Genomic DNA, 42,321 nt, shown 5'->3' with positions numbered 1-42,321 from the left:
GCCCGTTCAACGCCGCACTTCGTATGCCGCGCGGGTCATCGCCCTGCCTAGAGTCGGCGGCCTGCACCATCGCTACGAGTGGCGCGACGCAGCGTAGGGGTCGGCGAGTTCAGGCTGTCAGCGGGATACGTCGATCAGGGCCGTGGTTTGTCCAGCTGAGAAACTTTTACTTGAACCATTGCCCGGGCTGAGGCTCCCACTGATGGAGACCCGCTGCTACGGATGAGCGATGACCCGAACCAGAGGTTGAAATCAGGCACGATCTAGTTTTGGCGAGCCACAGGCGGCGATGACGATGATGACGACGATGATGGAGGCTGCTGCGGCTGAGAGCAATAATTCAACGCCTGAAGCTTTCGCATATGGCCTCGTATGCCACCTTAGGGAAGAGAAAAAGCGCCGGAACTGGTTGTTCAGTCAACCCCGCGGACCAAGCGCACGTAGTTATAGTACCGCTCGCCGCCCTCACCGGCTGGACCGCCTTCGACCTTCGTGTCAAAGCGAACCGCGCCCGCCCCGTGAAAATCCTCGCCACTGCCGCCAACCGCCATTCCGAAGGACACGTACCATGCGTAATAGTAACTTGGATCAGAGGGGTTGAAGTAGGCCGAGGTGCTGGTCCAGAAGTAGGGATAGTCGTCGTCGCCTGCTTCGTTGATGATCGCCGTGCAACTGAACATCGGATCAATGGCCGGACCCACCTTCGCAGCCTCGGCCGCACTCGGAGAGCGCGTGTAATCCACAATGCTCTGCAACTCTTTGACGTTGGGTAGACGCCAGTCGGTGTAGCCGAGGTAATTGGCCTCATTTTGGGTCTGCGCATAGGCCAGCGCATTCTCCCAGTCCACGCCGGAACCGCTGTCGTTTTGCATCCACATCAGGCCGGTGGCTTGGTCGGTGATCGTGCCGTCGCCGTTATCCACGAACTGATTTACGCCATACTCCTCACCCCGCACGCAACGCACGTAATTCCCCGCGATAGGGCCTGTGCCATTTGCCGGATAAGCCTTGATATGTCCTGTTCCGTGGTTCACGCCAAAGGCCGCGTCCGATTGGCCCTCAACCGTGACGCCGACATAATGGTTGCTGGACCAATATTGCTCGTCCTTGCTGATTTGGTTGCCGACCAGGTCGAACACGTCGGCATCGACGTACGGCCAGCCGGTCTCAAAATCACTGATCGAAAACAGCTCTTTGAGGCTCGGGGCGCGCCAGTCGTCGTAATCGGCCAAAGTCAGCGACTCACAGGAGGCCAAGGCGCCTTCCCAGCTATAGGATTCGCTGCTGGGCGTTTTTTCCCACATCAGTCCGGTGACTAGGTCTGTTACCGTGCTGTCGCCATTGTCTTGGAAGTCGAGCGCTGAACCGTCGTACTGGGCGTCCTGACCGTAGAACGCCTCGCCCGGTAATGGGAAGGCGATTTCATTGTCCGTGTCGTAGCACTTGTCTTGCCCGGTATCGACCAAAGGGTATTCATAATCTGTCGGATTGTCGTCATCATCATTGACGTCGTCATCATCGGTATCGGTTACATCATCATCGTCGTCTCCGGTGTCGCAAGCCACCAGCACGGCGACAATCAGCAATAGGAGGAGCGTGATTTGCACAAAAGTCTTCATCGTATGTCTCCGCTTCACCTTGTGGTTCATTCGACCGGCGGACCGCCCTCGGGTACACAAGCCAGCACATCGCCGATTTGTTCACAGTTACCGGTTACAGGTTCACCGCCCATGCCTTCGAATTCGCAATCATCCCCCGCCGCTTTGTCTTCACAGGCTTCGATGGCCTCGTCAGGCGGCGGTTCTTCTTCGTCGTCGTCATCATCATCCGGTTCGGGAATCGAATCGTCATCATCGTCATCATCCGGTGCAGGACTATTTCCGCCACCGGTGACACAGCGAACGTAGTTGAAGATTCGAACAGCGTCGCCCTGCGGGCCGTTCCCGTCAGGGTAATCTGCGGGATCGCCGTCTTTGGGATCGCTACGCTGGGCGCCGGCGCCGTGGACGTCGATCCAGCTTCCATCCATGTAGCCAAGGGCGCGCCCGAAGGAAACATAGGCCGCAAAGCCGCCCGAGCCGTTGGACGACGCGTGCGTTGTGCCGGTCCAAAAGAACGGGTAATCCGCGTCGCCGCCTTCGTTGGTGATCGACGAGATGTTGAATATCGGATCGATGGCCGCGGAGGATGTCGTGTCCGGTGAACGGGAGTAGTCGACGATGCTTTGCAACTCTTTGGCATTGGGCAAACGCCAGTCATCGTGTCCGGCGAGGTCGAGGGTTTCGCAGTAGTCCAGCGCCGCTTCCCAGTTCATCCCTTGGCCGCTGTCGTTTTGCTGCCACAGCAGGCCGGTGGCGTTATCGGTCACAGTCTGGTCGCCGTTGTCGGCGAAGTTGTTGGCGCCATAGGTGCCGTTGTTGCGGACGTGGATCGTGTAATAGCCGCTGGGGGCTGGTCCCGTCCCGTAGCATTTGATGCGACCGTCGGCGAAGTTGACGCCAAAGAAGCATTCCTGGCCACCCATGACGCTCGCCACGTAAATGCTGCTGGTCACCCACTGCGAGTCGATGATCCGCTGGCCCGCGTTGGTGTCGCCGTATTCGAAAGCGAAGTAGTTGGCGTCGATGAACGGCGTCAGGCCGGAAGTGTCGTCACCGGTTTCGCCGCTGGGATCTTCGCCCGAGAATTGAATCAGCGAGTAGAGATCTTTGATCGTCGGCAAACGCCAGTCGTCGTGACCGGCGAGGCTGAAGCTACCGGCACCGGCAACCGCATCGGCGTACGACGTCTTGTCGCCCGGGTCGGCTTGCCACATCAGGCCAGTGATCAGGTCGGTGACGGTGCCGTCGCCGTTATCTTGATAGCGTGGCTGGTAGCCGTCGTACTGGGCGTCCTGACCCAGGAAATCGCTGCCGCAGGTGATCGCCGCGCTCAGGCCGTAGCATTGTGACTGATCGGTATCAACCACGGCGTAATCCACATCGGGCGGCGTGAAATCGTCGTCGTCATCGTCGGCAGCGTCGTCGTCGGCCGCATCATCGTCAGCCGAATCGTCGTCGTCGCCGTTGGTGCAGGTGACAAACGCGCCACACAGCAGTACGGCGAGTGCGATGCATATCAAACGATAGCTCAGTTTCATCTCATCTCCAGTCTGAATTGCGGCTGAGAATTTTGCTGCGGTCTTCACAGTTATTAGACCGTTCAGATACTTAGAGCGTTAGAGTTTAAGGTCGCTGCTTTTCATTGGTTGGCGGACCGCCCGCGGGCACGCAGGCCAACACGTCACCGTCCATTTGGCAGGATCCGGTCACGGATTCGCCACCCATGCCTTTAAATTCGCAGTCCTCGCCCACTGCCTTGCCAGTACAAGAATCAACAGCCTGTTGCGGCGGTGGCAATGGGCCGCCTGCCGGAAGACCTGGGCCCTGAAAGTCGGGGACCGGGGGATGGGACGCGAGGAATTCTTTGAAACGACGATTTTGCTCCGGCGTGAGGATCGTTTGCATTTCCCGGTCAAATTGCTCACGTACCGCATGAATCTGCGGGAAGACCTCTTTTACCGCTGCCTCCACTTCCACGCGGTGACGTTCCACAATGGGTTGCGCCAAACGTAGCTGGTCGGAGTCCAGCCCGTACGATGCAAACGGCTGCGGCAGCCCACTGGGCCCATTAACCGCAAATGGTGGTGGTCCAGGCGGTCCAGAGGGCCGCAACCAGGTTACCAACGCCGCTCCGGTCGCGATGCCTGTCAGAAAGATTCCGGCGAGGATCAGGACGGCAATCAATGTTGCCCGACGGCGCGGCGCTTTAGCGAGCATCGAGCAGCTCCATGACCTGCAGCACGTCAACATCCAGCGGAATGCTGTCGGCCTCGGCCCACGTCGAGATCATCTCCACTGGGTCCATCGTCGTATCGCCTTTGCCGCTCTGGACTACGGGATTTAAGGCAAGGAACATCAGAATCCACATTGAAATAGCGGCCATGCCCGTGGCTAGTACAACGCGGCGTCCGATGTAAGAAATGGCGTTTAGAAGCGGATGGGGATCAGTTGCTTGTGTTACACCGGCCATTACCGCGCGCACCGAACGCTCGAAGCGGTTGGGATCAGCCAGCGGATCAAGCGAAGAAAAGTCGATGCGATTATCATCCATGCAACACCTCATTACCAAAATCCTCGCCAAGTTTTTGGCGCAAAGCACGTCGCGCAACAAACAGATGCTGGCGAGACATCGTCTCCGAGATCTTCAGTACGTTGGCGATCTCGGCATGTTTCCAATCCTGTAGATCGTGCAACAGCACTACCTCGCGCTGCACGGCGTTTAGCACTTCCAGAGCGTCGATCAGCCGTTGCCGCAGTAAAACATCGCCGCGCGGATTCACTTCGGTCACATCGGTCTTCACCATTTGGTCGAGCAACACAGAGCGATTCAAGCGCTTCGTAAGATGGTTGAGCGCCCGATGGCGAACCGACTTGAGCAGCCACGCGGCGAATCGCGACGGCTCACGGCACTGGTCGAGGCGTTCGAGAGCAACCATTAGCGACTCTTGTGCGACGTCCTGAGCATCGGCGGGGTGCCGCATAACACCCAGCGCCACCGAATAGGCAGGGCGCAAAAATCTTCGGACCAACGCTTCCTGCGCTGTCATCTCGCCTCGTCGAGCCCGCAAAACGAGATCTGCAACATCGTCATACTCAACCATGTAACCTCAAGGTGCCTAATACTATGACCAGCGGCGACCCGGGAGCGTTATTATATTCTTAAAGTGAAACCGATTACGTGATGAAGACTATGCGCTGCCGATAAACGCCATTAAGCGTGAAATCCCTATCTCGGCTGTCAGAACTCCAATAAGCCCTGTCCCTCGCCAAAACTCGACCATTAATGAAATCAACGAATTACTAGATCACGTCATAGTCTTCAACGAGCGCCACGCCATGAGGCTGCTGCCGATGGCGATCCGCTGTTACGGATGGGCGATGACCCGAACCAAAGGTTGAAATCACCCGTGATCTATTTTTGGCGAGCCACAGGCTTCAAGCCACCGCGGAAAGGCTCATTGGAGTACGACCCTGATCACTCCTCCTCGCCCGCCTCCAGCCAGAACCGCCTGAAGTTCATATTGTAGTACATGCCGTCAAAGCGGCCGCTGGACAGGCTGCTGACGATCCAGCCGCCCAGGCCGTCGGGGTCCATGTACTTGGTCGGGATCACCGCGTTGTACCCGGCGTGGTACTCCTCGGTCCACCCGCCTGTCCATTCGACCTCTGATATTTTCGTCCACGGTCCCCAGGGCGTGGGCGCCTCGTAGAAAATCCAGACGCAAACCGCCCGAGAGCTGTAAAGGTAGCGGTTGAGCTGCGGGATGTAGACCACGCTGCCCTGTGCTATCGCGCTCTGATCTCCTCCGCAATAAAGGTCCTCGTCCAGCAGCACGGTTACCTTGTCGTCGATGTCCACTGACCAGAGCGGGAGATCGCCTGCAAAGCCCGATAGAAACATCCAGGCCGAGCGGTCCATGATTCTGTCTTTCGGCACTCTCGCCAGGTACATCTTGGTCTGCAGGAAGTCGTTGGAGAAGCGCCAGTTGTAGTCCAGGCCATAGACGTAGATGTAGTCGTCGAATGCGTGCTCCTGGCACTTTCCGAAGTCAAGGAAAAACCCGGTGGTAAAGACGTGGTCGGTGAACATCGGTGCGGCTTGATCGTAGTACCAGGTCAGGCCGTTGTCGTGCGACACTGAGAGCGATGCGTGCGGCGCGTGGCTGAATGGCTCCATGTCCCACTGGTTGGCCAGGTTTTGAAAGAAAAGGTATAGGTCGCCGTCCGAGCAGATGATGCCGGTCGGCTTGCGGGAGTACTTCCAGATTTCCGGGCCCCATTTGCCCGCGATGTAATGCCCCCAGCCCTGGCGCGGCGAATATCCGGCCAGGTTCGGCGGCTCGCCATCGATTATGCTGAAGACAATATCGGTCACAACAAGCGAAAAGCCGATGCCGTCACCAGCGGCCGTGTAGACTCGGTCGTCTTCGCCCCAGGCACAGGGCCACAGATCGCCGGTGTACTGGGGCAGCAAGGGGTTGGCGAGCTTGAAGTTGGTCGCCTCCTCCACCTCGACCGACAGGATCGGATACGAAGGGCCGGCGTCGTCATCGTCGTCATCATCATCGTCGTCATCATCGTCAATATCATCGTCATCATCGTCGTCGTCATCTGGTGGTGTTGTGTCATCGTCGTCATCTGAAGTGTCATCAGAATCCCCCTCAGAGGAACACCCTGTAAAACTAAGAACAAAAACTATGAGCAGAATCAAAAAGATGTGCTTCATTGATTTCTCCAATGTCTTTCCAAATTACCGTAACAAAAGGCATTCATCCATGCAACGCGGGAATTAGGCGTGACCCGCTACTACGGATGAGCGATGACCCGAACCAAAGGTCGAAATCACCCGTGATCTAATTTTGGCGAGCCACAGGTGGAAGCGTTTCGGAAAAAAACTTCCGCCGGAAAAACGCGCGAAAACGCTCCCGCGCAAAAAACCGTATGCACTCATGGACGCACGCATGGATGAAGATCGCGGCTTGGTACGGTGTTTATAAAAAGAATTGGCAGCAATGTCATAGAGATACGGTGGATTTGAACCGCCAATCACGGTCGATCGGCACCGCATGGACGCTCATGGATAACATGCTGTTTTTATTGCGCTTTAATGGACGCGCATGGACGAAACATGGATGGATGAATCGTGGTTCGCCTTTATATTCAATCAGTTACATGGACGACGCCAATTGTTTCCCGAAATTTGACCCCCTCTTTTTGGCTGGTCGTACCTCTTCTAGCGGTTTCTCAATCTTTCCATCTTCCATGACTCACCTACTCATTGATCGTTTTCTTTCTCCCTAGCTCCCACGACGTACACCCTCCAAATCAAATTTCTGTGTCATTAAACCAATAAATTATATTTCAACGGTTCTGAAAGCATGTCTCTTGTGTAACCTCCGAATGTTAAAAATGATATATCATGGTCTAGATATATCATGGTCTAATTGATACCTGGATCGTCGAACTGCTGCCACTACTACTTCTCAGTTTCCAACTCTGTCTCTGGCTCTGGGATGTGCTGCCATCTGATGTTATTGCAGAAACTCTAATCTCACCTGTATTACAGTCACTGTGATCGCAATTTCCTTTATAACCTGTCCCATTTACTGCAACTACTTTTATATAATTAATGCCTGAAACCACGCGAACGCGCTCGCATGAGTATGTGTTGAACAGCTCTTCTTTCATCACATGCGCACCGTTAACATAAACAGATAGAATATCACCGTCCTCACACTCATGATCTCTGATACAGATTTCCATCATTGGTACAGCGGTAACAATGGGTTGCCAATTCTTTAGTCCCTCTTCGACTATAGACTGTTCTTGAACACGTTGCCATGTAGTATCTTTCGCAGCGAATCCTTCAAGTTGATGCCAGCCAACTAAAGTATTTTCGTCTTTGAGCCTCAGAGAATAGTTAAAAACCGTTCCTACTCGAAAATGTAATGTTGTGCCATCGTATTGGTACTTGTCGATTAAAACAGGTTCTTCAACACACTGCACCGTTATGGTATTATCATCGACAACTATTTTAAAAGTAAGATTATCATTATCAACCCAAGTTCCACTGAAACTACTAAGCGAATCTGAGTACGAGACCCCTAAACCGATGAATAGAACCAGCGTTAATACTGCTATAAACGAAAGTCGTCTCATCATGATTTTCCTCCTCAGGTTATTATCTTTGTAATGCCATTCATCAGTAGATTAATAAGCGATGTGAAAATGCTATCTTGAAACTGTGGTAGTTTGCCCTTCGATAATGGTTACATTAAACGGACTGAATACCGGATCATGCTTCGGCTTGATCGTGTAACATCCAGGTTCCAGTGCTTGTTTGCCTTTTCCACAATCATAGTCGATGAATTGGTCGCCGCGGTATATATCCCAACAATCGCGGCCAGCCCAATTGAATTCCAAAACACCACCTTTCGTTACTGTGTTTTCGTACCCATCCCTTATCGTTACAGTAAATGGCGTGAAATATGGGTGGTGCTTTGGCTTGATCGTGTAAATACCTGCCTCCAGCGCTTGTTTGCCCTTACCACAATCATAGTCAACGAATTGGCTGCCACGGTATATATCCCAACAATCTCCACCAGCCCAATTGTAAACGAAAACGCCGCCGAAGCTTACCGTTGAAGTTTGACCATCCCTTATCGTTACAGTAAATGGCGTGAAATATGGGTGGTGCTTTGGCTTGATCGTGTAAATACCAGCCTGCAACTCTTGTTGGTCTTTTCCGCAATTATAGTCAACGAATTGGCTGCCGCGGTATATATCCCAACAATCGCCACCAAGCCATTCAAATACCAGCTTACCCGATCCAATGGCTTGTAAAGGATAAAACAGTATCGTGGCTATTAATGCGAACATTGGAAGATACAAATATTGAACAGCGGATTTCTGTAGCAAACGTCTCTTTGACCGTACTATCTTTCTTTTCATGACGTCCTCCATATATAACCAGCATTCCCCATATCAACCGCTGAAACGGGGAATTTCAGGTTCCATTTATAATAAAGATCAGTCCGATAGCACCGAGTGGTTTTGATTATTATTCGTGATGACTGAAGTATACAGCCCCTTGGATCTTTTGTCAATCGAAATAGCCGAAAACACGTAATCCAGCGATATCTCGGCCTCTTTTTTCCTTGTCGCGTCTTGAAGAGGGCGGATGGATCACGCCGAGCAATATCGCGATGCTGGCGAGGGCGTTTATCGGGGAGTGCGACGTGGGAGAAGTCATGGTAACGGGGATTCAGCCTGCGGCTGCGTACATGCTTCGACGCTACACCTGGCCCGGAAACGTGCGAGAGCTGCAGAGCGCGATCCAGGTTGCGTGCGCGAGGGCTTTCGTTGAGCACCGCAAGGCAATTGCTCCACGCGACCTACGGACTCCGCTCTGGTTATCGCCCTGTCGAGAGTCGGCGGCCTGCACCATCGATACGAATGGTGGAATGCGGCTTAGAGTTCGTTGATTTCCAGATTGCCAGCGGGCTATGTCGATCAGGGCGATTATGAGAATATGACACGGGTGAAAATCTGGCACGAGGAGGTGCGACATAGAAGCGACACTCAAGAGTTTGCAAGGTCCGGGGCAGTTCTGTTCTCTGCTGGCTCGAACCATGAAGCAGATGATGGGGATGAGCCTGCTGCCTGCGGACCAAAAGATCTCGAAACAGCTAAACGAGAAGATCTGTCTGGCCGTCAGCGGCGTGAACAATTGCCGCTACTGTAGCTGGCTGCACACCAAGACGGCCTTGGAAAAGGGCTTGGCCGAAGAGGAGGTGCGCGCGCTGCTGGCCACGGAGTTCGAGGATCTGGACCCCGAAGACGCTACGGTCGTGCTCTACGCCCAGCACTGGTCCGACTGCGACGGCCAGGTGACATCGGGCGCCAGGAACAGAATGCTGGACAAATACGGTTCCCAACGAACCGCTGCCATCGAGGCTCAGATCTGCGCCGTCTACTTCGGCAACCTGTGCTCGAACACGGTTTTCGCTTATCGACAGGGCCAAGTCGACACCAAGTGGCGTCCGACAACACTTCTGACCTACTTGCTTTCCCTTCCCGTGGCCATCGGCATCATGGGGATGGCCGGACTTAAAGAACCTTAATGCGGAGGAGGGATTTTCGGGGCCGGTGAATCACACAAATTGACTCCTGAACCCCCGCCAATATTTAATTAAATTGTAATTCATCCTGCTTGTTCCGACTCTTGACCTCAGTGGTCGATGGTGCAACAATGTAAACATGGTGTTGTACCAAAGGAGAGGGTGAAACATGGTCAAGACCCTGATCAGGCACGGCAACAGTCTCGCGTTGGTGATCGACCGGCCGATCCTCGATCTGCTCAAGATCGAACCGGACACGCCCCTTGAGATCACAACGGACGGCGAGGGGCTTCACGTGCGGCCGGCGCGCGGGAATGACCACAAATCGCGCGTCCGCAAGGCGACCAAGCGGATGATGAAGACCCACGAGCAGACGCTTCGCAACCTCGCTAAATGAACCCGGAGTTTCTTGACCTGGAGGACGCGCTGGAGATCCATACCCTCCAGCTCTCGCGCTTCGGCGGCTCCACAGGCCTGCGGGATCGCGGGTTGCTGGAGTCCGCGCTGGCCCAGCCACAGGCGGTCTTTGAAAGCGCCTTCTTGCACGCGGACATCTTCGAGATGGCAGCGGCCTATCTCTTTCACATTGTCCGCAACCATCCCTTCGTGGACGGCAACAAGCGTACCGGGCTGCTGTGCGCGCTGGTTTTTCTCGAGATCAATGGGGTCCAGGTTTCTGCCGAGGAATCCGAGTACGAGCGCCTGACCCTGGCGACGGCAGAGGGCCAGATGGACAAGCCGACCCTGGCCGAGTTCTTCCGCACCCATTCCCGGCAGTAAGCGCCTCTATTTTTTTCTCAGCGAAGGGCTCTTATCGAGACATTCGGCCCAAGCCCTGGACTGCGATATCCACGAGCTGATCGGCTGACCTGTACCCGATACTACCTGTCGACTTTAATAATCTTTACATATACGTCGTATATATTTATAGTTATTACAATTTACGGCAATGATCCAAGTTAGGGGAGGTCGGTGTTGTCAAGGGCATTTCCGGAAGCCTCTGGATGGCGATTTTGGCTTGTAATCATCGTGGCAGCGTCATGTTGTGTCGGTTGCGACAAAGGCTCCGGGAACCACGGACCAGGCGATGCGCACGATGACGCAGGCAGAGACGATGGCAACGCTGTTAATTGTGTAATTCCATATAATGATATGCGCATTACGTCGGACACGGTCATCTGTCCCAACGCCTATAGAATCCCCGATCCGGAGGAAAACGGTGTGATTATCATCGCCGCCTCGGGCGTCACCCTGATCGGCGAGGGCGTTACCCTCCAGGGGAACGGCAGGGGGGTGGCGATCAAGCTGGCGGGCCGACTTCACGACGTAACGGTCGGCGGATTCACTATTCTGGATTATTACAACAGCGTTGAATGTTATGGTCATTTCAGCGACATCCTGCTCCACCAGATGACGATTAAGGGATCGCGCAATATGCACCTTCAGGTCACACCCTCGCAGGACGGTCTGGAGAACCACAGGATCGTGATCGAGGATATTGTCGCCAAGAATTCGTTCAATACCGGCATCGCATGCAGGTCCTGCTTTGATTCGGTGGTGCGGAGAATTTCTTCATCAAACGAGAATGCGGATGTCATGGAATCCAACCTGATGCTGTTTGGTGGTGCCCGCAATCTGATCGAGATTAACTCCGTCTACACGCGGAACGAGAGCGGCTGCAACGCTATCTGGATAAGTAAATCCGACAATAACATCATTCAAAACAACGAGATGAACCTGGGCAACAAGGACGGCAGCCACTTTTACGGCTCATCGCATAACATTTTTCGGGGCAATAGAATCGTACTTAATAAAAATTCCCAGAATTCCGTGGAGATACTCGATGCCAAGTCGAGTGGCAATGAATTTTATGGCAATGAACTACACGTCGGCATGTTTAAAGACAGGTCTGATGTGGGATCGATCTTCTGTGTGGGCGGTGTTGGCAACGAGTACCTCGACGGAGCTTACTACGGCGGCCCTGATCCCCATCACGGAACCTGTCCGTGATGCGAGCCCAAGCCCTAGATTGTGATATCCACGAGCTGATCGGCTGATTAATCCTCGAAACTTTATCCTGTTGGCCGTTGTAATTTCCACACATACGAAGTATATATGTATGGTTTTCGTAAATGAAGTCATGTATGTGAGGCCTCAGTATGCATTACCAAGGATTTCGCAGAGTTCCCATCTTGCAGGGCTTGTTTGTAATCATATTAATATTAACTACTTTCGTTGGTTGCGATAGCGACTCCGACGAGGTGCGACTAGGCGATGCGGATGACAACTTAGGCGATGATGATACCGACAATGATGATGACGATGTCGACTGCGACAATCCATATACTATATGTGATTTAGGAACAGATATTGGTGGTGATTGGAGCTGTGCTGCCCAGGGAGACCGTCAAGGATGCAGTTGTGTGGATGATTATCTAAATTTTCCCGAACTGGACGTAGAGCAGATTCAAAATCATCGTGATCCATTGCCGGGTGGTATTGAGGAGCTTTACGAATTAATTGATCTCATCGCAAGTGGAGCAGTAGATCCGGTCCAGACCGCGTTAGATCCGAATGTACTGAAGAACATAATACTTTCTGAGATCAACGCCTCTTTCATGATTGATGGAATTAATGATAGACGACTATATGTGACAATCATTGACGAGCATGTCGAAGACGGGTATATCGAGCAGGAGTTGTTGTTCAACGATGAATGGATTGGTGAGTTCAAAGCTGTTTTCGCCTTTCCCACCGATGTTGAATCCTACCCCGTTGTTATTGCACGTCACGGTCACGGTGAATCTGCCCGTGATTTTTATGACCGGAGAAATTACTATCAACTTCCTTTGGCCGGTTATGCCGTCATTATCCCCTATTCGAGAGCTTTCTGTGGCAACCTAACAGATGAGCATTTAGTAACAGAAACTTTGCTGGTTGAGGGATTTACGTTCCAAGGGTTAAGATACCTCGAGACTAGGCTAATGTTGAAATACCTTCAATATCTTGACTGGCGATATGGAGCAGTCGATAGCGATCGGCTTGGAATTTTTTCACACTCCGGCGGCTGCGCTTCAGTTAATCTTACAGTTCGGATAGATGATTTTTTCGGTGCTGCTGTAGTGGATTGGTTTGATAATTATTGCTCACTCTCACCGCCATTGCTCGATTCTACCGTGCCGTCGTTGTGGCCCTACGGATCACTTGTCAATGATTTATCTACAGTTGAGATTCCCGTTTTAAAGCGTGATTATTCATTTCTGGATCCGCAGACATTGATCGAGTTCTTTAACGATAATCTGTATTAGTCGCGATCTGCCCTGACAGTTGAAGGAAAAACCGCCCCTGAATTGATCTGGGGGCGGCGTGTTGTCGTCTGTTGGGCTATGCAGCCTACATCGCCTCGGCAACGGCCAGGCCGAATTCGGAGCACTTCACCTCGGTTGCGTTGTCCATTTGGCGGGCTAGGTCGTAGGTCACGATCTTGCGCGCTACCGCGCCCTCGAGCCCGTTCCAGACCAGTTGCGCGGCCTCGTCCCACCCCATGTGCTCGAGCATCATCATGCCGGAGAGGATCAGGCTGCCGGGGTTGACCTTGTCCAGGCCCGCGTACTTGGGCGCGGTGCCGTGGGTGGCCTCGAACAGTGCAGCCGCGTCGCCGATATTGGCTCCGGGGGCCATGCCCAGGCCGCCGACCTGGGCTGCGCAGGCGTCGGAGATGTAGTCGCCGTTGAGGTTGGGCGTGGCCAGCACTTGGTATTCGGCCGGGCGTAGCAGCACCTGCTGAAAGATCGAGTCCGCGATGCGGTCTTTAATCAGCACGCGTCCGCCAAGGTCGCCCTCGAGCGCCGACTCGGGCACTGTCCGTTCGCCGAACTCGGCCGCGGCCAGCTCGTAGCCCCAGTTGCGAAACGCGCCCTCGGTGTACTTCATGATGTTGCCCTTATGCACCAGGGTCACGCTCTCGCGCCCCCGATCCAGGGCGTGCTGCACGGCCCTGCGCACCAGGCGTTGGGTGCAAAAGCGGCTGATGGGCTTGATGCCGATTCCCGAATCGGAGCGGATCTCGCGGCCCAGTTCGTCGCGGATGAACTCGATCAAGCGCAGGGCCTCGGGGCTTTGCGCCTCCCACTCGATTCCGGAGTACACGTCCTCGGTGTTCTCGCGGAAGATCACCACGTCGAGCAGCTCGGGATGTTTCACCGGGCTGGGCGCGCCGGGCACGTAGCGTACCGGACGGATGCAGGCGTAGAGGTCCAGGGTCTGGCGCAGGGTGACGTTGAGGCTGCGAAAGCCCTCGCCGATGGGCGTGGTCAGCGGGCCCTTGATCGCCACCGCGTGCTCGCGGATCGCCTCGATGGTCGCCTCGGGCAGCCACTGGCCGGTTTGTTGATAGGCTTTTTCGCCGGCGAGGATTTCGATCCACTCTATGTGCCGCGAACCTTTGTAGGCCTTGGCCACGGCCGCGTCGAGCACCGTGCGCATTGCCGCAGTGATGTCCGGGCCGATGCCGTCGCCCTCGATAAACGGGATCAGCGGGTTGTCCGGGACTATGATCTTGCCGTCATCGACGCGGATTTTCTCAGCCATTGTTGCCTTTCTTCTTGCGCTGGTTTCCGTCCTTGCGGCGATCTTTGCCTATGCGGCGGTCTGATCCGGTGCGGAGCTCCTTTTTGACCTTCTGTTTTACAGATCGGCGCTCCGTGCCCGAACGGCGTTCGCGCCCCTCGCGGCGTTCTTGTTGCGAGCGGCGTTCGTGATCCAGGGTCGCCTCGGCCATCTCGCGGAACTTATCGCGATCGAGCTGCTCGCGCACGTAGCTGATCTCCTCGTGTACGGGCGCCTCTTCCACGGTCGTGATGTCGGAGAATTTGATATGGACCGCGACAACCCCTTGGGGTACGTCGTCGCGGTCGAGCACCGGCGCGGAGATCGTGCAGATCAGCAGGCCGGTGATAATGCTGGTGTAGGGCTCGGTCACGTGAATCCGGCCGTCGCGCAGCGGTCCGATGTGCCACGGGCGATCCGAATAGTCGATATCGGTCAGGGAGTTTTCAAAGATCGGATAATCCTCGGGCTGGAATACGTCGGGCGTGATCTTGTGGCCATGGAGATCGGTGACCTGGGCGAACTGGATGAACGGATTGTTGCTTAGAAACTGCACCAGCAGCTTGGCCTGACGCGCTGGCTTCATACTGCGCACCTCGGGATTCTGGCTCAGTTCCTCGACGAGCTGTGCGGCCATATCAAAGGCGTGATGCTTGATGCGCTCGAAATCGGAAACAAAGTAGCCCGGCAAATAGCGCTGGGCCATCCGGTCGAGTTCCTCGTCCGAGATGTTGGTCACGCGGCCGGACTCGAACTGCTTCTTGATCCAGCGGTTGACTTTGGCCACGCCGGGATTGCGCTTATCGACCCGACGCCGGCCGGTGAGCCGCAAATGGCTGTTGACCCACTGGGCGATTCCCGCGGTGCCCGACTTGTCGTTGATCAAAATTCCCGGCGGACGGTTCAGGATGCGCTCGGTATCGAAGATGTTGTAGATCTCCTCGTTCTTGGCCATGCCGTCCAGGTGCACGCCGGCCGAGGTGGCGTTGAAGCGTGCGCCGATGAACGGGTAGTTGGGCGGAATCTTGGTGCCGATCTCCTCGATGTAATTGGCGATCTCGGTGATAACGCAGGTGTCCACGCTCTCGTCGCCGCCGACCAGCCCCAGGTATTCGACGATCATTCCCTCGATCGGCGGATTGCCAGTGCGTTCGCCGAACCCCGCCAGCGTGCCGTTGGCCGCGGCGCAGCCGTAGAGCCATGCCGTGGCCGCGTTGACCAGCACCTTGTGGAAATCGTTGTGCCCGTGCCATTCCAGCAGGTGGCTGGGCACTCCGGCCTCGTGAATCATCGTGTGCACCAGTTGCGGCACCGAGCGCGGCAGGGTCGCGCCGGGGTAGGGCACGCCGTAGCCCATGGTGTCGCACAGCCTGATTTTGATGTCGATTCCCGATTCCTCGCGCAGTCGCATCAGCTCGATGGCAAAGGGCACCACGAAGCCGTAGATGTCGGCGCGGGTCACGTCCTCGAAGTGGCAGCGTGGCACGATCCCCTCGGTCAGGGCGGCCTCGACCACCTTGAGGTAGTCGTTGAGGCAGCGGCGGCGGTTGCGCTTGAGCTTTAAAAAGATGTGGTAGTCGCTGACCGAGGTCAGGATGCCGGTCTCCTTGAGCCCGAAGTTTTTGACCAGCTCAAAATCTTCGACGCGAGCCCGAATCCAGCCGGTAACCTCTGGGAACTGATAGCCTTTTTCCAGGCAAAGCTCTACGGCGCGCTTGTCGCGGTCCGAATAGAGAAAGAACTCGGACTGGCGGATCAGGCCGTTGGGGCCGCCCAGGCGGTGCATCATCTCGAAAAGTTGCAGCACCTGTTCGGGATGGTATGGCGGACGCGCCTGCTGACCGTCGCGGAACGTGGTGTCGGTGATAAAGATCTCGTGGGGCAGGTTCATCGGCGCGAGCTGGCCGCCGAACTCGATCTGCGGCACGTCGCGGTAGGGGAACGTGCGGCGGAACAGGTTGGGCTCCTTGATATCGTGGATCGGAATGTGGCGATGTACGCTCTTGCGCTTGATTAACTTGTGTTTGCGTTTTTTATTGCCAACTGTTGCCATGATTTTTCTCCTTAAAAGCGAACGACCAAAAAAACAGATCGCGCTCCCGATGTCAAGGAATGAGCGCATGTCCAGACCACTACAGCGGCTTGCCGATCGACGGCCTACGCCGGCGTTAGACAAGCGCGGTGCGATACCCCGATATGATCGGCGATTATCGCATAATTCGCCGTTATCCAGACTATTAAATCGATGAAAACAAAAAGGGGATCGGGCGCGCCTCAGCGCACGGTGTCGCGTCCCGAACTCTTGGCCAGATACATCCGCTTGTCGGCACGGCCGATCAGCTCCGTGGCCGATACGGGCGGCTCGGAATCGGGTGTGTAGGTGGAGCAGCCCAGGCTGACGCGCACGCCCAGCTGTAGCCCCTCGTACTCCACGGGCTGCCCGGCGACCGCCGCGCGCACGCGCTGAGCCAGCCGATGCGCCTCTTCCAAGTCGATCTCCGGGGCCATGACCACGAACTCCTCGCCGCCGAAGCGCGCCAGCAGATCCTGTTGGCGCATCACCTGCGAGACCGTGCGCGCCAGCGAGACCAGCACCGCGTCCCCGGCCAAATGGCCGTAGGTGTCGTTAAAGCGCTTGAAGTGATCCACGTCGAACATCACCACGCTGAGCGGAAATTCGTGGCGCCCGGCCCGCGAGAGCTCGCTGGTCAGCCGAGCGATGAAGTGCTTTTTATTGCAGATGCCGGTGAAATCGTCGGTGGTCGCCCGCCGCAGCAACGAGATCAGCTCCTCGGCCTCGAGGTTGTGACGGTTGACGAACTTGAGCAACGTGCGCCCCACGGTCAGCACGTCGCCGCGGGTCAGCTCGACCTGTTGCGTGCGCTGCTCGTTGATAAACAGCCCGTTGGTCGAATCCAGATCAATGGCCTGGACCCGATCTTCATCGCGCTCCAGCTGGGCATGGCGATGGGAAACCGCGTCGTCGTCCAGGCTGATCTGCGCGTCGCCGTCCAGTCGGCCGATCACGCTGCTGCCGTTGGGAATCGGCAACTGCGCTCCGGCGTTCACGCCGTTGATCACCAACAGAAACGGGTCGAACGGGCCCGAGGGTTCGCCGCGCTGATCGTCGCTAAGTCCCAGATAGGTGGTCTTGGTGATCTGTTTTTCGGCCATCGGTAGCGTTTTCCTCGTGATAATCATCGGGCTTGGCTAGCCCGGACTATTCATGAGGCTTCTACTGCGACGCACAATTCGCTCGCAACTACTGCGTCATCTTCGCCGATCCGTCCTCGACGTACCGCAGTGGGTACGCCTGTGGATGATCGCCCCGGCTTCCTTGTATTTGCGGCGCCTTGCGCGTCTCGTTGACGAACCCTCATGAATAATCCGGGCTGGATCAGATGAATTGTGGCCAATCAATCGACCGTTTGCAAACTTCGCGCGTCCTTGACCGCCGCGGTGCATGCGGTTAGCGTTCTAACACGGGTCGGCGTTACAAAGGGAGATGCGGATGGACGCAGAATCAGGCGCGGGCATCAGCCGCGAAAGGGCGCGGGAGCTGCTCGGTCAACATCTGAAAAACCGCAATTTGGTCAACCACTGTCTGGCCTCCGAGGCGATCATGCGCTCCCTGGCGCGGCGCCTGGATGGCGATCCCGAGCTGTGGGGGATCACCGGGCTTTTGCACGATCTGGACCTCGAGATGATTTCGGCGGACCCGATGCGGCATGCACTGACCGCAGCCGCCATGCTGCGCGAGGAGGGGCTGGCGCCAGCGGCCTGCACTGCCATCGAGCGCCACAACGCCGAGGCGTTGGGCCTGGCGCGCAGCGAGCAGCTGGACTTTGCCCTGGCTTCGGCCGAGACGATCACCGGCCTGATCGTGGCCACGGCGCTGGTGATGCCCGACCGCAAGCTGGCCTCGGTCAAACCCAAGAGCGTGCGCAAACGTTTCAAGGATAAACGCTTCGCCGCTGGGGCCAGCCGTGAGATCATCATCGAGTGTGAGAAGTTGGACCTGAGCCTTGACCAGTTTATCGAGCTAAGCCTCGAGGCGATGTGCGAGATTGCCGACGAGATCGGACTCTGAGCGAACCGTAACCGTGCTGATCCCGTGCCGCGACGGCGCGGGCGCCCTGGAGCGCTGTCTGCGCTCGGTGGCAGCGCAGCGCGCACAATTCAATCTGCAAATTTTGGTGGTCGACGACGGCAGCCGCGATAGCTCGGCCGCCATCGCCCGCGAGCTGGGGGCCCAGGTGCACAGCATCGAGCCTGCGGGCCGCGCGGCCGCGCTCAACGCGGGGCTCGAGCACGCGAAGGGCGATCCGATCTTATTCACCGACGCCGACTGCGAGGTGCCGCCGGATTGGGCCGCGAAGCTATGCGAGCATCTCGACCAACGGCCCGAGCTGCACGGCGTGGGCGGCAACCTCTGGCCCTCGGCGCGCAACCCATCCGAGCTTAGCAAGCTGCTGCCCTATCTCGACGAGTTCGCAAGTGAGCAAGAGCTCGACCCGGCCGAGCGGCGTACGGCGCTCAACGCCAACAACATGGCACTGCGCGCATCGGCGCTACGCAACGTGGGCGGGTTCGACGCCGGGCTGCTTCACGGCGCGGACGCCGATCTGACAAGGCGCATGCTGGCCGCGGGCTCGCGGCTGATGCGCGTGCTCCAGCCGCGGGTGAGGCATTTAAAACGCGACGGCCTGTCCGGCCTGTGCCGCACCTCCTATCGCCGCGGGTCGACCGTGGCCGTGCACCTGAAATCGGCGGAGTTCGGCTGGACCGACGTGCTGCGCGGATTCGTCCAGCCGCTGAGTTTCTTGGTGCGCGGCTATGCCGCGCTGCCCAGGCTGCGAGGGCTGTTGCCCGACGCGCCGTTTGGCTCGGCGCTGCTCGCGCCGTGGGCCGGCTGCTGCGCGCGGATGTGCGAGGCGTTGGGGCGGCTGCGCTACTTCGTGCGCTATCACCGGGGATCAGGGCGCTAGATGAACAACGAGGGACTTTCCAGACGCTTTGTACGCTCCACCGCGTTGGTGGCCGGCGGCACGTACCTCAATCAGCTTTTAAACTTCGCGGCCAACGTGGCGCTGATGCGGCTGATCGTGCCCGAGTACTTCGGGCAGATGGCCCTGGGCCTGTTCTTCCTCAGCCTCTGCCGCCGCGCTTTCGGCCTGGGGATCAACGCGGCGCTGATCCATCGCCAGGACGATCTGGATCGCGCCTACGGCGTACACCTGGGGCTCAACCTGCTGATCGGCGTGCTGACCCTGGGCGTGGTCGCGCTGGCCTCGCCCCTGGTGGCCGCGCGTTACGACCACGGGGTGATCGTCGCGCTGTGGGCCTTTGCCCTGGCCGGGCTGGCCGAGGCCGCGACCCACACCCCGCGTCTGGCATTGGAAAAGCGCCTCGAGTTCAAACGGCTGATGGCCGCGCGGGTGAGCAATACGCTACTGGTCAACGCCGTGGCGATCGTCGTCGCCATCGCCGGATACGGCCTGGAAGCGCTGATCCTGCGCTACGTGCTCGGCGTGCTCTACGACTTGGTGCTGGTCTGGATTCTGGCACCGATCAGGCCGCGGCTGTGTTTTGATCGCAAGCTGGTGCGCTGGTTTCTGCGTTTCGGTGCGCAGCTGTGGTTCGGCGGACTGGCGAGCTTCACGATCTACCAGCTCGACGACTGGTTCGTGGGCACGCTGGTCGGCGCGGTCGCACTGGGATTTTACAGCCGCTCGTACAACACCAGCCTGCTGCCCACGAGCATGGTCTCGCAGGTCGTGGCCAAGGTCGCGTTCCCGGTTTACGCCCGGCTGCAAAACGACCGCGCGGCGCTCAGCGCGGTGTTCGGCGCGACCACCCGCGGCGTGGCCCTGTTGACCCTGCCTTTCAGCGCGCTGCTGTTCCTGGTTGCGCCGGAACTGGTCTCGATCTTGTTCGGCCAAACCTGGATGCCGATGGTGCCGATGCTGCGCGCGCTGATTTTATTTTCGGCCTGCCGTCCGCTGTTCGACAACACCGGCGATCTGTTTTCCGCAGTGGGTCGACCGCAGACCAGTAGCCGGATTCAGGTCGGCCAGGCCCTGAGCCTGGCGCTGTTGCTGTGGCCGGCCACGTATTTCGGCCAGGCGATCGGCGCGGCGCTGGCCGTGGGCGTTGTGATGCTCGGCGGAGTTGTCGCGGCCTACGTCATACTTCGGCAGGCGGTTGATGTAAGATATCGGGAGTTGTTCACCGGACCGCTGGCAGCCTCGCTGATCGCCCTGGGATTGAGCTTCGCCGTTGTTTCGCAACTGGGCGACCCGGGGCAGTGGGCCGCGGGGCTGTGCAAGCTTTGCTGTTTCGCGATTTTGTTTCTGCTGCTGATCGCGCTGATCGAGGGGCAACGCCTGCGACGCGATTTACGCGACGTGGTTCGGTTGCTCCAGGGGAGGCCCGCCGAGGTTGAAGATGTTTGAGTCGCTCGATTTGGGATGCGGACGCAATAAGCTGCCCGGCGCGCTGGGCGTGGACCTCGATCCGACCTGTGAACCGGACTTGGTGCTCGACCTGGATCAACAGCCCTGGCCGCTGGCCGACTCGAGCTTTACGCAAGTGCGCGCCCGGCACGTGATCGAGCACGTGCGCAACGCGGCCGGGTTTCTATCCGAGGTCTGGCGCGTGTCGCGTCCCGACGCGCAAATCGAAATCGTCACCCCGCACTTCTCCAACCCGATGGCGTTTTGCGATCCGACCCACCGCCGCGCGCTCTCCGCGCGCTTCATCGAGTTCTACGTTGATCCGCAGGCCCATAGCGCGTTTCGCAACGCGGCGCGCGCCGCGGCGCATCTGGCGTTCGAAAGCGAGTTCGACCTGCCGCAGCTTCCCGGGTCCGTGCGCTTTCGCGTGCTGCGCAGACACCTGACCTTCCCGCGCATCTGGCGGTTTTGCGGCGTGGCCTGGCTGGCCAACCGCTGGCTGTCGTTCTACGAGTTCTACTTAAGCGGGATCTTCCGCGCGCGCGACATTGAGCTCGATCTCGAGGTGCTCAAGGATTTTCCGTGAGCGAACGTTGGGGCGGCAAGGTAATCTTCTTTCCCGGCCGATCACCCGGCGCGGCGGCCCGGCTGGGGCGCTACGTCGAGCTGCTGCGCTGCGTTCCCACAAGCGAGCTGGCGATCAAGGCCGCGGCCCGGCTGGCCGCCAGGGTCGCGCCAAGGCTGTTGCCGTTCCCGCGCTATCTGCACGTCGAGATCACCAACCGCTGCAACATGCGCTGCGTGATGTGCCCTCGCGAGCAGATGGATCGGCCCACGGGCCTGATCGATCAAGGTCTGTTTCGCCGCATCGTGGATCAGGCGGCGCAGCACGCGAACTTGATCGAGGGCGTGGCGCTGATGGGCCTGGGCGAGCCGCTGCTTCATCCGCAGTTCGTCGAGCTGACCAAACTCGCGGCTGACGCGGGCGCGCCGCATCTCTACACCAGCACCAACGCGGCGCTGCTCGACCAAGCAATGGCAAGGCGGCTGCTCGAGTCCCAGGCGCTGGAGCGGATCATTTTTTCGCTGGACGGCACCAAACCCGAGACCTACGAGGCGATCCGCCGCCACGGCGACTTCGCGGCGGTGACCTCCAACATTCGCGGTTTTCTTGCGGCCAAGGCCGCGTGCGGCGCGAGCCTGCCGCGCACCACGTTGCAGATTTTGGTGATGGACAGCACCAGCGACGAGCTCGAACCGTTTTTGGAGCAATGGGTGCCGCTGCTGGGTCCCACGGACGACATCCTGGTCAAGGAGGTCGATACCTTCGGCGGCCAGGTCGAGGATCGGCGGGTGGTCGACCGCACTCCGGCCAAACGCTTCGCCTGCCGACAACTCTATAAGGACATGTCGATCTCGTGGGACGGCCGCGTGACCGTCTGCTGCAAGGACGTGCTCTACCGGCTTGAGGTCGGCAACGTGCGCGACTCGACCCTTGAGCAGCTCTGGCGCTGCGCGGGTTGGCAGCGCATCCGAGAGCTGCACGAGCAGGGGCGCTGGGACGAGCTTACGCCCTGCGACGGGTGCAACGAGTGGTATCTGTGAAGGTCTGGCACGCCACGGACGCGTTTTATCCGCGCATCGGCGGGGTCGAGCGCGTGGTCCAGGATTTGACACAATCCCAGCGCGATTTGGGCTTCGAGGTGCTGGTCGCAACGCGGGCCGAGCAGGGCAGCCCGGCGCGCGAGCAATGCAACGGGATCGACGTTGTACGCGTGCCGTTCACCGCACGTCCCACGCCGCTGGCCTACGCCTCGACGATCCGTGGGTTCGAGCGCACCCTGCGCGAGCTGGCGCGCGAGCACGGAGCGCCGGACTTGATTCACACGCACCTGACCCTCAGCGGACTGGGCGCTGCGCGCGCTGCGCGGGCAATCGGCGTACCGCTGGTTGCCACGTTTTACGGGCCGTGGCACGCGGAGTTCCTTGCCGAGTGCGGGCCGTTGCGCGAGCGGGGCAGGGTCTACGCCGCGTACCTCGATCTGTTGGCGGCCTCCCAACGCCGGATGCAGGCCAAGCTGATGCGATCGGCGAACCAACGCGTGGCGCTCTCCGAGTTCTCGGCAACGGCGTTGCGCGAACTGTGCGACGTGGGTTGCACTATCGTGCCCGGCAGTGTGGACCTCGAGCGCTTTACGCCGCGACTCGAGGCGCGCAAGCGTCTGGGCTGGCCCGCGCAGCGCACGACATTGCTCAGCGTGCGACGTCTTGCACGGCGCATGGGGCTCGAGCGCTTGATCGACGCCGTGGCTCATCTGGCGCGCGGTGGCCACGATCTAGACCTGGTGATCGCCGGGCAGGGCGAATTGCGCCACGAGCTCGAGCGCCGGGCCACGGACAGCGGCGTTGCCGACCGTGTGCGGTTCGCCGGGATGCTTAGCCAGACGCAGCTGCCCCTGGCGCTGAGCGCCGCGGATCTGTTCGTGCTGCCCTCGATTGCCCACGAACACTTCGGCCTGGTGATCCTCGAGTCCATCGCCTGCGGCACGCCCGTGGTTGGTTCCGACGTGGGCGCGATCCCCGAGCTGCTCGGCGGGTTCGACCCAACGCTGGTTGCACGTGGTAGCGATCCGGACGCGCTGGCCGCGACCATTGCCAAGGCGTTGCCCGAACTTGAGCGCCTGGCCGGGATGTGCGGCGCAGCGTGGCGCGAGCGGCTGGCCCAGCGCTACTCGCCGCAGGCAGTGGCGCAATCGATGGCGCAAGTCTATGCCGAGGCCAGGGCCTGATGGATCTTGCGGCGGGCCGGTTTAAGCGCATCGGCGTGCTCAAGGCCGACGGCCTGGGCGACTTGATACTAGCTTTGCCCGCGATCAACTGTTTGCGTCGCGCGTTCCCCGAATCGAAGATCGAGCTGCTGGTGGATTCGCGGTTGCTCGAGCTGGCCCGGGCGCTGCCTGACGCGGACAGCGCGGTTGCGTTCGACGCCCCCTGGTTGCATGGCGAACGTCTTGGCGGACGCATCGGCGCGTTGCGCGACCTTGCTGCGGCGGTACGCGAATCAGCCGCGTTGCGCAGGCAGCGCTACGATCTGCTGGTCAATCTGCGGCCGGATATGCGCGACGCGCTGCTTTGCGGTTTGAGCGGGGCGCGACGCAGGCTGTCGTTTGGTTACCACGGTCTGGGGATGCTGCTGACCGATGCGGTGATCGAGCCCGATACACAACTGCACGAGTCGCAACGGCTGTTGTACTTACTTGAACAGGCGGGGTTGGACTGCGCTGGAGCGCTACCGCGTTTGCCCCGAGACGAGCAGGCTGCCGCATTGGTCGCGGATTTGCTAGGCGCTACGAATGTGTCCGATGGCTACGTGGTGCTTCAGCCCTTTGCGCCGCTGGCGGCCAAAAACTGGCCGGCCGATAGGTTCGTCGAGCTCGCACGCGCGCTTTGTGAGCGCGGCCTGCGCGTGGTCTGGATCGGCGACGATTTGCAACATCAGCGCGTGGCCGAATTGGCAGCGCAGGTTCAGGGCTCGCTCGATCTATCCGGCGGACCGGGATTGCTCGAGCTGATCGAGCTGCTGGCGGGCGCGGCGCTGTTCGTGGGGCCGGATTCGGGACCGGCGCATTTGGCGGGCTTGCTTGGCGCACCGTGTTTGGCGCTGTTCAGCGGCACCAACCTCAGCCAACGCTGGCGGCCGCTGGGGCAAAAGGTCGAAGTCGTGGAAACGCCGATCGACTGCGCGCCCTGCGCCGGTCGGTGCACGAGGCCTCAGAACGAGTGCATGACGCGGATCAGCGTGCAGCAGGTTATCGAGCGCGCGTTGGCGCTGCTCGGGCATGATCGCGGGACTTTGCGATGAAGGTCGGATTCGACATCACGCCGCACTACGCCAACCGCATGACCGGCGCGGGCCGCGTTGTGGCCGGATACGCGCGGGCTTTATCTCGTGTGCCGGACGGGCCGGAACTGGTGCTGATCGGCTTTAAGGAGAACTTCGTCGGGCTCGACGATCTGCCGCCGCAGCGCGTGGAGCGTCGGCTGCTCAAGCGCGAGCAGTTACTCGGCCCGGCGGCGGAAGAGGTCGGGCGTTGGCGCGGAGTGCGACGCTTTGGCGCGCGCGATCGGATCGATCTCTATCACGCCAACCTCGAGCTGACCCTGCCCGGCCACGGGATCCCGGTGGTCTATCACTTATACGATTTGGCGCGGCTCGACCCCCAGGTGCGGCACAGCAATCGCTCGTTGCGCGCGCGGATCCGAACACGGCTGCGCTACGGGTTGGCCGAGCGTAGCGACCTGATCGTCACCATCAGCCAGGCCAGTCGCGACGACATCGCGAGGCGGCTGCAGATCGATCCAACGCGGATCAGGGTGATCCATCCCGGGGTCGAGGAGCGCTTCTTCGAGATCCCGCGCAAGCGCCAGGCCCTGGTGCTGCGGCGTTACGGACTCAGTGCGGGATACGTGCTGTTCGTGGGGCAGCTGGGGCGGCAAAAGAACGAGTCCGTACTGCTCGAAGCCTGGGAGCGGACCAGTTCGCGGTTCCCCGATACCAAGCTGGTGTTTGCCGGGGACTCGTCCAACGCGCTGCCCGGCTTCGGTTTGCGTGCGGCGCGGCTCGACACGGAGATTCTCGGCCGGGTCGCTGACGAGGATCTGCCCTCGCTGATCGCCGGAGCGGGCGTGCTGGTGTTGATCAGCACCAACGAGGGGTTCGGCCTGCCCGTGGCCGAGGCACTGGCAGCGGGCACCCCGGTGATCGTGGGTAACCGCGGGGCGCTGCCCGAGGTGGCCGGGGACGCCGGGCTGATCGTCGATTCGGACGACGTGCAGGGCCTGTCCAACGCGCTCACGGAACTGCTGACCGGACCGGAGTGCGCGGCGCGGCTCAGCGAATTGGCGTTGCGGCGCGGTCGGGAGTTCCGCTGGGAGCGTGCGGCCGCGCAGATGATCGAGCTTTACCGCGAGCTGCTGCAATCCAAGGCAAAGACGCGATGAGGCTGCTCTACATCGACCAGTATTTCTCGACCCACGACGGGGTCTCGGGTACGCGCAGCTTCGATCTGGCATCGCGTATGGTGGCCCAGGGCCACGAGGTGACGTTGCTCACCAGCGCCAGTCGCTACTGGATGCCCGGCGGCGGACGCGGGCTGATTAGGCGGCAGCGGATCGCGGGGATCGACGTCGTGGTTCTGGGCGTGGACTACGCGCCGCAGATGGGAGCGCTACGCCGCGCCTGGGCCTTCGGGCTGTTCAGCGTCGCGGGCTCGCTGATCGCGCCGCTGTTGGGGCGCTTCGACGCGGTGTTCTCATCGAGCACGCCGCTGAGCGTAGGATTGCCCGGAGTGCTCGGCGCGCGGCTGCTCGGGGTTCCGCACGTGTTCGAGGTGCGCGATCTGTGGCCCGCGGTGCCCGCGGCATTGGGTGCGCTGGGGCCCGGGATCGTGCTTGGGGCGGCCAAAAAATTGGAACGTTGGATCTACGCCAACTCCGCGCGGCTGGTGGCGCTCTCGCCGGGCATGGCCCAGGGCATACAGCGTTGCGGAGTCGATCCGCGGCGCATCGAGCAGATCCCCAATACCTGCAACACGGAGTTGTTCGCCAATGCAGAGCCTAACGAGGCTTTTACTGGACCGGACCTTCAAAGCAAGCAAGTTGTGCTCTACGCCGGGGCAATGGGCGCGGCCAACGGCCTGGACGCGCTGCTCGATCTGGCACTGCAATTCAAAGACCAGGGCAACGACAATGCGCTGTTCGTATTGGCGGGCGACGGGCCGCAACGGCAACGACTCGAGAATCGCGCCCGTGCTCTGGAGCTTGGCAACGTGCGCTTTGTCGGCCCACTACCACGCAGCGCCATGCCCGCAATGTTCGCAGCAAGTGCGGTAACGCTGACCCTGTTCGCCGACAACACGGCGTTGAACGACAACAGCCCCAACAAGCTTTTCGACTCGTTGGCAGCCGGACGGCCGAGCCTGGTCAATCGGCCGGGTTGGACCGAGCAACTGCTGAACGAGGCCGGGGCCGGGTTCCGTCTGCCCACAGAGGATCCGCCGCTGGCCGCACAGATGCTGGTCAAGCTGCTCGATGATCAGCAGCGGTTGGAGAGCATGGGCCGCAGCGCCGCAAACCTTGCCGCGGGCGAGCTCAACGTGGAGCGCGCTGCACAAAGGCTCGAGGCGCAGTTGCAGCGGGCGATCGCGGGCAACGTGCAACGCCGTATTCAATTGGTGATCAAAGGCGTACTCGATCGGCTGCTCGCGGCAGCGGGTCTGGCCGTGCTCTGGCCGCTGCTGCTGGCCATTGCCCTGGCGATCCGCATCGAGAGCCCGGGTCCCGCACTGTTTCGGCTCCAGCGCGCGGGACGTTACGGATTCGCGTTTCGGCCGCTGAAGTTTCGCACGATGATCAGCGGCGCAGCGGCCATGGGAGCGGGACTCAACGTGGAGCACGACGATCAGCGGATCACGCGCGTGGGGCGCGTGCTGCGGCGGCTGAGCCTGGACGAGCTGCCGCAGCTTATCGACGTGCTGTGCGGATCAATGAGCCTGGTCGGCCCGCGGCCGATGCTCATCGAGCAGGCGGCGAGCCTCGACCAGCGACAGCAGCGGCGGCTGGAGCTGCGTCCGGGAATCAGCGGCTGGGCCCAGGTCAACGGCCGCAACGCGCTGAGCTGGACCCAGCGCATCGAACGCGACCTGGAGTACGTGGAACGCTTCTCGTTGCTGATGGACTTGCGAATTTTATTGCGCACCGTGCGCGTGGCCTTGGCCGGCGAGGGGCTGTACGAGGCGCAGGCCGGGGCCGACGATCCGTTCAACCGCTTCGAGGGGCGCGATGACTGAGCTGCTGTTGGCCGCGGGGCGCGACGACAAAGCCTGGCGCGCGGTTTTGACAGGCTTTGAACGGGCCGACGTGTACGACGATCCGGCCTACGCCCGCGTTACGGCCCAGCAGATCGAGGGCGGCACGGCCCACCTGGTGAGCTACGAGGGGTCCGAGGGCCGGGCGTTGAGTGTGCTGTGCCTGCGGCCCGTTGAATCGCTGCCCTGTGCCGCAGCCCTTGACCAGGACGTGCGCTCGCGGCTGCACGATGCGGTCACGCCCTACGGCTACGGCGGGCCGCGCTTGCAACCCGTAAAAGGGCAGGGCGACGCGTTGCGCGAGCATTTCGCCGCGCTGCTCGCGCGGTTTTGCCAAGAGCACGGCGTGGTCTCGGAGTTCGTGCGCTTCAACCCGCTGTACGAGCCGGACGACTGCGGACTATACCGGGTGCAGCCGCGGGGCCGGGTATGGCTGGTGGATTTGCAGCGTTCGCCGGACGAGCTGCTGGCGCGCTGTTCTGCGGCCTGCCGCCGGGCGATCCGCCGCGCCGAGTCCGCCGGGCTGTGGGCGCGCAGCATTGATCCGCGCGAGAACGTCGAACGCTTCGGCGCGCTGTATCGCCAAACCATGGAACGGCTGGGCGCGGCCCAAAGCTATTTGTTCCCGGACGAGTATTTTCGCGGGCTGCTCGATCTGGACCAGCGGCTGTTGCTGCTCGAGGTCGGGCAACGCGACCAGTGCGCGGCCCTGGCCCTGTTCCTGGTCGGACCGCGGGCCGTGCATTACCACCTCGGGGCCTCTCACGCGGAGCTGCTGGGGTTGCGGCCGAACAATCTGTTGTTCTTCCACGCCATGCTTCACGCCCGGCGAGCCGGGTTGTGCTGGCTGCACCTGGGCGGCGGAATGGGCGGTCGCAAGCTATCGGATCCGGTGGACGAAGGCGACGGGCTGGACCGCTTTAAGGCCGGATTCGGCGGCGCGACGTTGGGTTTCTACGGCGGAGAGCGCGTCTGGGACGAGCGCTCCTTTGACCTGTTGTGCGGGTCGGGGGGCGCTGATACCGGCTATTTCCCGCCGTACCGGGGGAGATGAGATGGCGGCCGACCATCAGCAGCATCGCAATCAGGTGCGCGATTGGTACTCCACCGGACACGAGCTGCAACGCTGGGGAACGGTCGAGGGCGGGATCTGCGGGGCCGAGGCCGAGCTGTTGCAACGCCACATGGCGCGGCCCGGCCGCGTGCTCAACGTGGGCTGCGGCGGCGGACGCGAGGCACTGCCCCTGGCGCAGATGGGACACGAGGTCGTGGCGCTGGACCTGATGCCGCAGTTCCTGTGCATGGCGCGCGACGCAACGCGCGAGGCGTGCGGCGGGCTGTCGCTGATCCAGGCCGACGCGCTGAGCATCCCGTTTGCCGATTGCTCGTTCGATTACGTGGTGATGGTCGGCCAGCTGATCGACCAGATCAACCGACGCGAGCAACGCCTGGACTGCCTGCGCGGGCTGGCGCGGCTGCTGCGACCCGGCGGCCTGCTGCTGGCCTCGACCAACAACATCGAGTCGCGCCTGCGCTTTCGTGCGTTCTTCGGGATCATCAATCTGCTGCGCCGGGTCTATAACCCGCGCGGACTCGAGCCCGACGATGCCCACGTGTTCCACGTTGACGGCCGCTGGGCGCTGCTGCGTCCGCGCTCCGAGCGTCCGCTGCACCACTGGTACCGTCCCGCCCTGTTCGTCCGCGACCTGGCCCAGGCCGGGTTCGAGCAGCTCGAACTTCTGCCTTGCGACCAATCACAGCACGCGGAACGCGGCACGGGTTGCAGCGAGATCTTCTACGTGGCCAAAAGAGGGACTTGACTCGAGCCGCGCTGGGCGGACAATGCTTGCCATGGAACTGATACCAATTACACGGCCGACCTTGGTTCCCCTGGAACAGCTTTTGCCCGACCTGGAAAAGATCTGGCACAGCGGGATCGTCACCCAGGGGCCGTACACCGTGCGGCTGGAGCAGGCGGCCGCAGCCCTGGCCGGTACGGGTTACTGCGTGGCGCTCAACTCCTGCACCTCGGGGCTGATCCTGACCCTGGCCGCGCTGGAGCTTTCCGGCGAGGTGCTGATGCCCTCGTTCACCTGGGCCAGCACGGCCCACGCCGCGCTGTGGAACCGGCTGGATCCGGTGTTCTGCGACGTGCTGCCCGGCGAGCTGACCATCGATCCGGACGACGCGGAGCAGCGCATCACGCCGCGCACCAAGGCCCTGCTCGCCACCAACGTCTTCGGTATGCCGCCGGATATCCAGCGCCTGGAACGGCTGTGCGACAAGCACGGGCTGGCGCTGATCTTCGACGCGGCCCAGGGGATCGGCGCCAGACGCGGCGGACGCCCTCAGGGCTCGTTCGGCCGCGCGGAGGTCTTCTCGCTCTCGCCGACCAAGGTCGTCACGGCCCTCGAGGGCGGACTGGTGACCACGGACGATGAGCAGCTCGACGCGCGCGTGCGCTCGATGCGCGACTACGGCAAAGGTTTGGGCCCCGACGGGCCGGACATCGTGCGGCTGGGGCTCTCGGCGCGGATCAGCGAGGTGCAGGCCGCGGTGGGCATCGCCCAGCTCGGGCTGCTCGGACGGCTGTCGCGGGCGCGCGCCGCGTTGACCGATCGCTACCGCTCGCAGCTCTCGGGGCTGACCGGAGTCGGATTTCAGACCACGCCCGAATCCACGACCAGCGCCAACACCTACTTCGTAATTCAGATCGGACCCGAGTGTCGATTGCAACGCGACGAGCTGGCGCGGCAAATGGCGGAGCATTCGATTCAGACCAAACCGTACTTCTGGCCGCCGGTCCATCAGCAGACGGCCACGAAGAGCTACGCCCGCGGCGCGCTGCCGGTGACCCAAGAGGTTTCGCGTCGCAGCCTGGCCCTGCCGCTGTGGTCGGACATGCCGCTCTCGGCGCAGGATCGGGTGATAGAGACGCTCTATCGCCTGCTGGGCGACTGAGGCGCGCGGACGTGATTCCTGAGATCGCTGGTGTATAATCGCAAAATTGGTGATGAGCCGCAGATGCGGATTCATGGAGAATCCAGGCTGAAGAAATGATAGACGGATTTTTTAAAAGCGCGGCCGGGCGGATGGTGATCCGCTACCGGCGCGCCTTGATCGTGATCTCGCAGATTGCGCTGGTCGGCGCGGCCTACGTGCTGGCGACCCTGCTGTGCAACGATTTCCACGTGCCGCAGTCCCAGCGGCGCATGTTCTCCCAGGGGCTGCTGCTGGTCGTGGCGGTCAAGCTGTTGGTCTTCTACTACTACGACCTGTACCGCGGCTGGTGGCGCTACGTGGGCATGGCCGACCTGATCGACATCGTCAAGGCGCTGACCGTCTCGAGTTTCTTAATTGCCCTGGGTATGGCGTTTTTCTACCAGCTTCCGCTGGGTGCGCGCTCGGTGCTGATCGTCGACTGGTTCGTCTCGCTGGCGTTCATCGGCGGCGCACGCTTCGGACTGCGTGCGATGCGCGAGCAGCGTCGGGAACCGGCGAGCCAGGGCGCTGCGCGCAACGTGCTGATCTACGGCGCGCAGGAGATCGCCGTGGGACTGTTGCGCGAGATGCGCAGCCGCCCCGAGCTGCGGTTGAATCCGGTGGGATTCATCGACGACTACGCCCCGAAAAAGGGATTCAAAATAATGGGCGTGCCGATCCTGGGCTCGAGCGATGAACTGCCGCAGATCATCGGCAGCCGGCTGATCGACGAGATCATCGTGGCCCAGGCCGACTTCCGGCCACGCGAGCTCAGCCAGCTGGTGGCCAAACTCAAGGGCGTACAGGTGCGGATCAAGGTCGTGCCCGCGCTGACCGACATCATCCAGGAGCGCGTGCGGGTCAAGCATTTGCGCGAGGTCGACATCGAGGACCTGTTGGGCCGCGAGCGGGTGGAGATGAACGAGGAGCGCGTGCGCTCGATCCTCTACCGCAAGCGGATCCTGATCACCGGCGCGGGCGGATCGATCGGCTCGGAGCTGGCGCGGCAGGTTGCCAACCACGGGCCGCAGTCGATCATGCTTTACGAGCGCGGCGAGAACGACCTGTTCTACATCGACATGGAGCTGCGCACGGCCGTGCCCAACATCCCGATCAAGGCGATGATCGGCGACATCACCGACCGCCGACACTTCGAGCGCACCCTTGCATCCTACCGTCCCGAGCTGGTGCTGCACGCCGCGGCCTACAAGCACGTGCCGATGATGGAGCTGCACCCCCTCGAGGCGATCAAGAACAACGTCCTGGGCACGCGCAACGTGATCGAGGCCTGCATTGCCGCGGGTGTGGAGAAGTGCGTGCTGATCAGCACCGACAAAGCGGTGCGGCCGCGCAACGTGATGGGCATGACCAAGCGCGTGGCCGAGTTGACGATGCTCGGCTACGGCGGACGGTCCACGAGGTTTTTTGCGGTGCGCTTCGGCAACGTGCTGGACAGCGCCGGGTCGGTGGTGCCGCTGTTCCGGCGGCAGATCGAGGTCGGCGGGCCGGTGACCGTGACCCATCCCCAGGCCACGCGCTACTTCATGACCATCCCCGAGTCGGTCTCGCTGGTGCTCGAGGCGGCCTCAATGGGCCGCGGCGGCGAGGTCTACATTCTCGAGATGGGCGAGCCGGTGCGGATCATCGACCTGGCGCGCAACATGATCCGCCTCAGCGGCTACGAGCCGGACCAGGACATCGAGATCAAGATCACCGGATTGCGTCGCGGCGAGAAGCTGCACGAGGAGCTGTTCACCGACGAGGAGCGGGTCAAGCCGACTTGGAACCGCAAGATCATGGTCGTCACCGGCGAGACGCGCGTGGGCGACGAATTCCTCGCCAAGCTGCAACAGCTCGAGCAGATCGTCAGCGACGAGGAGACCGAGGCCGCGCTGGCACTGCTGACCGAGATCTCCAGCGGCGAGCCCGAGGCCGCGCCCGACGAGCTGCCCGACGAAAACGCGACCCCCCCAGACGTCGAAGGGTGAGACGATGAACACGCTGCTGGTCTCGCTGATGTGGGAGATCTGCAACCTGGGCTCGCTCAACCTCAGCACGCTGTTGCGCGAGCGCGGGCACCGCGCGATCGACGTCTTTCTCACCTGCGGCAAGCAAGAGGATCAAAACGACGTCGAGCAGCTCGCCGCGCTGATTGAGCGCGAGCAAATCCGGCTGGTCGGCCTCTCGCTGATGACCCTCAACTTCGAGCGCGCCGCCTGGCTCACCCGGCAACTGCACGAGCGCTTCGCGGATCTGCCGATCGTCTGGGGCGGAGTGCATCCGACCATCGCTCCGGAGCAGTGCCTGGAGCACGCGGACGCGGTGGTGCAAGGCGAGGGCGAGGGCGCGCTGCTCGACGTTGTCGCGGCGTTGGAGCGCGGCGCGGATTTGGCCGGCATCCCCAACGTGGCTCTCAGGCGCAACGGCGAGCTGTTGCGCAGCGACCTGCGAGCGCCTGAACAGCAATTGGACCGCTTCCCATTTCCGCGATTTGAGTTCGACGCGGCGTACGTGCGCGACCAGGGGCTGCTCAAGCCGCTGAACCTCGAGCTATACCGCAAGAACGTGGTGCGCGCCGGCGTGATCTACGACGTGATGATGACCCGCGGCTGCCCCTTTAACTGCACCTATTGCTGCAACTGGACCTTCCGCAAGCTCTATCAGGGCAAGGGCCCGCTGCTGCGCTCGCGCTCGGTGGATCACGTGATGCACGAGATCGACTGGGCAACGCGCACCTTCCCCTTTGTGCGGTTGATCAACATGCAGGACGACAGCTTCCTCTCGGCGGACGAGCAGGTGATCGAGGAGTTCGCCGCCAAGTTTAAGCAGCGCGGGCTGACGCTAATCTGCAAGGCCCTGCCGACCTACATCAGCGAACGCAAGCTGCGGCTGTTGCGCGACGCGGGGTTGGAGCACATCCAGATCGGCCTGCAGGGGTCGCAGCGCGCCAACCGCGAGATCTACCGCCGCGCGGTGAGCCATGAGGATTTTCTGCGCGCCACGCAACTGATCCGCAAGCTGGGGATCGCCGGGCGCTACGACGTGATTGTCGACAACCCCTGGGAGACCGACCGCGACCGGCTGCAACTGGTGCGCACGCTGCTTAAAACCCCGCGGCCCTATTGGCTCAACATCTTTCCCCTGGCGTACTTCCCGGGCACGCAGATCGCGGCCATGGCGCAACGCGACGGGATCGACGTGGGCGACTCGGACGGGTACAGCTATTTCTACGGCAAGCCGCGACGCGATTTTTTCAACCTGCTGATTCAGGTGGTGCCGCGGATCAGCCCCTGGCTGGCCGAGCTTTTAATTCGCAACCGCGACAAGCGCCTCGCGTTTTTACTGCTGGCGTTCTACGCCGAGCGCTGGGACAAATCGCGGCTGGAGCTGATGAAGTGGGTCTCGGCCCGGCCGCGGCTGATGAAGCTGGCCAAGCGAATCTACTTTCTAGTTAAAAGGTAGGCCCCGAATCAGCGCAGTTTGATCAATTGCAGGTTGAACTTTTCCAGCAGCGCGTCGACCGTATTTACCGCGGCCGAGTTCTCGCGCACCATCCGTGCGCGGCCCAGGTCGAACTCTTGCGGTTGTTCGCCCTGTGGAAGTTTGCGGCTGACAGTGTTGACCACCGAGGGGTAGGTTCTTGATCGGCCGAGCATCATGTCCTCGAGCTGAAATTCGCGCAGCAGCCAGGCCATGCCGTCGGGCATGATCCGCCAGTAGTCCTTGGGCGCGCGGTGGATCGGACAGCGCGTGGGCACGGTGACGATCAGCCGTCCGCCTGGGACCAGCACGCGCTGCGCCTCGTCGATGATCGTCTGCGGCACGGCCACGTGTTCGAGGGTGTTCAGGCACAGCAGGGTGCCGATCGAGCAATCGTCGACCACGCCGCGCATGTCCGCCGCGTCGCAGATGATGTCGAGCTTGACCCCGCGCTCCTGGTAGGAGCGGATGTCCTGGGTGATGTAGGCGCGCGAGCCGAACAGGCGGCGATAGTAGTCGGGCTTCCATCCGGCGCCGATCTCGAGCACCGGCTCACTGATCTCGAACTGCTTAACGGCCCAGGCCACATAGGCCAGCGACTTGGGATCCACGGTGCCTCCGCTCGGCGTTTAAGGTAAAGTAAAGTTTAAATCATTGTGCAAGGGAGCGGAAGCTTATCGGTTGCGATGAATAACATTGGCCAACTACGCGCATCGCAGGTGCTGGCGATCAGCCTGCAGGGGCTGGGCAATCTGTTGCTCGCAGCACCGGCGATTAATGCCGTGGCGCACGCCCTGGGCGGTCCGCTCGATCTGGCGTTGCGCACGCCAACGGCCGTGCGCTTTGTGCGCCAGACCGGCCTGGCCGCCAACACGCTGCTGCTGCCTCCCGGACGCGCGGGCCTGCCGCGGCTCGCCGCGCAATGCAGGGCAGGGCGCTACCGTGCCGCGTTGGTCTGCTTTCCCGGCGGCAGGGCGGCGCAACTGTTGGCCCGGCTCAGCGGCGCGACCGTGCGCATCGGCCACGAGCTGCCCGGCGGCATGGGAAGCCTGGCCCGGCTGCTCACCGTGCGCATTGCGCACGATCCGCTGGCCCACGACGTGGAGCGCAACATGCAGCTCGCCGAGGCGTTGCTCGGAGCAACGCCTCGGCGTTTGCCCGGCCCGGCGATCAAGCTGCCGGACTCGGCATTGGAACGCGCCGATGATTTTATCCGTGAAAGCGGCCTTCAAAGCGCGGGCCTGGTGGGGATCCATCCGGGGAGCGATCCGGGATTTGCCGACAAGCGTTGGCCTGCCCGACATTTCGCGCGCCTGGCCGAGCTGATCCACGAGCACCTCGGCTGGAACACGATCGTGCTCGACGGTCCCGACGAGACCGTCATCGAGGCGCAGATCCGCGACTTGGCGCAGGTTCCAATGCAGTCCCTGGATGGCGCTCTGGACGTACTGGACACTGCCGCGCTGATCGCGCGCTGTAGGGCCGTGGTCAGCAACGACTCGGGAATCATGCACCTGGCCTGCGCCGTGGGCGCACCGTGTCTGGCGCTGTTCGGGCCGTCGCAATCAACGCGCGCCGCGCCGTGGAGCGAGCGCGCCGCAAGCGTGGTCAGCGATCTGGAATGCGCGCCGTGCCACTCGCTGCAGGGCCGCGCCGACTGCCCGCAAGGCTATCCGCTGTGCATGGAGCGCATCGAGCCCGAGGTCGTTTTACAGCGCCTGGTCGAGCTGATCGGTAATTAACTGTTCAATAAGCGCCGAGTTTGAAACAATAAACCTACCTACAAATTGCAGGTGACGTTGATGGAGACTTGGCGCACTCCGGTCGTACTGTTTATCTTACTGCTCGCGGCCACGCTGATCGTCTCGGCCTGCGACAACGCAGCCGACGATGATGACGACGACGCGGCGGACGACGACGCGGACGATGACGACGACTCGGACGACGATGAAGAGGAGCCGTACTATGATCCGCGTGAGCTTGGGCCGTACCAGGTGGGCGTCACCACGCTGGTGCTGATCGACCAGGGGCGCTGGGACCCGGCCACACAAAGCGCGCGCACGCTGCCGGTGGAGGTCTGGTATCCGGCCACGGACCAGACGGCCGACCTGCCGCGCGACACGGTGCGCGGATTTCTCGGCGATTGGGACGAGTACGTGCTCCAACTTTTTGCGCAGATGGGGGCCACGCCCGAGGATCTAGCCAACTTTGACAACGAGACCGGAGCGGTGCGCGACGCCCAGCTCGAGTCCGGCGACGCGCCGTACCCGATGGTGCTGTTCTCCCACGGGTTCGGCGGAATTCGGTTTCAGAACTACACCCAGTGCGAGTACCTGGCGAGCCACGGGTTCATCGTGGCCGCGCCGGACCATACGGGCAACGCGCTGGTCACCACGCTGCCCGACGAGGTGATCGAGTTCCGTGAGGATCTGGAGTCGATCAGCCTCTTGCAGCGCAAGGCCGACTTCAGCTTTCTGCTCGACGCGTTCACCGGGCTCTCGGCGTTAGACCCCGATGGCCGCTTGACCGGCGCGATCCAGACCGAGCGCTTCGGCGGCATGGGGCATTCCTTCGGCGGCAGGTCGATCGCCGAGACCACCAAGGACGACCAGCGCCTGGCCGCGGCGATCAACATGGCCTCGTACATGCTCCCCCGGATCGAGCCGACCTACGACACGTCGATGATGTTCATGATTGCCCTGGAGGACGTCACCATGGCCGACGTGATTTTCCTGATGCGCTGGGACTACACCCTGGTGCCGCCGCCCAAGTTCAAGCTCGAGCTGCACGACGCGGGGCACTACACCTTCTCCGATTCCTGCATCCTGCTGCCCTCGATTATCGGCAACCACAACGGCTGCGGCACAGGCGAACGCCTCGAGGGCGGCGAGCCGTTCGAGTTCATCGACCACGACGCGGCGTTCGCGGCGATCAACGCCTACACCGTGGCGTTCTTTAGCTTCAACCTGCGCGACGACCAACAGGCGGCCGACCTGCTGACCGAGAACCTCTTTCCCGATCGCCTGGACTGGGAGTACCAGCTACAGAAATAGCCCCACGGGCATATTGAGGCGCAGGGCTTAAGACCGAATGCGCGGCGCTGCAACGCCCGGCCTAGTTGGCGGGCGATTGATTCCCCTTTGCAATAACCCACGGGTTTGAAACAATACGCGCGTCATAAATTGTGAGGTGACGTTGATGCAAACCTGGCGCACCCTGGCCGCGCTGCTGACCCTGCTGCTTTTTGCGGCGCTGATCGTCTCGGCCTGCGACAACGCAGCCGACGATGACGACGACGACGCGGCGGACGACGACGCGGACGCGGACGATGACGACGACTCGGACGATGACGACGACTCGGACGACGACGAAGAGGAGCCGTACTATGATCCGCGTGAGCTTGGGCCGTACCAGGTGGGCGTCACCACGCTGGTGCTGATTGACGAGGAGCGCTGGGACCCGGCCACCGACAGCGAGCGCACGCTGCTGGTGGAGGTTTGGTATCCGGCCACCGACGAGACGGCGAACCTGCCGCGCGACACGGTGCGCGGGTTCCTCGGCGATTGGGACGAGTACGTGCTGCAACTTTTCGCAGAGGAGGGGGCCACGCCCGAGGAGCTGGAGAACTTTGACAACGAGACCGGCGCGGTGCGCGACGCCCAACTCGAGTCCGGCGACGCGCCGTACCCGATGGTGCTCTTCTCCCACGGGTTCGGCGGAATCCGGTTTCAGAACTACACCCAGTGTGAATATCTGGCGAGCCACGGCTTCATCGTGGTCGCGCCGGACCACACGGGCAACGCGATGGTCACCACGCTGCCCGAGGGCGTGATCGAGTTCCGCGAGGATCTGGTGCCGGTAAGCTTCTGGCAGCGTAAAAATGATTTCAGTTTCCTGATGGACGCGTTCACCGAGCTCTCGGCCGACGATCCCGACGGCCGCTTTAGCGGCGCGATTCAGACCGAACACTTCGGCGGCATGGGGCATTCCTTCGGCGGCACGTCGATCGCCGAGACCACCAAGGACGATCCGCGGCTGACCGCGGGGATCGACATGGCCTCTTTCATGTTCCCCTGGATCGATCCGAGCTACGATAAGTCGATGATGTTCATGATCGCCCTGGAGGACGGCACCATGGGCGACGTGATCTTCCTGATGCGCTGGGACTACATACTGGTGCCGCCGCCCAAGTTCAAGCTCGAGCTGCGCGACGCGGGGCACTACACCTTCTCCGACTCGTGCATCCTGCTCCCCTCGATCCTCGGGGACGAGGACGGCTGCGGCATGGGCCAGCGCCTCGAGAGCGGGGAGCCGTTCGAATTCATCGACCACGACGTCGCGTTCGAGGCGATCAACGCCTACACCGTGGCCTTTTTCAGCTTCAACCTGCGCGACGATCTGCAGGCAGCCGACCTGCTGACCAAGAACCTCTATCCCGACCGCATGGACTGGGAGTACGAGCTAGAGGAATAAGCGCAGACTCTCAATACGCTGTTGATCTTCAGAATCGAGGTTTTGTCGCACAAGCCTCTTCGCGGGGTGGGTCGTAGCATAACGACCATCGCTGTACGCGAGCTTTGGTGCAGCTCAAAGCTGCCCGGCCTGTGCGCGGGGTGGGTCGTTGCATAACGACCATCGCTGTGCGCGAGTTTTGGTGCAGCTCAAAGCTGCCGCCGATTGACAGCTTAGCGTGCCGTTGCTAGTGTTCGTCCGCCGGTTTTAGCGGAAAAACACGCATACCAAATCAACGATAATCCTTATTGCCGAGGGGGAGAGCATGCTGAGCTTCGAGCTTACCAACGAGCAGAACATCCTGCGTAAAACAGTGCGCGATTTTGCGGAGAAAGAGATCGCTCCGGTTGCCCAGAAACTGGATGAGGAGCAGGGGTTCTCGGTTGAGCTGACGCGCGGCATGGCCGATCTGGGCCTGTTCGGGATATTCGTCCCCGAGGAGTTCGGCGGCACGGAGATGGGGTACTTAAGCTACATCATCGCGGTGGAGGAGATCGCGCGCGTGGACGGCTCCCAGGCGGCGACCGTGGCCGCGGGCAACTCGTTGGGCATCGGCCCGATTAACTATTTTGGCAACCAGCAGCAGAAATCCGAATGGCTGCCCAAGCTCTGTGCGGGCCAGTGCCTGGCCTCGTTCGGCCTGACCGAGCCCAACGCCGGGTCGGACGCCGGGGCTTCGAAAACCAACGCCAAGCTCGATAACGGCGAATGGGTAATCAACGGCTCCAAGATTTTTATCACCAACAGCGCCGGTCCAATGGCCGGGATCTGCACTGTGCAGGCGATTACCGGCAAGCGTGAGGATGGACGCAACGAGATCAGCTGCATTTTGGTGCCCAGCGGAACCGAGGGGTTCAAGGCCGTGCCCATGCACGACAAGATGATGTGGCGCGCCTCGGATACCGGCGAGCTGTACTTCGACGACTGCCGCGTGCCCGAGGCCGACATTCTTGGCAAGCGCGGCGAGGGTTTCCGTCAAATGCTGGCGACCCTCGACGGCGGACGGCTGTCGATCGCGGCCATGGGCCTGGGCGGCGCCCAGGGTGCGTACGAGGCGGCGTTGCGTTACTCCCAGGAGCGCGTGCAGTTCGGCAAGCCGCTGTGCAAGTTTCAGGTCAACGCGTTCAAGCTCGCGGACATGGCCACCGAGATCGAGGCTGCGCGCGGACTGCTGTACAAGGCGTGTTGGCTGCGCGACGAGGGCAAGCCGTTCGGCAAGGTGGCGGCAATGGCCAAGCTCTACTGCTCCGAGGTGATGGGGCGCGTGGTCAACCAGGCGGTGCAGCTTCACGGCGGATACGGACTGATGAAGGAGTATCCGGTGGAGCGTTTCTACCGCGACCAGAAGCTGCTCGAGATCGGCGAGGGGACCTCCGAAGTGCAGCGGATCGTCATCGCCCGGCACATCGGGGTCTAAGTGCAGCTTTAAATTCGGCTTAGAGCCGCCACAAAACTCGCGTATCACGCTGGTAGTAATCCCACGACCCGCACCGCGCCCGGCTTTGAGCCGGGGGCAAAACACGCGCACTGCGATTGGTTTTAACAACGCCCAGCCCCGCGTCGCGGCGAGTATCGTTTAACAACGTGCATTGTCCGATCGCGAGTATTGGTGCGGCTCAAAGCCGCCCTCTCGCGCCGGTGCTTGACGCGGGATCAACAGGACAAGTATCTTTGCCCCGGAGATAATTATGTCCGATTTCGACCTGCATCTGGCAAAGGCCCACCTTGAGCAGCAGGGTTACCTTGTGGCTCTGTCGATCCCTGCGCCGGGATCGAGCCCGGTGAAGTTCGACGACGTGATCGATCTGTTCGGGCTCAAGCTCGAGAACGGCAAGGCGGTCCACGGAGTCGTGGGCTGCGTCAAGGGCTGGTGGCAGGGCAAGCGTTATCTCACGCCGAGCGTAATCACCTTTCAGCTCGGCGAGCAGTCGGGGATTTTGTCCACGGCCTTTTCCGAGATCAAGTTCGAGTTCCTGCGAAAGCTGTTCAACCTCGGCGACGAGATCGAGTTCGAACAGATGTTGTTCTTCCCCCAGCGCAGCCCGCAAAAGGCCGAGCAGGCCGAACAGATGCTCGAGCAGATGCAGATCAAACCGATCTATCTGGCCGACCTGATCGCCGAGATGTTGCCGCGGCTGCGACGCGATTTGGCGGGCAATCCATTGGAGTGGTTGACCGACCTGCGTCGAATGCGCAACAGCCCGCTGGTGCTCGAGAGCCTGGACAACGCCAAGCGCGAGAAGGAACTTGTGTCTCAGGACGACCGCGACGAGCCCTCGCCCCAGCTCTCGTTCTTCGCGGGCAAGTCCCGCCAATAGGAGTTCTACGGTGAAGTGGACGTTGCGCTTGATCGTGGCGGTCGTGATTGCGGCCGTGGTGCTCACCTTCGGCGTGCTCAAGCTCGACTGGTTCGCCGGCAGCGGGCTCAGCCGCAGCCTGCACCAGATCGTCGATTCCCAGACCACGCAGACGCAGACGGCCGAGCCGACCCCGACCGAGGTCACCGATGAAGAGCGCCAGGATTTCAACCAGGGGCTCGATCAGATACTCGATCCCGAGAACAAATAACCAAGAGAATATGATGGCCGGTGAAGTCAAACACGCCGGGGCGGTTGCTCCCGGAACGCCGGGGAAGATGACGCTGGAAGTGCGCGGGGCCGCGCTGAACGATCTCGACGCGCTGGTCGAGCTCGACGCGCGCTGTTTCGAGCCGGGCATTGCCTACGACCACGCTACGTTCTTCGGACTGCTGGTCGACAGCAAAGCCTACGCGCCGCTGCTGCTGCGCGACAATCGGCTGATCGCGTTCGCCATTGCGCTCCGTTCCAAGTCGACCGGCCACCTGGTCACTATCGACATCGACGACGAATTTCGCCGCCAGGGGCTGGCCCAGCAATTGCTGGCGATGATCGTCGAACATTTTGTGGGGCTTGAGATCGAGCGCATCGAGCTCGAGGTCAACACGGCCAATACGGCAGCGTATAACTTTTATTTAAAGAACGGTTTTACGATTTCACATACCGAGCGCAATTATTACGGGCCGGGACGCGATGCCTATATAATGTTAAAGCAGTTGGTGAAAAAGTCGGAATAATCGGGCCGGGCCCTTGACATAACGGCCTTACCCACTATAATTCCTCGCCTTCAGGGTCGGAGCAGACTCTGGCGGGCTGGTGTAGCTCAACTGGTAGAGCAGCGCACTTGTAATGCGCAGGTTGCGGGTTCGAGTCCCATCACCAGCTCCAAGAGGGTGACTAATGTCATTCGAGGCCGCGCGGACAGGGTGTTTGGTCGCTGCGGTCAAAAATAGAATATTGTGGAGGGATGCCCGAGTGGCCAAAGGGAGCAGACTGTAAATCTGCCGGCGGATGCCTACGGAGGTTCAAATCCTCCTCCCTCCACCACCTGAATACGGGGACGTTACACCGGGCGGGAGTAGCTCAGTTGGCTAGAGCAACAGCCTTCCAAGCTGTGGGTCGCGGGTTCGAATCCCGTTTCCCGCTCCAAACAGCGGATTATAAACAGGGGCGCTAGCGCCGCAAGTCATTTATCGACCATGACGGGGGGCTAAGAGGATGGCCAAGGAAAAATACAATCGTAATAAGCCACATCTCAATGTTGGTACGATTGGTCACATCGATCACGGCAAGACGACGTTGACCAGTGCGATTACCAAGGTGATGTCTGATAAAGGGTT

The 42,321-nt window shown here is 61.0% G+C and carries 40 protein-coding genes and 3 tRNA genes; 31 read left to right on the top strand and 12 right to left on the bottom strand.

Annotated elements, in window-relative coordinates:
• Window positions 1–413: 413 nt before the first annotated feature.
• The 6 genes from P9M14_02895 to P9M14_02870 form a co-directional block, all read right to left on the bottom strand.
• Window positions 414–1,619: a DUF1566 domain-containing protein gene (locus P9M14_02895; protein MDP8254673.1), complete on the bottom strand. Its 1,206-nt coding sequence runs from the start codon at window positions 1,617–1,619 to the stop codon at window positions 414–416.
• Between the two features lie 26 nt (window positions 1,620–1,645).
• Complete coding sequence (locus P9M14_02890) at window positions 1,646–3,139, bottom strand: DUF1566 domain-containing protein (protein ID MDP8254672.1); 1,494 nt, start codon at window positions 3,137–3,139, stop codon at window positions 1,646–1,648.
• 85 nt (window positions 3,140–3,224) lie between these two features.
• Window positions 3,225–3,818: a hypothetical protein gene (locus P9M14_02885; protein MDP8254671.1), complete on the bottom strand. Its 594-nt coding sequence runs from the start codon at window positions 3,816–3,818 to the stop codon at window positions 3,225–3,227.
• A complete protein-coding gene (locus P9M14_02880) occupies window positions 3,808–4,152 on the bottom strand; it encodes a hypothetical protein (protein MDP8254670.1) in 345 nt (114 codons plus the stop codon). Before P9M14_02880 ends, P9M14_02885 begins: the two co-directional genes overlap by 11 nt.
• Window positions 4,145–4,702 (bottom strand): sigma-70 family RNA polymerase sigma factor, encoded by a 558-nt coding sequence (locus tag P9M14_02875; protein MDP8254669.1) that lies wholly within the window; start codon window positions 4,700–4,702, stop codon window positions 4,145–4,147. Before P9M14_02875 ends, P9M14_02880 begins: the two co-directional genes overlap by 8 nt.
• A 374-nt stretch (window positions 4,703–5,076) precedes the next feature.
• On the bottom strand, window positions 5,077–6,327 hold the full coding sequence (locus tag P9M14_02870; protein MDP8254668.1) for a DUF4185 domain-containing protein: 1,251 nt from the start codon (window positions 6,325–6,327) through the stop codon (window positions 5,077–5,079).
• 239 nt (window positions 6,328–6,566) lie between these two features.
• Between P9M14_02870 and P9M14_02865 the strand changes: the two genes are divergently transcribed.
• Window positions 6,567–6,902 (top strand): hypothetical protein, encoded by a 336-nt coding sequence (locus P9M14_02865; GenBank protein ID MDP8254667.1) that lies wholly within the window; start codon window positions 6,567–6,569, stop codon window positions 6,900–6,902.
• Between the two features lie 132 nt (window positions 6,903–7,034).
• Here the strand turns inward: P9M14_02865 and P9M14_02860 are convergent, their stop codons facing one another.
• Window positions 7,035–7,760: a hypothetical protein gene (locus P9M14_02860; protein ID MDP8254666.1), complete on the bottom strand. Its 726-nt coding sequence runs from the start codon at window positions 7,758–7,760 to the stop codon at window positions 7,035–7,037.
• 72 nt (window positions 7,761–7,832) lie between these two features.
• On the bottom strand, window positions 7,833–8,552 hold the full coding sequence (locus P9M14_02855; GenBank protein ID MDP8254665.1) for a hypothetical protein: 720 nt from the start codon (window positions 8,550–8,552) through the stop codon (window positions 7,833–7,835).
• 680 nt (window positions 8,553–9,232) lie between these two features.
• On the opposite strand from P9M14_02855, the gene P9M14_02850 reads away from it, so the two are divergent.
• The 5 genes from P9M14_02850 (at window position 9,233) to P9M14_02830 (ending at window position 13,029) form a co-directional block, all read left to right on the top strand.
• Window positions 9,233–9,724, top strand: a complete 492-nt coding sequence (locus P9M14_02850) for a carboxymuconolactone decarboxylase family protein (protein MDP8254664.1) — start codon at window positions 9,233–9,235, stop codon at window positions 9,722–9,724.
• A gap of 166 nt (window positions 9,725–9,890) precedes the next feature.
• On the top strand, window positions 9,891–10,118 hold the full coding sequence (locus P9M14_02845) for an AbrB/MazE/SpoVT family DNA-binding domain-containing protein (protein ID MDP8254663.1): 228 nt from the start codon (window positions 9,891–9,893) through the stop codon (window positions 10,116–10,118).
• Complete coding sequence (locus P9M14_02840) at window positions 10,115–10,501, top strand: type II toxin-antitoxin system death-on-curing family toxin (GenBank protein MDP8254662.1); 387 nt, start codon at window positions 10,115–10,117, stop codon at window positions 10,499–10,501. The genes P9M14_02845 and P9M14_02840 overlap by 4 nt, the downstream gene beginning before the upstream one ends.
• Window positions 10,502–10,942: 441 nt before the next feature.
• Entirely contained in the window at window positions 10,943–11,731 is a 789-nt protein-coding gene (locus P9M14_02835) for a NosD domain-containing protein (GenBank protein ID MDP8254661.1), read from the top strand.
• Between the two features lie 149 nt (window positions 11,732–11,880).
• Complete coding sequence (locus tag P9M14_02830; protein ID MDP8254660.1) at window positions 11,881–13,029, top strand: hypothetical protein; 1,149 nt, start codon at window positions 11,881–11,883, stop codon at window positions 13,027–13,029.
• An 85-nt stretch (window positions 13,030–13,114) separates the two neighbouring features.
• On the opposite strand, the gene icd is transcribed toward P9M14_02830, so the two are convergent.
• The 3 genes from icd to P9M14_02815 all read right to left on the bottom strand — a co-directional run bounded on the left by icd (window position 13,115) and on the right by P9M14_02815 (window position 17,503).
• Entirely contained in the window at window positions 13,115–14,311 is a 1,197-nt protein-coding gene (gene icd / locus P9M14_02825; GenBank protein MDP8254659.1) for an isocitrate dehydrogenase (NADP(+)), read from the bottom strand.
• Complete coding sequence (locus P9M14_02820; protein MDP8254658.1) at window positions 14,304–16,382, bottom strand: hypothetical protein; 2,079 nt, start codon at window positions 16,380–16,382, stop codon at window positions 14,304–14,306. Before P9M14_02820 ends, icd begins: the two co-directional genes overlap by 8 nt.
• Window positions 16,383–16,603: 221 nt before the next feature.
• A complete protein-coding gene (locus tag P9M14_02815; GenBank protein ID MDP8254657.1) occupies window positions 16,604–17,503 on the bottom strand; it encodes a GGDEF domain-containing protein in 900 nt (299 codons plus the stop codon).
• Window positions 17,504–17,840: 337 nt separating this feature from the next.
• On the opposite strand from P9M14_02815, the gene P9M14_02810 reads away from it, so the two are divergent.
• From P9M14_02810 to P9M14_02745, 14 genes are all read left to right on the top strand, one after another.
• Window positions 17,841–18,419 carry an HDIG domain-containing protein gene (locus tag P9M14_02810; GenBank protein ID MDP8254656.1) on the top strand — a complete coding sequence of 193 codons (579 nt, stop codon included), beginning with the start codon at window positions 17,841–17,843 and terminating at the stop codon, window positions 18,417–18,419.
• Window positions 18,397–19,317, top strand: a complete 921-nt coding sequence (locus P9M14_02805) for a glycosyltransferase family A protein (protein ID MDP8254655.1) — start codon at window positions 18,397–18,399, stop codon at window positions 19,315–19,317. The genes P9M14_02810 and P9M14_02805 overlap by 23 nt, the downstream gene beginning before the upstream one ends.
• Window positions 19,318–20,784: an oligosaccharide flippase family protein gene (locus P9M14_02800; GenBank protein MDP8254654.1), complete on the top strand. Its 1,467-nt coding sequence runs from the start codon at window positions 19,318–19,320 to the stop codon at window positions 20,782–20,784.
• On the top strand, window positions 20,777–21,370 hold the full coding sequence (locus P9M14_02795) for a methyltransferase domain-containing protein (GenBank protein MDP8254653.1): 594 nt from the start codon (window positions 20,777–20,779) through the stop codon (window positions 21,368–21,370). Before P9M14_02800 ends, P9M14_02795 begins: the two co-directional genes overlap by 8 nt.
• On the top strand, window positions 21,367–22,389 hold the full coding sequence (locus P9M14_02790; protein MDP8254652.1) for a radical SAM protein: 1,023 nt from the start codon (window positions 21,367–21,369) through the stop codon (window positions 22,387–22,389). The genes P9M14_02795 and P9M14_02790 overlap by 4 nt, the downstream gene beginning before the upstream one ends.
• Entirely contained in the window at window positions 22,377–23,573 is a 1,197-nt protein-coding gene (locus tag P9M14_02785) for a glycosyltransferase family 4 protein (protein ID MDP8254651.1), read from the top strand. The genes P9M14_02790 and P9M14_02785 overlap by 13 nt, the downstream gene beginning before the upstream one ends.
• The gene (locus tag P9M14_02780; protein ID MDP8254650.1) at window positions 23,573–24,646 is read left to right on the top strand and encodes a glycosyltransferase family 9 protein; all 1,074 of its coding nucleotides are present in this window, start codon (window positions 23,573–23,575) and stop codon (window positions 24,644–24,646) included. The genes P9M14_02785 and P9M14_02780 overlap by 1 nt, the downstream gene beginning before the upstream one ends.
• Window positions 24,643–25,785, top strand: a complete 1,143-nt coding sequence (locus tag P9M14_02775; protein ID MDP8254649.1) for a glycosyltransferase family 1 protein — start codon at window positions 24,643–24,645, stop codon at window positions 25,783–25,785. The genes P9M14_02780 and P9M14_02775 overlap by 4 nt, the downstream gene beginning before the upstream one ends.
• Window positions 25,782–27,632 (top strand): sugar transferase, encoded by a 1,851-nt coding sequence (locus tag P9M14_02770; GenBank protein MDP8254648.1) that lies wholly within the window; start codon window positions 25,782–25,784, stop codon window positions 27,630–27,632. The genes P9M14_02775 and P9M14_02770 overlap by 4 nt, the downstream gene beginning before the upstream one ends.
• On the top strand, window positions 27,625–28,704 hold the full coding sequence (locus P9M14_02765) for a peptidoglycan bridge formation glycyltransferase FemA/FemB family protein (GenBank protein ID MDP8254647.1): 1,080 nt from the start codon (window positions 27,625–27,627) through the stop codon (window positions 28,702–28,704). Before P9M14_02770 ends, P9M14_02765 begins: the two co-directional genes overlap by 8 nt.
• Window position 28,705: 1 nt before the next feature.
• The gene (locus P9M14_02760) at window positions 28,706–29,470 is read left to right on the top strand and encodes a class I SAM-dependent methyltransferase (protein ID MDP8254646.1); all 765 of its coding nucleotides are present in this window, start codon (window positions 28,706–28,708) and stop codon (window positions 29,468–29,470) included.
• Between the two features lie 31 nt (window positions 29,471–29,501).
• Complete coding sequence (locus P9M14_02755) at window positions 29,502–30,611, top strand: DegT/DnrJ/EryC1/StrS family aminotransferase (GenBank protein MDP8254645.1); 1,110 nt, start codon at window positions 29,502–29,504, stop codon at window positions 30,609–30,611.
• Window positions 30,612–30,706: 95 nt separating this feature from the next.
• Entirely contained in the window at window positions 30,707–32,620 is a 1,914-nt protein-coding gene (locus P9M14_02750) for a nucleoside-diphosphate sugar epimerase/dehydratase (GenBank protein ID MDP8254644.1), read from the top strand.
• A gap of 4 nt (window positions 32,621–32,624) precedes the next feature.
• Window positions 32,625–34,094, top strand: a complete 1,470-nt coding sequence (locus P9M14_02745; protein ID MDP8254643.1) for a radical SAM protein — start codon at window positions 32,625–32,627, stop codon at window positions 34,092–34,094.
• Between the two features lie 8 nt (window positions 34,095–34,102).
• Here P9M14_02745 and P9M14_02740 read toward each other — a convergent pair whose 3' ends face one another.
• The gene (locus P9M14_02740) at window positions 34,103–34,723 is read right to left on the bottom strand and encodes a methyltransferase domain-containing protein (protein MDP8254642.1); all 621 of its coding nucleotides are present in this window, start codon (window positions 34,721–34,723) and stop codon (window positions 34,103–34,105) included.
• 75 nt (window positions 34,724–34,798) lie between these two features.
• Between P9M14_02740 and P9M14_02735 the strand changes: the two genes are divergently transcribed.
• The 11 genes from P9M14_02735 to P9M14_02685 all read left to right on the top strand — a co-directional run.
• The gene (locus P9M14_02735; protein MDP8254641.1) at window positions 34,799–35,854 is read left to right on the top strand and encodes a glycosyltransferase family 9 protein; all 1,056 of its coding nucleotides are present in this window, start codon (window positions 34,799–34,801) and stop codon (window positions 35,852–35,854) included.
• Window positions 35,855–35,914: 60 nt separating this feature from the next.
• Window positions 35,915–37,165: a hypothetical protein gene (locus P9M14_02730; GenBank protein MDP8254640.1), complete on the top strand. Its 1,251-nt coding sequence runs from the start codon at window positions 35,915–35,917 to the stop codon at window positions 37,163–37,165.
• 145 nt (window positions 37,166–37,310) lie between these two features.
• On the top strand, window positions 37,311–38,585 hold the full coding sequence (locus tag P9M14_02725; protein ID MDP8254639.1) for a hypothetical protein: 1,275 nt from the start codon (window positions 37,311–37,313) through the stop codon (window positions 38,583–38,585).
• A 304-nt stretch (window positions 38,586–38,889) separates the two neighbouring features.
• A complete protein-coding gene (locus tag P9M14_02720; GenBank protein ID MDP8254638.1) occupies window positions 38,890–40,041 on the top strand; it encodes an acyl-CoA dehydrogenase family protein in 1,152 nt (383 codons plus the stop codon).
• A 271-nt stretch (window positions 40,042–40,312) separates the two neighbouring features.
• Window positions 40,313–40,942, top strand: a complete 630-nt coding sequence (locus tag P9M14_02715) for a hypothetical protein (protein MDP8254637.1) — start codon at window positions 40,313–40,315, stop codon at window positions 40,940–40,942.
• 10 nt (window positions 40,943–40,952) lie between these two features.
• A complete protein-coding gene (locus tag P9M14_02710) occupies window positions 40,953–41,192 on the top strand; it encodes a hypothetical protein (protein ID MDP8254636.1) in 240 nt (79 codons plus the stop codon).
• A 13-nt stretch (window positions 41,193–41,205) separates the two neighbouring features.
• Window positions 41,206–41,718, top strand: a complete 513-nt coding sequence (locus tag P9M14_02705) for a GNAT family N-acetyltransferase (protein MDP8254635.1) — start codon at window positions 41,206–41,208, stop codon at window positions 41,716–41,718.
• 75 nt (window positions 41,719–41,793) lie between these two features.
• A tRNA-Thr gene (locus tag P9M14_02700) sits at window positions 41,794–41,869 on the top strand.
• Between the two features lie 73 nt (window positions 41,870–41,942).
• A tRNA-Tyr gene (locus P9M14_02695) sits at window positions 41,943–42,028 on the top strand.
• 25 nt (window positions 42,029–42,053) lie between these two features.
• Window positions 42,054–42,130 (top strand) — tRNA-Gly (locus P9M14_02690).
• A gap of 69 nt (window positions 42,131–42,199) precedes the next feature.
• The coding region (locus tag P9M14_02685) for a GTP-binding protein (GenBank protein MDP8254634.1) at window positions 42,200–42,321 on the top strand (122 nt) is incomplete at its 3' end.

This window comes from Candidatus Alcyoniella australis, assembly GCA_030765605.1.
GTDB lineage: Bacteria > Lernaellota > Lernaellaia > JAVCCG01 > Alcyoniellaceae > Alcyoniella > Alcyoniella australis.
Note: the sequence above shows the minus strand (reverse complement) of the source record. Positions and strands in the feature narration are given on the sequence as shown.

Excerpts from the sequence above, each read along its gene's own strand:
- P9M14_02725 (MDP8254639.1), top strand. The coding sequence starts at position 37,311 with ATGCAAACCTGGCGCACCCTGGCCGCGCTGCTGACCCTGCTGCTTTTT.
- P9M14_02880 (MDP8254670.1), bottom strand. The coding sequence starts at position 4,152 with ATGGATGATAATCGCATCGACTTTTCTTCGCTTGATCCGCTGGCTGAT.
- P9M14_02810 (MDP8254656.1), top strand. The coding sequence starts at position 17,841 with ATGGACGCAGAATCAGGCGCGGGCATCAGCCGCGAAAGGGCGCGGGAG.
- P9M14_02715 (MDP8254637.1), top strand. The coding sequence starts at position 40,313 with ATGTCCGATTTCGACCTGCATCTGGCAAAGGCCCACCTTGAGCAGCAG.
- P9M14_02890 (MDP8254672.1), bottom strand. The coding sequence starts at position 3,139 with ATGAAACTGAGCTATCGTTTGATATGCATCGCACTCGCCGTACTGCTG.
- P9M14_02845 (MDP8254663.1), top strand. The coding sequence starts at position 9,891 with ATGGTCAAGACCCTGATCAGGCACGGCAACAGTCTCGCGTTGGTGATC.
- P9M14_02855 (MDP8254665.1), bottom strand. The coding sequence starts at position 8,552 with ATGAAAAGAAAGATAGTACGGTCAAAGAGACGTTTGCTACAGAAATCC.
- P9M14_02840 (MDP8254662.1), top strand. The coding sequence starts at position 10,115 with ATGAACCCGGAGTTTCTTGACCTGGAGGACGCGCTGGAGATCCATACC.
- P9M14_02720 (MDP8254638.1), top strand. The coding sequence starts at position 38,890 with ATGCTGAGCTTCGAGCTTACCAACGAGCAGAACATCCTGCGTAAAACA.
- P9M14_02730 (MDP8254640.1), top strand. The coding sequence starts at position 35,915 with ATGGAGACTTGGCGCACTCCGGTCGTACTGTTTATCTTACTGCTCGCG.
- P9M14_02870 (MDP8254668.1), bottom strand. The coding sequence starts at position 6,327 with ATGAAGCACATCTTTTTGATTCTGCTCATAGTTTTTGTTCTTAGTTTT.
- P9M14_02830 (MDP8254660.1), top strand. The coding sequence starts at position 11,881 with ATGCATTACCAAGGATTTCGCAGAGTTCCCATCTTGCAGGGCTTGTTT.
- P9M14_02795 (MDP8254653.1), top strand. The coding sequence starts at position 20,777 with ATGTTTGAGTCGCTCGATTTGGGATGCGGACGCAATAAGCTGCCCGGC.
- P9M14_02780 (MDP8254650.1), top strand. The coding sequence starts at position 23,573 with ATGGATCTTGCGGCGGGCCGGTTTAAGCGCATCGGCGTGCTCAAGGCC.
- P9M14_02875 (MDP8254669.1), bottom strand. The coding sequence starts at position 4,702 with ATGGTTGAGTATGACGATGTTGCAGATCTCGTTTTGCGGGCTCGACGA.
- P9M14_02885 (MDP8254671.1), bottom strand. The coding sequence starts at position 3,818 with ATGCTCGCTAAAGCGCCGCGCCGTCGGGCAACATTGATTGCCGTCCTG.
- P9M14_02750 (MDP8254644.1), top strand. The coding sequence starts at position 30,707 with ATGATAGACGGATTTTTTAAAAGCGCGGCCGGGCGGATGGTGATCCGC.
- P9M14_02765 (MDP8254647.1), top strand. The coding sequence starts at position 27,625 with ATGACTGAGCTGCTGTTGGCCGCGGGGCGCGACGACAAAGCCTGGCGC.
- P9M14_02760 (MDP8254646.1), top strand. The coding sequence starts at position 28,706 with ATGGCGGCCGACCATCAGCAGCATCGCAATCAGGTGCGCGATTGGTAC.
- P9M14_02735 (MDP8254641.1), top strand. The coding sequence starts at position 34,799 with ATGAATAACATTGGCCAACTACGCGCATCGCAGGTGCTGGCGATCAGC.
- P9M14_02745 (MDP8254643.1), top strand. The coding sequence starts at position 32,625 with ATGAACACGCTGCTGGTCTCGCTGATGTGGGAGATCTGCAACCTGGGC.
- P9M14_02755 (MDP8254645.1), top strand. The coding sequence starts at position 29,502 with ATGGAACTGATACCAATTACACGGCCGACCTTGGTTCCCCTGGAACAG.
- P9M14_02895 (MDP8254673.1), bottom strand. The coding sequence starts at position 1,619 with ATGAAGACTTTTGTGCAAATCACGCTCCTCCTATTGCTGATTGTCGCC.
- P9M14_02865 (MDP8254667.1), top strand. The coding sequence starts at position 6,567 with ATGAAGATCGCGGCTTGGTACGGTGTTTATAAAAAGAATTGGCAGCAA.
- P9M14_02770 (MDP8254648.1), top strand. The coding sequence starts at position 25,782 with ATGAGGCTGCTCTACATCGACCAGTATTTCTCGACCCACGACGGGGTC.
- P9M14_02860 (MDP8254666.1), bottom strand. The coding sequence starts at position 7,760 with ATGAGACGACTTTCGTTTATAGCAGTATTAACGCTGGTTCTATTCATC.
- P9M14_02820 (MDP8254658.1), bottom strand. The coding sequence starts at position 16,382 with ATGGCAACAGTTGGCAATAAAAAACGCAAACACAAGTTAATCAAGCGC.
- P9M14_02705 (MDP8254635.1), top strand. The coding sequence starts at position 41,206 with ATGGCCGGTGAAGTCAAACACGCCGGGGCGGTTGCTCCCGGAACGCCG.
- P9M14_02850 (MDP8254664.1), top strand. The coding sequence starts at position 9,233 with ATGAAGCAGATGATGGGGATGAGCCTGCTGCCTGCGGACCAAAAGATC.
- P9M14_02775 (MDP8254649.1), top strand. The coding sequence starts at position 24,643 with ATGAAGGTCGGATTCGACATCACGCCGCACTACGCCAACCGCATGACC.
- P9M14_02815 (MDP8254657.1), bottom strand. The coding sequence starts at position 17,503 with ATGGCCGAAAAACAGATCACCAAGACCACCTATCTGGGACTTAGCGAC.
- P9M14_02800 (MDP8254654.1), top strand. The coding sequence starts at position 19,318 with ATGAACAACGAGGGACTTTCCAGACGCTTTGTACGCTCCACCGCGTTG.
- icd (MDP8254659.1), bottom strand. The coding sequence starts at position 14,311 with ATGGCTGAGAAAATCCGCGTCGATGACGGCAAGATCATAGTCCCGGAC.